Source organism: Polaromonas sp. (assembly GCF_029945925.1).
In the GTDB taxonomy this organism is placed as follows: Bacteria; Pseudomonadota; Gammaproteobacteria; order Burkholderiales; family Burkholderiaceae_C; genus Polaromonas.
Genome location: NZ_JAQSDN010000048.1, coordinates 1 through 54,579, shown reverse-complemented (window position 1 = coordinate 54,579; position 54,579 = coordinate 1). Strand labels below are relative to the sequence as shown.

Annotated in this window: 56 protein-coding genes and 1 pseudogene; 25 read left to right on the top strand and 32 right to left on the bottom strand. The window is 64.5% G+C overall.

What is annotated here, in order from left to right; all coding sequences use genetic code 11:
- Positions 1–187: 187 nt before the first annotated feature.
- Complete coding sequence (locus PSV40_RS16675) at positions 188–1,354, bottom strand: anhydro-N-acetylmuramic acid kinase (protein WP_300539884.1); 1,167 nt, start codon at positions 1,352–1,354, stop codon at positions 188–190.
- Between the two features lie 282 nt (positions 1,355–1,636).
- A complete protein-coding gene (locus PSV40_RS16670) occupies positions 1,637–2,998 on the bottom strand; it encodes a M23 family metallopeptidase (RefSeq protein WP_300539882.1) in 1,362 nt (453 codons plus the stop codon).
- 209 nt (positions 2,999–3,207) lie between these two features.
- Between PSV40_RS16670 and tyrS the strand changes: the two genes are divergently transcribed.
- From tyrS to dtd, 3 genes are read left to right on the top strand one after another with little or no spacing between them, the layout of a single operon-like run.
- Positions 3,208–4,440 carry a tyrosine--tRNA ligase gene (tyrS, locus tag PSV40_RS16665; protein WP_300539881.1) on the top strand — a complete coding sequence of 411 codons (1,233 nt, stop codon included), beginning with the start codon at positions 3,208–3,210 and terminating at the stop codon, positions 4,438–4,440.
- Between the two features lie 14 nt (positions 4,441–4,454).
- Positions 4,455–5,369, top strand: coding sequence for a cation diffusion facilitator family transporter (locus PSV40_RS16660; RefSeq protein ID WP_300539879.1), 915 nt, complete (start codon positions 4,455–4,457; stop codon positions 5,367–5,369).
- Positions 5,366–5,818 carry a D-aminoacyl-tRNA deacylase gene (dtd, locus tag PSV40_RS16655; protein WP_300539877.1) on the top strand — a complete coding sequence of 151 codons (453 nt, stop codon included), beginning with the start codon at positions 5,366–5,368 and terminating at the stop codon, positions 5,816–5,818. The genes PSV40_RS16660 and dtd overlap by 4 nt, the downstream gene beginning before the upstream one ends.
- 54 nt (positions 5,819–5,872) lie before the next feature.
- Here the strand turns inward: dtd and ybeY are convergent, their stop codons facing one another.
- A complete protein-coding gene (ybeY, locus tag PSV40_RS16650; protein WP_300539875.1) occupies positions 5,873–6,328 on the bottom strand; it encodes an rRNA maturation RNase YbeY in 456 nt (151 codons plus the stop codon).
- Positions 6,318–7,331 (bottom strand): PhoH family protein, encoded by a 1,014-nt coding sequence (locus tag PSV40_RS16645; protein WP_300539873.1) that lies wholly within the window; start codon positions 7,329–7,331, stop codon positions 6,318–6,320. The genes ybeY and PSV40_RS16645 overlap by 11 nt, the downstream gene beginning before the upstream one ends.
- Before the next feature lie 95 nt (positions 7,332–7,426).
- Between PSV40_RS16645 and ruvA the strand changes: the two genes are divergently transcribed.
- From ruvA to PSV40_RS16620, 5 genes are read left to right on the top strand one after another with little or no spacing between them, the layout of a single operon-like run.
- Positions 7,427–7,999 (top strand): Holliday junction branch migration protein RuvA, encoded by a 573-nt coding sequence (gene ruvA / locus PSV40_RS16640; protein ID WP_300539871.1) that lies wholly within the window; start codon positions 7,427–7,429, stop codon positions 7,997–7,999.
- Positions 7,996–9,069 carry a Holliday junction branch migration DNA helicase RuvB gene (gene ruvB, locus PSV40_RS16635; RefSeq protein ID WP_300539870.1) on the top strand — a complete coding sequence of 358 codons (1,074 nt, stop codon included), beginning with the start codon at positions 7,996–7,998 and terminating at the stop codon, positions 9,067–9,069. Before ruvA ends, ruvB begins: the two co-directional genes overlap by 4 nt.
- Before the next feature lie 7 nt (positions 9,070–9,076).
- A complete protein-coding gene (locus tag PSV40_RS16630; protein ID WP_300539868.1) occupies positions 9,077–10,381 on the top strand; it encodes an efflux RND transporter periplasmic adaptor subunit in 1,305 nt (434 codons plus the stop codon).
- Positions 10,382–10,387: 6 nt separating this feature from the next.
- Positions 10,388–11,614, top strand: a complete 1,227-nt coding sequence (locus PSV40_RS16625; RefSeq protein WP_300539866.1) for an FtsX-like permease family protein — start codon at positions 10,388–10,390, stop codon at positions 11,612–11,614.
- Positions 11,615–11,618: 4 nt separating this feature from the next.
- Positions 11,619–12,347: an ABC transporter ATP-binding protein gene (locus tag PSV40_RS16620; protein ID WP_300539864.1), complete on the top strand. Its 729-nt coding sequence runs from the start codon at positions 11,619–11,621 to the stop codon at positions 12,345–12,347.
- A gap of 99 nt (positions 12,348–12,446) precedes the next feature.
- Here PSV40_RS16620 and PSV40_RS16615 read toward each other — a convergent pair whose 3' ends face one another.
- The gene (locus PSV40_RS16615; protein ID WP_300539862.1) at positions 12,447–12,707 is read right to left on the bottom strand and encodes a TfoX/Sxy family protein; all 261 of its coding nucleotides are present in this window, start codon (positions 12,705–12,707) and stop codon (positions 12,447–12,449) included.
- Positions 12,708–12,798: 91 nt separating this feature from the next.
- Positions 12,799–13,638 carry a hypothetical protein gene (locus PSV40_RS16610; protein ID WP_300539860.1) on the bottom strand — a complete coding sequence of 280 codons (840 nt, stop codon included), beginning with the start codon at positions 13,636–13,638 and terminating at the stop codon, positions 12,799–12,801.
- A 263-nt stretch (positions 13,639–13,901) separates the two neighbouring features.
- Here PSV40_RS16610 and PSV40_RS16605 point away from each other — a divergent pair, with 263 nt between their 5' ends.
- Positions 13,902–14,642: a hypothetical protein gene (locus tag PSV40_RS16605; RefSeq protein WP_300539859.1), complete on the top strand. Its 741-nt coding sequence runs from the start codon at positions 13,902–13,904 to the stop codon at positions 14,640–14,642.
- A 48-nt stretch (positions 14,643–14,690) separates the two neighbouring features.
- Here PSV40_RS16605 and PSV40_RS16600 read toward each other — a convergent pair whose 3' ends face one another.
- The 10 genes from PSV40_RS16600 to PSV40_RS16555 form a co-directional block, all read right to left on the bottom strand.
- Entirely contained in the window at positions 14,691–14,930 is a 240-nt protein-coding gene (locus PSV40_RS16600; protein WP_096667312.1) for a hypothetical protein, read from the bottom strand.
- 122 nt (positions 14,931–15,052) lie between these two features.
- The gene (locus PSV40_RS16595; RefSeq protein ID WP_300539856.1) at positions 15,053–16,777 is read right to left on the bottom strand and encodes a lysoplasmalogenase family protein; all 1,725 of its coding nucleotides are present in this window, start codon (positions 16,775–16,777) and stop codon (positions 15,053–15,055) included.
- 19 nt (positions 16,778–16,796) lie between these two features.
- Positions 16,797–17,924 carry a DSD1 family PLP-dependent enzyme gene (locus tag PSV40_RS16590; protein WP_300539854.1) on the bottom strand — a complete coding sequence of 376 codons (1,128 nt, stop codon included), beginning with the start codon at positions 17,922–17,924 and terminating at the stop codon, positions 16,797–16,799.
- Positions 17,924–18,571: a histidine phosphatase family protein gene (locus tag PSV40_RS16585; RefSeq protein WP_300539852.1), complete on the bottom strand. Its 648-nt coding sequence runs from the start codon at positions 18,569–18,571 to the stop codon at positions 17,924–17,926. The genes PSV40_RS16590 and PSV40_RS16585 overlap by 1 nt, the downstream gene beginning before the upstream one ends.
- Before the next feature lie 184 nt (positions 18,572–18,755).
- Positions 18,756–19,385 (bottom strand): DUF4136 domain-containing protein, encoded by a 630-nt coding sequence (locus tag PSV40_RS16580; protein WP_300539850.1) that lies wholly within the window; start codon positions 19,383–19,385, stop codon positions 18,756–18,758.
- Between the two features lie 31 nt (positions 19,386–19,416).
- Complete coding sequence (gene ttcA, locus PSV40_RS16575; RefSeq protein WP_300539848.1) at positions 19,417–20,343, bottom strand: tRNA 2-thiocytidine(32) synthetase TtcA; 927 nt, start codon at positions 20,341–20,343, stop codon at positions 19,417–19,419.
- A 3-nt stretch (positions 20,344–20,346) separates the two neighbouring features.
- Positions 20,347–20,961 (bottom strand): hypothetical protein, encoded by a 615-nt coding sequence (locus tag PSV40_RS16570; RefSeq protein ID WP_300539846.1) that lies wholly within the window; start codon positions 20,959–20,961, stop codon positions 20,347–20,349.
- Positions 20,958–22,103: an AAA family ATPase gene (locus PSV40_RS16565; protein WP_300539844.1), complete on the bottom strand. Its 1,146-nt coding sequence runs from the start codon at positions 22,101–22,103 to the stop codon at positions 20,958–20,960. The genes PSV40_RS16570 and PSV40_RS16565 overlap by 4 nt, the downstream gene beginning before the upstream one ends.
- A gap of 24 nt (positions 22,104–22,127) precedes the next feature.
- Positions 22,128–22,499: a dihydroneopterin aldolase gene (locus PSV40_RS16560; protein ID WP_300540071.1), complete on the bottom strand. Its 372-nt coding sequence runs from the start codon at positions 22,497–22,499 to the stop codon at positions 22,128–22,130.
- A 52-nt stretch (positions 22,500–22,551) separates the two neighbouring features.
- Positions 22,552–23,346, bottom strand: coding sequence for an SDR family oxidoreductase (locus tag PSV40_RS16555; RefSeq protein ID WP_300539842.1), 795 nt, complete (start codon positions 23,344–23,346; stop codon positions 22,552–22,554).
- A gap of 66 nt (positions 23,347–23,412) precedes the next feature.
- On the opposite strand from PSV40_RS16555, the gene PSV40_RS16550 reads away from it, so the two are divergent.
- The 3 genes from PSV40_RS16550 to PSV40_RS16540 all read left to right on the top strand — a co-directional run bounded on the left by PSV40_RS16550 (position 23,413) and on the right by PSV40_RS16540 (position 25,799).
- A complete protein-coding gene (locus tag PSV40_RS16550) occupies positions 23,413–24,534 on the top strand; it encodes an SAM-dependent methyltransferase (RefSeq protein ID WP_300539840.1) in 1,122 nt (373 codons plus the stop codon).
- A 61-nt stretch (positions 24,535–24,595) separates the two neighbouring features.
- Positions 24,596–24,790, top strand: a complete 195-nt coding sequence (locus tag PSV40_RS16545) for a DUF2905 domain-containing protein (RefSeq protein ID WP_293594342.1) — start codon at positions 24,596–24,598, stop codon at positions 24,788–24,790.
- A 10-nt stretch (positions 24,791–24,800) separates the two neighbouring features.
- Complete coding sequence (locus tag PSV40_RS16540; RefSeq protein ID WP_300539838.1) at positions 24,801–25,799, top strand: ROK family protein; 999 nt, start codon at positions 24,801–24,803, stop codon at positions 25,797–25,799.
- A 13-nt stretch (positions 25,800–25,812) separates the two neighbouring features.
- Here PSV40_RS16540 and PSV40_RS16535 read toward each other — a convergent pair whose 3' ends face one another.
- From PSV40_RS16535 to PSV40_RS16505, 7 genes are all read right to left on the bottom strand, one after another.
- Complete coding sequence (locus PSV40_RS16535; RefSeq protein ID WP_300539836.1) at positions 25,813–26,214, bottom strand: hypothetical protein; 402 nt, start codon at positions 26,212–26,214, stop codon at positions 25,813–25,815.
- Between the two features lie 74 nt (positions 26,215–26,288).
- Positions 26,289–27,674 (bottom strand): alpha,alpha-trehalose-phosphate synthase (UDP-forming), encoded by a 1,386-nt coding sequence (otsA, locus tag PSV40_RS16530; protein ID WP_300539834.1) that lies wholly within the window; start codon positions 27,672–27,674, stop codon positions 26,289–26,291.
- Between the two features lie 148 nt (positions 27,675–27,822).
- Positions 27,823–29,643 carry a glycoside hydrolase family 15 protein gene (locus PSV40_RS16525; RefSeq protein ID WP_300539832.1) on the bottom strand — a complete coding sequence of 607 codons (1,821 nt, stop codon included), beginning with the start codon at positions 29,641–29,643 and terminating at the stop codon, positions 27,823–27,825.
- Positions 29,640–30,401 (bottom strand): trehalose-phosphatase, encoded by a 762-nt coding sequence (gene otsB, locus PSV40_RS16520; protein ID WP_300539831.1) that lies wholly within the window; start codon positions 30,399–30,401, stop codon positions 29,640–29,642. Before otsB ends, PSV40_RS16525 begins: the two co-directional genes overlap by 4 nt.
- A 95-nt stretch (positions 30,402–30,496) precedes the next feature.
- The gene (locus PSV40_RS16515; protein ID WP_300539829.1) at positions 30,497–31,792 is read right to left on the bottom strand and encodes a multifunctional CCA addition/repair protein; all 1,296 of its coding nucleotides are present in this window, start codon (positions 31,790–31,792) and stop codon (positions 30,497–30,499) included.
- Between the two features lie 116 nt (positions 31,793–31,908).
- Entirely contained in the window at positions 31,909–32,592 is a 684-nt protein-coding gene (locus PSV40_RS16510; protein ID WP_300539827.1) for a glutathione S-transferase family protein, read from the bottom strand.
- Positions 32,593–32,695: 103 nt separating this feature from the next.
- Positions 32,696–33,685 carry a complex I NDUFA9 subunit family protein gene (locus PSV40_RS16505; protein WP_300539825.1) on the bottom strand — a complete coding sequence of 330 codons (990 nt, stop codon included), beginning with the start codon at positions 33,683–33,685 and terminating at the stop codon, positions 32,696–32,698.
- 124 nt (positions 33,686–33,809) lie between these two features.
- Here PSV40_RS16505 and PSV40_RS16500 point away from each other — a divergent pair, with 124 nt between their 5' ends.
- A complete protein-coding gene (locus tag PSV40_RS16500) occupies positions 33,810–34,253 on the top strand; it encodes a hemerythrin domain-containing protein (protein WP_300539823.1) in 444 nt (147 codons plus the stop codon).
- A gap of 9 nt (positions 34,254–34,262) precedes the next feature.
- Here the strand turns inward: PSV40_RS16500 and PSV40_RS16495 are convergent, their stop codons facing one another.
- A complete protein-coding gene (locus PSV40_RS16495; protein WP_300539821.1) occupies positions 34,263–34,793 on the bottom strand; it encodes an MgtC/SapB family protein in 531 nt (176 codons plus the stop codon).
- A gap of 105 nt (positions 34,794–34,898) precedes the next feature.
- A complete protein-coding gene (locus tag PSV40_RS16490; protein WP_300539819.1) occupies positions 34,899–36,935 on the bottom strand; it encodes a lytic transglycosylase domain-containing protein in 2,037 nt (678 codons plus the stop codon).
- 9 nt (positions 36,936–36,944) lie between these two features.
- Between PSV40_RS16490 and PSV40_RS16485 the strand changes: the two genes are divergently transcribed.
- Entirely contained in the window at positions 36,945–37,583 is a 639-nt protein-coding gene (locus tag PSV40_RS16485; RefSeq protein WP_300539817.1) for a 5-formyltetrahydrofolate cyclo-ligase, read from the top strand.
- Positions 37,584–37,803: 220 nt separating this feature from the next.
- On the opposite strand, the gene PSV40_RS16480 is transcribed toward PSV40_RS16485, so the two are convergent.
- A complete protein-coding gene (locus PSV40_RS16480) occupies positions 37,804–38,787 on the bottom strand; it encodes a LysR substrate-binding domain-containing protein (protein WP_300539815.1) in 984 nt (327 codons plus the stop codon).
- A gap of 123 nt (positions 38,788–38,910) precedes the next feature.
- Between PSV40_RS16480 and PSV40_RS22885 the strand changes: the two are divergent.
- Positions 38,911–39,156: pseudogene (locus PSV40_RS22885) on the top strand (DUF2917 domain-containing protein); the annotation flags it as partial.
- 137 nt (positions 39,157–39,293) lie between these two features.
- Here the strand turns inward: PSV40_RS22885 and PSV40_RS16475 are convergent.
- Complete coding sequence (locus tag PSV40_RS16475; protein ID WP_300539814.1) at positions 39,294–39,794, bottom strand: TfoX/Sxy family protein; 501 nt, start codon at positions 39,792–39,794, stop codon at positions 39,294–39,296.
- Between the two features lie 40 nt (positions 39,795–39,834).
- Here PSV40_RS16475 and PSV40_RS16470 point away from each other — a divergent pair, with 40 nt between their 5' ends.
- Both PSV40_RS16470 and PSV40_RS16465 read left to right on the top strand, forming a co-directional pair.
- The gene (locus PSV40_RS16470; RefSeq protein WP_293594327.1) at positions 39,835–40,431 is read left to right on the top strand and encodes a TetR/AcrR family transcriptional regulator; all 597 of its coding nucleotides are present in this window, start codon (positions 39,835–39,837) and stop codon (positions 40,429–40,431) included.
- 169 nt (positions 40,432–40,600) lie between these two features.
- A complete protein-coding gene (locus tag PSV40_RS16465; protein ID WP_300539812.1) occupies positions 40,601–41,590 on the top strand; it encodes an MBL fold metallo-hydrolase in 990 nt (329 codons plus the stop codon).
- Between the two features lie 167 nt (positions 41,591–41,757).
- On the opposite strand, the gene PSV40_RS16460 is transcribed toward PSV40_RS16465, so the two are convergent.
- A complete protein-coding gene (locus PSV40_RS16460) occupies positions 41,758–42,171 on the bottom strand; it encodes a BLUF domain-containing protein (protein WP_300539810.1) in 414 nt (137 codons plus the stop codon).
- Between the two features lie 176 nt (positions 42,172–42,347).
- Between PSV40_RS16460 and PSV40_RS16455 the strand changes: the two genes are divergently transcribed.
- Entirely contained in the window at positions 42,348–42,515 is a 168-nt protein-coding gene (locus PSV40_RS16455) for a hypothetical protein (RefSeq protein ID WP_300539809.1), read from the top strand.
- 342 nt (positions 42,516–42,857) lie between these two features.
- Here the strand turns inward: PSV40_RS16455 and PSV40_RS16450 are convergent, their stop codons facing one another.
- A complete protein-coding gene (locus tag PSV40_RS16450; RefSeq protein ID WP_300539807.1) occupies positions 42,858–43,775 on the bottom strand; it encodes a DUF6279 family lipoprotein in 918 nt (305 codons plus the stop codon).
- Here PSV40_RS16450 and glmU point away from each other — a divergent pair.
- The 3 genes from glmU to PSV40_RS16435 all read left to right on the top strand — a co-directional run bounded on the left by glmU (position 43,774) and on the right by PSV40_RS16435 (position 46,524).
- Positions 43,774–45,207, top strand: a complete 1,434-nt coding sequence (glmU, locus tag PSV40_RS16445; RefSeq protein WP_300539805.1) for a bifunctional UDP-N-acetylglucosamine diphosphorylase/glucosamine-1-phosphate N-acetyltransferase GlmU — start codon at positions 43,774–43,776, stop codon at positions 45,205–45,207. The genes PSV40_RS16450 and glmU overlap by 2 nt on opposite strands.
- Positions 45,208–45,378: 171 nt before the next feature.
- A complete protein-coding gene (locus PSV40_RS16440) occupies positions 45,379–45,912 on the top strand; it encodes a hypothetical protein (RefSeq protein WP_300539803.1) in 534 nt (177 codons plus the stop codon).
- Between the two features lie 60 nt (positions 45,913–45,972).
- Positions 45,973–46,524, top strand: coding sequence for a hypothetical protein (locus tag PSV40_RS16435; RefSeq protein ID WP_300539801.1), 552 nt, complete (start codon positions 45,973–45,975; stop codon positions 46,522–46,524).
- 123 nt (positions 46,525–46,647) lie between these two features.
- Here PSV40_RS16435 and PSV40_RS16430 read toward each other — a convergent pair whose 3' ends face one another.
- Positions 46,648–47,130, bottom strand: coding sequence for an Lrp/AsnC family transcriptional regulator (locus PSV40_RS16430; RefSeq protein ID WP_300539799.1), 483 nt, complete (start codon positions 47,128–47,130; stop codon positions 46,648–46,650).
- A 145-nt stretch (positions 47,131–47,275) separates the two neighbouring features.
- Here PSV40_RS16430 and glmS point away from each other — a divergent pair, with 145 nt between their 5' ends.
- Both glmS and PSV40_RS16420 read left to right on the top strand, forming a co-directional pair.
- Positions 47,276–49,123, top strand: coding sequence for a glutamine--fructose-6-phosphate transaminase (isomerizing) (glmS, locus tag PSV40_RS16425; protein WP_300539797.1), 1,848 nt, complete (start codon positions 47,276–47,278; stop codon positions 49,121–49,123).
- Positions 49,124–49,125: 2 nt separating this feature from the next.
- The gene (locus PSV40_RS16420) at positions 49,126–49,467 is read left to right on the top strand and encodes a zinc ribbon domain-containing protein YjdM (protein WP_300539795.1); all 342 of its coding nucleotides are present in this window, start codon (positions 49,126–49,128) and stop codon (positions 49,465–49,467) included.
- A 35-nt stretch (positions 49,468–49,502) separates the two neighbouring features.
- Here the strand turns inward: PSV40_RS16420 and PSV40_RS16415 are convergent, their stop codons facing one another.
- A complete protein-coding gene (locus PSV40_RS16415) occupies positions 49,503–49,979 on the bottom strand; it encodes a peptidylprolyl isomerase (RefSeq protein ID WP_300539793.1) in 477 nt (158 codons plus the stop codon).
- A 61-nt stretch (positions 49,980–50,040) separates the two neighbouring features.
- Positions 50,041–50,943: a LysR family transcriptional regulator ArgP gene (locus PSV40_RS16410; protein ID WP_300539791.1), complete on the bottom strand. Its 903-nt coding sequence runs from the start codon at positions 50,941–50,943 to the stop codon at positions 50,041–50,043.
- A gap of 82 nt (positions 50,944–51,025) precedes the next feature.
- Here PSV40_RS16410 and PSV40_RS16405 point away from each other — a divergent pair, with 82 nt between their 5' ends.
- Both PSV40_RS16405 and PSV40_RS16400 read left to right on the top strand, forming a co-directional pair.
- Positions 51,026–52,315: a D-amino acid dehydrogenase gene (locus PSV40_RS16405; RefSeq protein WP_300539790.1), complete on the top strand. Its 1,290-nt coding sequence runs from the start codon at positions 51,026–51,028 to the stop codon at positions 52,313–52,315.
- A gap of 89 nt (positions 52,316–52,404) precedes the next feature.
- The gene (locus PSV40_RS16400; protein WP_300539788.1) at positions 52,405–54,528 is read left to right on the top strand and encodes a TonB-dependent receptor; all 2,124 of its coding nucleotides are present in this window, start codon (positions 52,405–52,407) and stop codon (positions 54,526–54,528) included.
- Positions 54,529–54,579: the final 51 nt, after the last annotated feature.

Below are 54,579 nucleotides of genomic sequence, written 5' to 3'. Positions count from 1 at the left end.
CGGACGCCGAATGAACGGCAGCGAGGGCTCTCTGTTCCAGCAGGGGCCGCGGGTCCGGCTCCGCCGGCCCGCAGGCGCAGCGGCCCCCTCGGGGCTGGAGCCTGCGGCTCCAAAGCTGCTTGAGCAGCTTTGGACAGGCGACAGAGGCGAAGCGTCTCGCGAGCCGCGGCCTGCAAGGCCTCGGGAGCTACACGCAGTGAGCGACCGTGGGGGCCAAATACAGGGCGCCCAGAACGCGCGGGCCGCGGGCGCCCGTGACGGCGGGCAAACTGCCCGGCTGCCGGTGGTGCCAGGCCCGCGCCAGCCATGCAAAGGCGGCAGCTTCCACCTGCAGCGGCGGCAGGCCACGCGCGGTGGTCGGCTGGACGCTCACCCCCGGCAGGGCCAAGGCCAGTTGCCGCATCAGTTCGTCATTGAAGGCGCCGCCGCCGCAGACCAGCAGTTCATTGGTGTGGGGTGCATGGTGCATCAGGTCGCGCGCGCAGGCCTGCGCCGTCAGGGCTGTGAGGGTGGCCTGCACATCCTGCGGTGCGCTGACCTCCAGGCCGTTGAGCTGCCCGGCCAGCCATTCGGGGTTGAACAGGTCGCGCCCTGTGCTTTTGGGCGGGGCCTTGGCAAAGTAAGGCGCCGCCAGCAGGCGCGCCAGCAGGCCGGGAAGCACGGTCCCTGACGCGGCCCAGGCACCCTGCGCGTCGTAAGGCTGGCCGGTGTGCTGCAGGCACCAGAAGTCCATCAGGGCGTTGCCCGGGCCACAGTCAAAACCCTTGACCGGGCCGCCGTGCGCCGGCAGCAGGGTGAGGTTGCTGATGCCGCCGATGTTGAGAATCGCGACGTCCCGTTCGGGCTGCGCAAAAACAGCGTGGTGAAACGCAGGCACCAGCGGCGCGCCCTGGCCGCCGGCCGCGAGGTCGGCGGTGCGGAAATCGGCGACCACGTCCAGCCCGGTGAGTTCAGCCAGCAGGGCCGGGTTGTTCAGTTGCAGCGTGTAGCCTGCCTCTGATCCGCCGCTGAGCGTGTCGTCCCCGAATTCCTGCGGCCGGTGGCGCACGGTCTGCCCGTGGGCGCCTATGGCGCGCACCTGGTCGGTCGTGATGCCCTGGTGGCCCGCCTGCGCGAGCAGGGCCTGGACCACTTGTGCGTACACCATGGCCAGCTGGTTGGCGGCCAGCGCAGCGCGGTGCAGTTCGTTGTGGCCAGCGGAGTTGAGGGCCAGCAGCTCGGCCCGGAAGGCGGCAGGGAAGGGGACGGACGCAGAGGCCATGACACGCGGCACCGCCGGCTCGAAATCCACCAGAACGCCGTCCGCGCCATCGAGCGAGGTGCCCGACATCAACCCCATGTAGTAATCAGCCATGCCTCATTTTGCCGTAAGGTGGCCAGAGGCAACGCTCCATGGGACGAGCAAGCGCGAGGGCCGTGTGTCCGCCAGACGCGCCACGCGAGCTAAAAAATCAAGCCAGGGCCGCGGAACCGGCTTCGCCGGGCCGCAGGCGCAGCGGCCCCCTCGGGGGGCAGCGCATTACACGCAGTGAGCGAGCGCGGCGGCTCTGTTTTTCCGCAGGGCCGCCCCAAGGAAAAATGCACCCCCTCGGGGGGCAGCGAGCTACACGCAGTGAGCGAGCGTGGGGGCTCTGTTTTATTCAGCCCGGGTCTGCGTGATGTCCGCTGCAGCCTGCAACTGTTGCTTCACATGGCCCGCGAGTTGGCGGAACAGGGGTTGCGCTGCCGCTGACAGGGGAACGGTTTCGTTCTGCTGGGCAATGGTCATCGGGTCCTGGTGGGCGCCGTTGACGCGGAACTCGAAGTGCAGGTGCGGCCCGGTGGCCCAGCCGGTCGCGCCGACGGCCCCGACGTTCTGCCCCTGGCTCACGCTTTGGCCTCTTTGCACGTTGATACGGCTCAGGTGGGCGTAAACGGTGGTGTGGTTGTTGCGGTGTTTGATGAACACGACGTTGCCAAACCCGTTTTGCACGCCGGCAAACTCGACCACGCCATCGCCGATGCTGCGCACGGCCGTGCCTGTCGGTGCGGCGTAATCGACGCCGAGGTGGGCGCGCCATGTCTGCAGGATGGGATGAAAACGCATCTTGAAGCCGCTGCTGACACGCGAAAACTCCATGGGCGAGGCCAGGTAGGCGCGGCGCAGGCTCTGGCCGTCGAGCGTGTAGTAGCCACCTTTGGCTGCGCTGGTGCCGCCCGCCTGGTCGCGGAACCACATGGCCTGCAGGGTCTTGCCGCTGTTGACAAATTCGGTGCTGACCACCCGGCCGGTCCGCAGCGCTTCGCCATCGGCTTCCAGCGTTTCGTAGACCACGCTGAAACGGTCGCCTTTGCGCAGGGCGCGGTGGAAGTCGATATCACCCGAGAAAATTTCCGCGATCTGGATCGCCACGGCGTCGGGGATGCCCGCATCGTCGGTGGCGGCAAACAGCGAGGTCCGGATGGTGCCGCCGGCCAGCTGGGTCGAGCTGGTGTAGGCCGCGGTTTCCACGCGGGACGTAAAACGGTTGTCTGCCGCACGTTCGACCACCAGCCGGGTGAATTTTTCCTCGTCGTCGGTGGCCCAGCGCACGGTCAGCTTGAGCAACTGGTTGTTGTCCGTCGCTTCAACCGTTACATTCTTGCCGGGGCGGCCCATCAGGGTCAGGCGGCCGTTGGCGTCGCTGCGCAAAAAGGCAGCGGCTGCGGCGTCGTCAATGTTCAGGCGCTTGAGCAGGGCGTCGGCCGTGTCGGTGCTGCGCGTGGTTTCGCTGCGAAACAGCTTGAACTGGAAATTGCTTAAGGCTTCGGTCTGTGCCTCGGTGGGCAGGCTCTGGACGGCTTCCAGGACCTGGCGGACCGGCAGGTCGGCGGCATCGGGTGCGAGCGGTGCGACGCCGAAGGCGGTGACTCCGGTTCCCAGCAGCAAGGCGGCCAGCGTGCCTGTGATTCTTTTAGGATGGCGGCGAAGCAGGTTGGTGACTGCTTGCAGCGCGTACGCGAGATCGGTCTTGATCAAAACTGGGGTTCCCAACCTTTGTAGGCTTCAGGCTGCAGAAGCGGCCTGATAGCGACTGATGATGGTGTTGTGCACTCCCCTGCAAAAGGCGGACGGTGCAACAACTTAGAATCGGTTTGCAATTTGCGGGCCAACCTGCTTCGGGGCCCCGCAACGGCAGAAACGTGATTATATCTGTCAGACAACTGCCCGATCTGTGAAAAACCCTTATGAATCAAGAGCTTGTTACAAACTTTCCCGTGACGGACCGTGCCAGGGAGGCCTTGGCCGTGTCCCTGCGGGGCTGTGAAGAACTGATTCCCCAGGATGAATGGCTGAAAAAACTCGCGCGGTCAGAGGCTACCGGCGTTCCGCTGCGCATCAAATTGGGGCTGGACCCGACCGCGCCTGACATTCATGTCGGACATACCGTGGTGCTGAACAAAATGCGTCAGCTTCAGGATCTGGGTCACACCGTCATCTTTCTCATTGGCGACTTCACCAGCCTGATCGGCGATCCGTCGGGCCGCAACAACACGCGTCCTCCGCTCACCCCGGAGCAGATCAAGGCCAACGCCGACACCTACTACCGCCAGGCTTCCCTGGTGCTGGACCCGGCCCGCACCGAGATCCGCTACAACAGCGAGTGGAGCGACCCGCTGGGCGCGCGCGGCATGATCGAGCTGGCCGCCAGATACACGGTGGCGCGCATGATGGAGCGCAACGACTTCCATGACCGTTTCAAGGCCGGCACGCCGATCAGCGTGCATGAGTTCCTCTACCCGCTGATGCAGGGCTACGACTCGGTGGCCCTCAAGTCCGACCTGGAGCTGGGCGGCACCGACCAGAAGTTCAACCTGCTGATGGGCCGCCACCTGCAGGTCGAATACGGCCAGGAGCCGCAGTGCATTTTGACCATGCCGCTGCTCGAGGGGCTGGACGGCGTGGAGAAGATGTCCAAGAGCAAGAACAACTACATCGGCATTTCCGAAGACGCCAACACCATGTTTGCCAAGGTGCTGTCGATCTCCGACGTGCTGATGTGGAAGTGGTTCACCCTGCTGAGCTTCAGGACCGAGGCCGAGATTGCCGCGCTGAAGAAGGAGGTCGAGGGCGGGCGCAACCCGAAAGACGCCAAGGTGGCGCTGGCCAAGGAGATCACGGCCCGTTTCCATTCTGCCGCCGCGGCAGACGCCGCCGAGCAGGACTTCATCAACCGCAGCAAGGGCGGCGTGCCCGACGAGATTCCCGAAATCGCCCTGAGCGGGGCGCCGCTGGGCATGGCCGCGCTGCTCAAGATGGCGGGGCTGGCCGCCTCCACCGGCGAAGGCAACCGGTTGATCGAGGGTGGCGGTGTGCGCGTGGACTCCAGCGTGGTCAGCGACAAGGCGCTCAAGCTGGATGCCGGGATCTACGTCGTGCAGGTGGGCAAACGCAAGTTTGCGCGTGTGACGCTTTCCTGAATTGTTGGCTGGCCATGAAGCTGCCAACACTGCAATCCCTGACTCCGCAACGCCTGCTGATGGCTTCGGTGGTGGTTGCGCTTGTCACCATCGTGCTGAAAACCGGGGCCTGGTACATCACCGACTCGGTGGGATTGCTGGCCGACGCCATGGAGTCCTTCGTCAACCTGGCCAGCGCGATCTTCGGGCTGACCATGGTCACGATTGCGCAGCGGCCTGCCGACGACGAGCATCCCTACGGTCACCACAAGGCCGAGTATTTCTCCTCCGGGTTTGAGGGGGTGCTGATCATTGCCGCGGCACTGGCCATCATCTGGGCGGCCGGTCACCGGATTTTTGATCCGCGGCCCCTGCAGCAGGTGGGTTGGGGTCTGGCGCTGTCCGTGGCCAGCTCGGGTCTCAACGGCCTGCTGGCCTGGATCATGTTCCGCTCCGCAAGAGCGCACCGCTCGATCGCGCTCGAAGCCGATGCCAGGCACCTGGTCACCGACGTCTGGACTTCGGCGGGCGTGGTGGTGGGCATTGTTGCCGTTGCGCTGACGGGCTGGTTGTGGCTCGATGCGCTGGTGGCGATCGGGGTGGCACTGAACATTCTGTGGGAAGGTGGCCATTTGATGTGGCGCTCGTCGCAGGGCCTGATGGACGAGGCGGTGGAGCCCGAGGTGCTGGCCGACATTCACGAGACCCTGGAGGAGTTCCAGCACCACACCATCCGCTTTGATCACATCAGCACGCGCCGCTCGGGCCAGCGCCGTTTTGTGGACATGCACATGCACATGCCGGCCAGCTGGTCACTCGGGCGCGCAGCTGCGGTTCGCGCCAGTGTCGAGCAGGCGCTGATGAGCGCCGTGCCGGGCCTGCGCGCCACCATCGAACTGTTGCCTTCGGACGTGGAAGCGCACTTTGACGACAAAAAGGACCTGATTTGATCAGCGTGATACAGCGCGTGAGCCAGGCGCGTGTGGTGGTGGGCGGTGAAGTAGTTGGCCAGATCAGCGCCGGCTTGCTGGTGCTGCTGTGCGCCGAGCGCGGCGACAGCGATGCCCAGGCCGACAAGCTGCTGGCAAAAATCCTCAAGCTGCGGATTTTTTCAGACGAGGCCGGCAAGATGAACCGCAGCGTGCAGGACGTGGCCGGCGGCCTGCTTGTCGTGAGCCAGTTCACCCTGGCCGCCGATGTGTCGGGCGGCAACCGGCCCAGCTTCACCGGCGCCGCGGCACCTGACGAGGGCCGGCGACTCTACGACTACTTCGTGATGCAGGCCAGATTGGCGCATCCGCAGGTAGAGACCGGCCAGTTTGCGGCAGACATGCAGGTGCACCTGGTCAATGACGGGCCGGTGACGATTCCCTTGCGCATGAACACGCTATCGATTTAATAGCTTCTGGTGTCCGTCCGATAAGGGCCCACGGCCAATTTGATATATGAAAACTCAGCGGTAAGGGTTTTTGACGCCCAGGCCGGCGAGGATTTCAATCTCGCGCGCCTCCATGGCCTGCGCATCAGCATCACCCGTCTCATGGTCCCAGCCCTGCGCATGCAGCACGCCGTGCACCAGCAGGTGCGCATAGTGCGCCTGCAATGTTTTCTTGTTATCGCGCGCCTCTTTGGCAATCACCGGCGCACACAGCACCAGATCGGCCGTGACCAGCGGTGCCTGTGTGTAATCGAAAGTCAGCACGTTGGTGGCGTAGTCTTTCTGACGGTAGCCGCGGTTCAGCGCCTGGCCTTCTTCGGCGTCGACGATGCGCACGGTGATCTCGGCATCGCTGTCCAGCGCATGGCGTATCCAGCGCGCCACGCTGTGGCGCGGCAGGGCGGCACGGTGGCGCCGGGCGTCCTTGATGTCGCCGAACTGCAGCGACAGGCTCAGCTGTTTAAGAGCCATTTCGGCTCTTTGTCCTTGTGGGGCGGGCGACGGGCACTATCGAATCGATAGCGTCGTCAATGCCCGGGGTTTTGCCCTTGTAGCCGTCATAGGCGTCCACGATGCGCGCCACCAGCGGGTGCCGCACCACGTCGGCGCTGGTCAGGCGGGTGATCGCAATGCCCTTGACGCGCTTGAGCACACGTTCGGCGTCGATCAGCCCGCTGAGCTGCGTGCGCGGCAAATCGACCTGGCTCACGTCGCCGGTGATCACCGCCTTGGCGCCAAAGCCGATGCGGGTCAAAAACATCTTCATCTGTTCGGGCGTGGTGTTCTGCGCCTCGTCGAGGATGACAAAAGCATGGTTCAGCGTGCGCCCGCGCATGAAGGCCAGCGGCGCGATTTCGATCTGCTGACGCTCGAAGGCCTTCTGCACACGCTCAAAACCCATCAGCTCGTACAACGCGTCGTAGAGCGGGCGCAGGTAAGGGTCCACCTTCTGGTTCAGGTCGCCGGGCAGAAAACCCAGGCGCTCACCGGCCTCGACCGCCGGGCGTGTCAGCACGATGCGCTGCACCGCGCTGCGCTCCAGCGCATCCACCGCGCAGGCCACAGCCAGGTAGGTCTTGCCGGTGCCGGCCGGGCCGATGCCGAAGGTGATGTCGTGCGTGGCGATGTTTTCCAGGTAGGCGCCCTGGTTGGTGGTGCGCGCCCGCAGGTCGGCGCGGCGGGTGGACAGCGCCATCGCGCCGTCGGGGGCGATGCTCAGCGCGGTGTCACCGGCCAGCATCAGCTGCACGGTTTCCTCGGGAATCGGGCGCTGCGCCATTTCATACAACGCCTGCAGCACTTCCAGCGCCTGCTGCGCCTTGGCCTTGGGCCCGTCGATCTTGAACTGCTCGAAGCGGTGCGCAATCGTGACCTGCAGCGCCGCCTCGACGGTGCGGATGTGCGAGTCCATGGGGCCGCACAGGTGGCCCATGCGGGTGTTGTTGGGCGGGGTGAAAGTGTGACGGAGGATCAAAAGGGTGTTTTCCTTGGGGCAAGGCAGACAGATGGGTGATTGTCCCCCGATATTCAAGCCAGCGGGCGCGCGGTCCCGACTGCTAAGATTTGCCCATGATCGGAAGAATAAGTGGCCTGCTGGCCGAAAAGAACCCCCCGGAACTGCTGGTGGACTGCAACGGCGTGGGTTACGAGGTGCTGGTGCCCATGAGCACCTTCTACAACCTCCCCGGTCTGGGCGAAAAAGTTTCGCTGCTGACCCATTTTGTGGTGCGCGAGGACGCGCAAATCCTCTACGGCTTCGGCAGCGCCAGCGAACGCGCCGCCTTTCGCCAGCTGATCAAGATTTCCGGCGTCGGCCCGCGCACGGCACTCAGCGTGCTCAGCGGCCTGAGCGTCGACGAACTGGCCCAGGCCGTGACCAGCCAGGAAGCCGGCCGCATCATCAAGGTGCCCGGCATCGGCAAAAAAACCGCCGAGCGCCTGCTGCTCGAACTCAAGGGCAAGCTCGGCGCCGACATGGGCATCACCGTCAGCGTGGCCGACGACATGCAGTCTGACATCCTGCAGGCGCTGGTGGCCCTCGGTTACAGCGACCGTGATGCGGCGCTGGCGCTGAAGGCGCTGCCGAAAGACATTGGTGTCAGTGACGGCATCAAGCTGGCTTTGAAGGCCCTCGCTAAATGACCATCCAGACCGACGACTTCGACATGTCCGGCGTGCCGCCCGTCAAACGCGTCATGTCGGCCGTGCCGGCCTCGCCCAACGAGGAAGCGATCGAACGCGCCTTGCGGCCCAAGCTGTTCGACGACTACGTGGGCCAGTCCAAGGTGCGCGAGCAGCTCGAGATTTTTATCGGGGCTGCCAGAAAACGCAGCGAAGCCATGGACCATGTGCTGCTGTTCGGTCCGCCCGGCCTGGGCAAGACCACGCTGAGTCACATCATTGCGCACGAACTCGGCGTGAACCTGCGCCAGACCTCGGGCCCGGTGCTGGAAAAGCCGAAAGACCTGGCCGCGCTGCTGACCAACCTCGAAAAAAACGATGTGCTCTTTATCGACGAGATTCACCGCCTGAGCCCGGTCGTTGAAGAAATTCTGTACCCTGCTCTGGAGGACTACCAGATCGACATCATGATCGGTGAAGGTCCGGCGGCACGTTCCATCAAGCTCGACCTGCAGCCCTTCACGCTGGTGGGCGCCACCACCCGCGCTGGCATGCTGACCAACCCGCTGCGCGACCGTTTCGGCATCGTCGCGCGGCTGGAGTTCTACAGCGCCGAAGAGCTGGCCCGCATCGTGCGGCGCAGCTCGGGCTTGCTCAACGTGCCCATGGACGAAGACGGTGGTTTTGAAATTGCACGCCGTTCGCGCGGCACACCGCGCATTGCCAACCGCCTGCTGCGCCGCGTGCGCGACTATGCCGAGGTCAAGGGTGCAGGCCACATCACGCTGGACATCGCCAACAAGGCGCTGGCCATGCTCGACGTCGACCCCCAGGGCTTCGACGTGATGGACAGGAAACTGCTTGAGGCTGTCATTCACAGATTCGACGGCGGCCCGGTGGGCCTGGACAACATCGCCGCCAGCATCGGCGAGGAGCGCGACACGATTGAAGACGTGATCGAGCCCTATCTGATCCAGCAGGGTTATCTGCAGCGCACGCCGCGCGGCCGCATCGCGACGCTGGCCGCCTACCGGCATCTGGGCGTGACACCGCCCGGCACCGGCGCAGGCCTGTTTGAACCCGGAACCTGAACCTTCCATGAGCCTGGCCCATACCCTTTCCCTGAAACGCGGCTGGATCTGGATGGGGGTCGTGGCCATGCTTGTGGTGGCAGCCGGCGTGGCCTGGTTTGTCCAGAAAAGTCCCCGGGTCGATGTGCTGGAATTGCGTTATGCGCCGCTGCTGCGGACCCTGCAGTTTTCTGCCCGCGTGGCGACCCTGTCGCGCGTGGACGTGGGCAGCACCGTGACCGGGCGCGTCGCGCAGGTGCGGGTGGCCGAAGGTGCGCAGGTGCGCCGGGGCGACGTGCTGGTCCAGCTGGAGACCGAGGAGCTGCGCGCCGCCGTGACGCAGGCGCTGGCTTCCGAGCGCCAGGCCCAGGCGCGGCTGGCAGGCTTGCGCAGCACCGGCCGCACGTCCGCGCAGGCCGGCCTTGCGCAGGCCGACTCGACGCTGAAGGCGGCCGAGGCCGAGCTGGCACGCACCCAGCAACTCGTGAAGCAAGGTTTTCTCAGCGAAGCGCGGCTCGATGAAGTCCGGCGTGCCGTCGAAGTGGCCCGGGCGCAGCAGGCCGGCGCCCGCGCACAGACCCAGGCCAACGCCGATGCCGGTACCGACGTGGCCCAGGCCCAGGCGCAGTTGGCCCTGGCCAGCGCCGCCACGGCGGCGGCGCGCGCCCGCCTGGCGCAGGCGGCCGTGCTGGCACCGACCGATGCACGCGTGTTGACACGCGATGTCGAGCCGGGGCAGATCGTGCAGCCCGGCAAGGCCCTGATGAGCCTGGCGCTGGCCGGCCCCACACAACTCACGGCGCAGGTGGACGAGCGTTTCCTCGACCAGTTGCAGCCGGGGCAGAAGGCGGCCGTGGTGGCTGATGCTTTTGCCGACCAGCGTTTTGCCGCCCGCGTGTTGTCGATTGCCCCTGCCGTCGATGCCCAGCGCGGCGCGATCGAAGTCAAGTTTGCGCTCGAGCAGCAGGCGCCGGCCTTTTTGCGGGAAGACATGACGCTGTCGGTCGAGGTTGAAACCGGCCGGCGCGAACGCGCCCTGGTGCTGCCGCTGAGCGCTTTGCGCGGCCAGCCGTCACCCGCCACGGCGACGGTGCTGGTCGCCGACGCGGGTCGCGCGCAGGAGCGCCCGCTGCGCCTGGGCTTGCGCACGCTGGACGCGGCCGAAGTGCTCGAGGGCCTGGCTGAAGGGGACGCCGTGCTGCTGGGCAGCAGCGTCCCGGCCGGCGCCCGGATTCGCGCGCGCGCCGTGGCCTGGGCGCCGGGGCAGCCGGTCGCCAAAGCTGCGGCCGCGTCCGAAGCGGGCTCGGCCATGAGCAACGCCATCGGGCGCTGAAGCGGCATGATCCCCGGGCTCGGTTTTGAATGGCGCGTGGCGCTGCGTTTCCTGCGCGAGGGCCGCATGCAGACCGTGCTCATCATCGTCGGCGTGGCCGCCGGTGTGGCGGTCATTGCCTACATTTCGGCGCTGATCAGCGGCCTGCAGGGAAGCACCTTGACCAAGACCCTGGGCGCGCAGGCGCACATCAGCGTGCATGCGCCGGACGATGTGGTCACGACCGCCTGGCCGGCCGCGCCTGGCACCATCACACTGACCGACACCCAGCCGCGCGCACAGCGCCTGCGCTCGGTCGCCAACTGGCAGGCTTTGGTGCCGCTGCTTGAAGCCATGCCGGCCATTGCCGGCGTGTCCCCCATGGTGTCGGGCGCCGGCCTGGCCTTGCGCGGCGAGGCCACCCAGGCGATTGCGCTGATGGGTGTGGACCTGGACCGCTACGACCGCGTCGTCGGGCTGCGCAGCAAGGTGATCAGCGGCAGCGCGCGGCTGGCGCCGGGCGAGGCCATCGTGGGCCGTGAACTGGCCGCCGACCTGGGCGTGCGCGCCGGTGACCGCCTGACCGTGCAGACCGGCCTGGTCAGCGACTCGGTGCGTGTCACCGCGCTGGTGGACTTGGGTATCAAGGACCTGAACCGTCGCACCGTCATCGTGCCGCTACGCGCGGCACAAAACCTGCTAGGCCTGCCCGGCGGCGCCACCAGCCTGGACCTGACCGTGAAAGACGTCTGGTCGGCCCAGGACCTGGCCGGTGAGCTGCGCCGGCAGTTTCCCTACAAGGTCGAAAGCTGGCAGGAGAGCAACGCGCAGCTGGTGTCGGCCCTCAACGCCCAGTCGGTCAGCACCGCGCTGATACGCGGGGTGGTCTTGGTGGTGGTGGTGCTGGGCATTGCCAGCGTGCTGGTGGTGTCTGTCGTGCAAAAGCGCCGCGAGATCGGCATCCTGCGCGCCATGGGCGCCACGCGCGGTCAGATCCTGCGGCTTTTCCTGGTGCAGGGCGCGGTGGTGGGCGCGCTCGGCTCGGCGCTTGGCATTGCGCTGGCCGTGCTGATGATCTGGCTGTTCACGAAATTCGTGCGCGGCTCCGACGGGCTGCCGCTGTTTGTCATCGGCCTGCCGCTGGCCACGGCCCTGCAGGTGGCGCTGATCGCCACCGTGTGTGGGGTGCTGGCCGCGGTGGCACCGGCGCGCCGCGCTGCGGCGCTGGACCCGGCGCAGGCGATACGGATGTGACCCCATGACGGCCGCCGACAATTCCCGCGCGCTGATCGACATGGGCGAGGTTCGCAAGAGTTACAACCTGGGCCTGCCCAGTGAGGCCGAGGTGTTGCACGGCGTGTCGCTGCAGGTGCAACGCGGCGAATTCATTGCACTGATCGGCCCCTCCGGCTCCGGCAAAAGCACGCTGCTCAACATCGTCGGCCTGCTCGAAGGCATGACGGCCGGCAGCTACCGGCTGCAGGGCCAGGAGGTGTATGGCCTGGACGATGCGGCCCTGACCCTGCTGCGGCGCAGCACCTTGGGCTTTGTGTTCCAGTTCCATCACCTGCTGCCGGCCTTCACGGCGCTGGAAAACGTCACGCTGCCCGCGCTGATGCGCGGCGGCCATGTCAGTGTCAAGCAACGCGAGCACGCCCGCGCGCTGCTGGCCTCGGTGGGCCTGGCCAACGCGATGGACAAGCGGCCGGCCGAACTGTCGGGCGGCATGCAGCAGCGCGTGGCGATTGCCCGCGCGCTTGTGATGGAGCCGGCGCTGGTGCTGGCCGACGAACCGACCGGCAACCTGGACACCGCCTCGTCCGACGAGGTCTTTGTGCAGCTGCGGCGTATGCACGTCGAACTCGGCACCACCTTTGTCGTGGTCACCCACGACCCGCGCCTGGCTGCGCGCTGCGACCGGCTGGTCGAGCTGATCGACGGGCGTATCGCGCGCGATGAAGCTGTGACCCACGCGCCGGCTGGTTGATCCCGGAGTGGCGCTGGGGAAGAGTGGAAATGTGGTTATTTCGGAGCGTTCTCAGAAGGCAGTCACCAGCGTATGGGCTCAGCAATCTCGCCCGACTGGCTATGCCTGTTGCTCATGGTCGTCCAGCGCCAGGAGGAGACTTGTCCGATGGTCCCTGGCGACCACCTGCCAGGGAAGGCCGGTCAGCACGCCCTCCAGGGCCCACAAGAGATTCAGGCTTGGATTTCCACCGCTGCGCTTTACCAGTGCATAAGTCGCAACCGACCCCAAGGACCTCAGCTGCTCAACGGAGGTAACACCAGCGAGCGCCAGCATTTGCTGCGACTTGGGTCCCAGGTTCGGAAGATCGGCGATGGACATGGAGTGAGCGTCTAACGTCGGAGATGACTGGCGGACAGTTGGTCGGCGAAGCCGGACGCCAGGACGTCCGTGTCGATCAATTTGTTAGATTTCACGGGGTAGCCTTTGCCGCCGCGCCGGCGTCAGTCAGGCCGTAGGTGTCGGGAAAATCGAATTCCGTAAAGTCGTCAGTATCGAAGCGTTTCACCAAATACGGTCGAGCCTGCTTCTTCACGGCGGCAAGCCGTTCGAATGCCCTCTTCAGGGAATCAATGGTGTTGTTCGTGGAGTTCACAATTGCTCCGAAATGATGTGCGCCGAGGGCTCGTTGCAGATCGGCCTCAGTCACGGTTGCGCCCATCGGGATGCCCGACGCTGCGAACGCCGGCTGAATCTTTTCCAGATGCAACGCGGACCGGAGATTCCACTGATTCAGCGCTTCGACATAGTTCTCTTGAGCCAAGTAGAAGTCGTACAGGATTGCCCGGCCCGCCTTAGAGCCTAACAAGAAGGCAAGCTCTGGCAGCTCCAACACGTTTTTCCCAGTGTCGAAGGCCGGTGTGGCCGGAATGGAAAGAAACCTGCCGGGATTCTTCAGTTCGCCGAATACGTAGTCGCGCTGAATGAGCACGATGGTGTTTATCTGCTGAAGCAACGCGAACATCAGGCGGTGTGCTGAGGTCAATTCGCCCTTGAGCTCCAGCGACCGTTGAAAACGGCGCTGCAAAGCGTAGGCGAGCATTGCGCCCACCAATGCTCCGACTAACGTCGCGAACCCATTCGCCAGCGCATCCGCGGTGAAGGGCTTGATTAGAGTGACTAGGTCAGCCGGCGACGAGCCCGAAGTGACAGAGTTTGCAGCGTCAATGGCAGATGCGGCGGACTGCGCCGGCTTCACCATGGAAGCGGTAGATGACGGTGAAAGGGCGGTGATTGCGGCTTGTGTCGGCATGCACGTGTTCGTGAAATCTAACTTTGATATACCCCGCAAAAGCGCGGAATAACATGGCAGCTTGCCAGACAACACGGCGCAGAAAAATCTAAAAAGCTGGTTGTAGTCATACGGTTGACCTAATTGATTACGTGTTCATTGACAAAGTGGCTGTCACGATTTCAGTTCAAGGTGTGCCATTCTCAGGCAACTGCTGCGTTTAGGCCAGCTCTGCGGCCTTACCCTCGCTCGTGGACTCGCGCCGCCTGACTACACTGGTGCAGATGAGCGCCCCCCTTCCACCACCCCGCGTGCGAGACCGCCTGGTTGCCTATTTCCGCAGTGGCGATGCCATGCGCAGCCGCAGCGTGAGTGATGTTGTGCTGTCGGGCACGGTCGATGTGCCTACGCCCTCTGCCCGGCTCGTGGCCGATTGGGAAAGGGAGATCTCGATACACCTGGAACTGGAACCCGGCGACGTCGAGGCCTTGCCTTTGGTGCGTGCGCGTGCGCGCTGGCCGGACTACAAGCACTGCGTGCAGGCGGCGTCGGACTGGACGCACACGCTGGGTCTGCACGAGGCGCTTGCTTCTTCTGAGGGCGCCTTGATGGCTTGCCGCGGCGCGAGGTACCACCACGATGGCGTGTCGTATGGTGGCGCGGCCTTCTGCAATCTCTTTCTGAGCGAGGACAAGGGCCTGGACCTGCATTTTCCGGCAACAGGTCTTCGCATTCCCCTGCGCCGGGGCACGGTGGTGGTCTTCGATACCGGTCAGCCGCATGCCGTGATCAAGCGCCGCAGCCCTGGCTTTGATGCGGCCGATTTCCCGCCCGGGCAGGATTGCAGCCTGGTGTTCCTGACCTGGGAGCTTCCCATGGAGAACGCCGCTGTCGGGCAGGCACTGGGGATCAGCTTCGACATCGACCCTTCGACCGCCTTGCTGCTGGGCGATGAGCAGGTCTGGCTGAACGGCGCACCGGCCAGTGTGTGCACGGCGTCCGGTCGGTGGTGCCAGGCAGACTGACTGTCCCGGCGAACTCCGCCTGGCGGCGGCTGGCCGGGCGTGTTGCGCCTACTTGCCCATTTTTCCCTGAAGCACGGCCACCAGATGCCCCTTGGCCTCGGCCAGCTGTGCCTTGTCGCTGTCGTGCACTTTCTGGAAAAATGCGGCGCATTCGGCGGAGCCAGCCTGCTCGGCATCCTTGATGTACTGGTCGTAGGCCATGAGCGCTTGCGCCTTGTTCTGGATCAGCGTGATCCAGTCATATTCAAGGTTGCTGATGGGGTGGCGGTCGGTGGATTGCTCTTGCATGAAAACTCCTGTTGAAATGCAAAAGCATAGGAACCCGGCGGGCCGCCATCTGTAGGCCCGCACCGACGGAAGCGCTTCCATATCGCCGCGAGATGCACTTTGCGTGCTGAGCGGCTTTGCGTTCAGCCCGCCCGCTGCCCTGCAGTGGCAGGCCGCGCGTTGTGCACGATCAGGACTTGCGCGAGATAGTAGGTTCCCAGCACCCACAGCTGTGCCATGGGCAGGGGCTGGGCGAACTTGTTGGTGGCCAGCAGCGCGTCGCTCAGCATGAAAAAGCCGGCACCGACGGCCACGCCCAGTGAAGCCTTGTCACGCAGCACCGTGGCCCGGCCGATGGCCTGCGCGGCCATCAATGCAATCACGATCACGTAGGCGGCCACCGCAAAACGCAGCACCGGGTTGAGCCCGGCAAACAGGAAGGCGTACATCAGCGCACCGACGCCCAAGGTGGCGGCCAGCGCGCGCCGGCTGGGGAACCAGGCCTGGCCCTGCTTGAACAGGGCAATGTAGAACAGGTGGGCGACCAGGAAAGACAGCAGGCCGGGGATGAAGAAGCCGGGAAACATCAGGAGAACATCGCCGGCGAGGGAAAAGACCAGACCTGCCCCCAAAATCAGATCAAATCGGCTCTCAGCCCTTATGGGGTGTGCGCGAGCAGCTACAAAAACAAGAGCAAAACCAAGCGCCAGCGGCTTGAACACGCGGTGCAGCTCCACCAGCCCCAGGGCGCTGGTCGCCGTTGCCAGCGCCGCGGCCTCGATCAGCAGCACCTCGGTCATCGTCAGGCGGCCCTGCAGCGCGGCACCCACGGCCCAGAGCCCGATGGCCAGTACCCCCAGCCAGACGGCCGACTGCAAGGCCGGCAGGTTGTCGGCGTACCAGAGGAACAGGGCGACGCCCTGCAACAGCACGACAAACTGCACGGCGCCGAACCACATCAGGGCGCGGGTCATGGGTGGGTGGTAACGCTGCAGCCGCGTGATGTCAAAGGCCTGCCGCGGAAAACGCGCGGCCACATCGGCCGGGCGCCAACCGGGCGGCTTGAACCAGATGCGGAGCTTGTCGCCCCAGTTGCTGGCGTGCCAGGCGTCTTTGGCCAGGGCCCAGTAGACCTCGGCGTTGGACCACAGCGGGTCCCAGCTGTTGAGCGGGCTGCGTGTGCCGTAGATGCATTTTTCGTCCTCCTCGCGGAAGCTGCCGAAGAGCCGGTCCCAGACGATCAGGATGCCGCCGTAGTTTCTGTCGAGGTAGTGGTCGTTGACCGCGTGGTGCACGCGGTGGTTGGACGGCGAGCAGAACCAGCGGTCGAACCAGCCGAGCTTGGGCACGTGTTCGGTGTGCACCCAGAACTGGTAGAGCAGGTCGATCAGCACCACCACGCCGAAGACCAGCGGCGGCACGCCGGCAATCGCCATCGGCACGTAGAAAATCCAGCCGAGCAGGGCGCCGCTGCTGGTCTGGCGCAGCGCGGTCGAGAGGTTGTAGTCCTGGCTCTGGTGGTGCACCACATGCGCGGCCCAGAAGACCGCGCTTTCATGGCCGGCGCGGTGCAGCCAGTAGTAGCAGAAGTCGTAAAAGACCAGGGCGATCAGCCAGCCATACCAGGTGGTCCAGAAGGCTTCGTCGGGGAACAGCGCGACCGACGAATAGATGGCGGTGTAGATGCCGACGCGAAACAGCCGGGTGAACACCGCGCTGATCTGGCTCAGCATGCCCAGGCTGATGCTGTTGATCGCGTCGTTCAGGCGGTAGGTGTTGCGGCCCTTCGCGTAACCCCAGGCGAATTCGATCGCAATCAGGAGAAAGAAGACGGGGGTGGCGAGGACGATGATCTGGCTGGGGGTCATCCCGCCATTTTGTCGCAGCTCAGGTCAAAGCGCCTCTGGCATCAACCCTGATGATCTGCTCGACCGTGCCATGTTCCAGACCGCCGCGCACGCCCAGCAGGTGGTCGTGCAGGTTGACGGTCGGGTCGCAGTGGCCGGGGATCAGCCACACCGTGTCGCCCAGCGCCGGCAGCACCGCGCCGCGCAGGATGCCGTGTTCGTCGCCGCCGTTGGCATAGTCCAGCGCCAGGCCGTGCACCGCCGGCAGGCCCGAATCAATCGCATGGCTTTTGTGCCCCGCATCCACCACCGCATGGCTGGCGCAGACACTCATGACCTGGCTTTTGACGAACAGCGCGTGTTCGAAGGGCGGCTGCGCCGGGTCGCGCTCGTTGCCGGCGTAGTCGCGGTCCATGAACAGGTAGGAGCCCGCCTGCAACTCGCCATACACGCCGCTGGCGGTTTCCAGCGCAAAGGTGCCGGTGCCTGCGCCGGTGACCAACGGCACCGCGTGGCCTGCCGCCTGCAGCGCGGCCCGGGTGGCCTGCACATGGGTGATGACCTGCGCAATCGCCGCCTGCCGTTCGGCCACGGTGCGCAGATGCTGGGCGCGTCCATGATAGGCCTGCAGACCGCCAAACTGCAACGCCGGGTGCAGCGCCATTTCATCGGCCAGTGCGACGGCGGGCGTGCCGGGCGCCAGGCCGCAGCGCCCATGGCCGACATCGATCTCGATGAAAACACGAATGGCCGCATGCTGGCCGTGCGCAGCCTGGGCCAGCCGGCGCAGGCCCTCGAGGCTGTCGACCGCGATGGCCAGCTGGCCGCCCAGCGCCTGCAGCTCCCTGGCAACCGACATGACGCGCTTGAGCTTGAAGGGCGAGACCACCTCGTTGCTGATGTAGATGTTGTTCACGCCCAGCGCCGCCAGCGCTTCCGCCTCCGAGGTTTTCTGAACGCAGACGCCGACCGCGCCGTGGGCCATCTGCAGCCTGGCCAGGGTCGCGCTTTTGTGCATCTTGGCGTGTGGCCGCAGCATGACGCCGTGTTGCGCCGCGAACGCCGCCATGCGGTCCAGGTTGCGCTCCATCGCGTCGAGGTCGATCACCAGCGCGGGGGTGTCGATGGCCGCGGCAGGGCGGCCCAGCAGGTCAGACAGCAGGTGCATCAGGTCGTCGTTTCATCGAGGGGGTTGTTGTCGTTGTCCAGGTGCTGGGTGTCGGCCCAGCCGACCAGGGTGAAACCGTCCTGCGTCCAGAGCAGGCGGTTGATGGCCGCATTGCCCAGGGCCCAGGTGCGCGGCGCCTGGATGTCCAGCCGCGTCGCGGCCCGGTACAACACGTCCATCACGCCGCCGTGGCCGACCAGCACGATCAGCTCGCCGGCATGGCGCGCCGCGAGGTTTTCAGCGGTGGCAACCACGCGTTCGCGCAACTGCAGCAGCGACTCGCCGCCGGTCGGGGCAAAAGCCGGGTCGCGTGTGCGCCAGAGCCTGGCCTGCTCGGGCAGAACGGCTTCGATCTCGGCAAAGGTCTTGCCCTGGAATTCGCCGAAATGCCGCTCGCGCAGGCCTTGTTCGGCGGTGACCGCCACACCGGAGACGCGGCTGATCGCCATCGCCGTTTCATGGGCACGCCCGAGGTCGCTGGCGTAAATGGCGCGTATGGGTTCTTCCGCCAGCGCGCGGGCCAGGCGCTCGGCCTGCCAGCGGCCGGTGTCGTTGAGCCCGACATCGAGCTGGCCCTGGATGCGGGTATCCACATTCCAGGTGGTTTCGCCATGGCGAATGGCCAGCACGCGCGCGGATTCACTCACCGCGCAGCGCCCCTTTCGGAGCATCCTTCGACAGGCTCAGGACGAACGGAAAACCAGTGCCCAAACGTTGGGACAGCATCCCCTTCAAGCAGGGGCCGCGGAACCGGCTCCGCCGGGCCGCAGGCGCAGCGGCCCCCTCGGGGGGCAGCGCAGTACACGCAGTGACGAGCGTGGGGGCCCACATCTAGCGGGGTACTTCCACGCTAACGCGGCGCGGCCCGGCCGGCGGCACGGGGAAGCCGCGCAGGGCGGCGTCCAGCATGGCCGACAGCACCGGGTCGGTGTCCAGCCAGGGTTCCTCGCTGACCGCGCGTGTTTCATACACGGCCACGTTGCTGCGCAGCTCGCGCATCACGATGCTGACTTCGCGCCGGTACATCGGCGTGTCCATGCCGCCCAGCGGAAAACCGAAGCCGAAACCCACACCAACATTGCTGACACCCACGCCGCTGCCGCCGCCGATGAAGATGTTGGGACCACCGCCATATGGGTAGTAGCCACCGTCCCAGCGCGAGCGCAGCATGGGCTGGGAGCTGGCGCTGACCTGCACGCTCAGGCTCGCCGCCTGCGGGTTGTGCTGCAGGCCCACTTTGGCCAGCGCGGCCTGGGTCAGTCCTTCCAGCCGGGCCTGGGACATGTCCGACTGCTGCGAGGGCAAACGCTCGAAGCGGTAGCTGCTGCCCGGCGCAGGCGGTGTCGGCGCCCATCGGGCGAAGCTGTTGACCTCACTGCCGACCATGCGGGTGCTCGCGCAACCGCCCAGCAGCCCTGCCAGGGTTACTGCAAAAATGATAGCTGTCAGCGCTTTCGACATAAGGCCTCCAGGTCTGAATGGTTTGTAAAACTTACAGCGTCACGACGCCCAGCCCGGGCCGGACGGGTTCAAAAAACTCTTCCATGTCAAAGGCCTTGTCGCCTTCCGGGTCCGGCATGCCGGTGCTGCGTATGCCCTTGAAGTCGTGCTGCTTGCCGTCCATCAGGTGCGAGGGCACGACGTTTTGCAGCGAGGTGAACATGTTCTCCAGGCGCCCCGGGAATTTCTTGTCCCACTCGCGCAGCATGTTGCCGACCTGCACGCGCTGCAGGTTCTGCTGGCTGCCGCACAGCGAACACGGGATGATCGGAAAGTCGCGCACCTGCGCCCACTTGATGAGATCTTTCTCGGGCACATAGGCCATGGGCCGGATCACCACGTGTTTGCCGGTGTCACTGACCAGCTTGGGCGGCATGCCCTTGAGGCGCGAAGCAAAAAACATGTTCAAAAAGAAGGTCTGCAGCATGTCGTCGCGGTGGTGGCCCAGCGCGATCTTGGTCGCGCCCAGCTCCTCGGCAACCCGGTACAAAATGCCGCGGCGCAGGCGCGAACACAGCGAACACATGGTCTTGCCTTCGGGGATCACGCGCTTGACGATGCTGTAGGTGTCCTGCGTCTCGATGTGGAAAGGCACACCGAGTTTTTCCAGGTACTGCGGCAGGATGTGGTCGGGAAAGCCGGGTTGCTTCTGGTCGAGGTTGACGGCGATCAGCTCGAAGTTGATCGGTGCGCGTTTTTGCAGCTTGAGCAGGATGTCCAGCATCGCGTAGCTGTCCTTGCCGCCCGAGACGCAGACCATGACCTTGTCGCCTTCCTCGATCATGTTGAAGTCGACAATCGCGCGGCCCACCTCGCGGCACAGGCGTTTTTCAAGCTTGTGTTCCTCGCGTTCTATCTTCATTTTTACAGAGGAAGTCGCTGCAACGGCAGAATCCTCTTCAATCCATCTTGCGTTCATTTTTTAATCCTGATTGAGATGCATGCGGTGAACCAATTCACGGAGCCGAATTCGGGCTTTGTGTAGGCTTTTTGATCGGAGGGCCGCTCGTTCGGGACTCCATATCGTGGAAACTAAATGGCTAAGTCGCGCGTTGTATCCAATGCCTTGGCTTGCGATCGCTCCGGCATCTGCCACTAATTCTTCTCGAATCTCCCGGCGCGCTTGCTTCGCGATAAGTCGAAGAAAATACTGCTTCGGGTCTGGGAGCGCGTCTGGGTCCATTGGAAGCGATCCACGACTTCCGACAATAGTTTTCAAAGCCTGATGATCTGCCAAGATCCAAGCCTCAATCTCCTGTACGGCAACACGCATAACAAGATTTTCAGATGGTTTGCGATTGCCAATCCAAGCCGCGCGTAATTCAGCTGGACAGACTGTTCTATCGAGGTCCGTTAACAAGAAAACGGGTTTTCTTTTGGCCATCTCGCACCAACTATCCATTTTGGAGCGCAGGTAACCGGATCCATTTCTGCGCAGCAGTGGCGCTGGCTCAAGTTGATAGCCCGCATCGATCAAAAGACGCTTGCCCACCGCCTCGCTCAATTCATCCTCTGTAGCGAGAGCAACAAATGTCATTGCCACAATCCCAACTGATTCACAGTTGTTGGGCGGGTCTTGGGAAGCACTACGTCTGCCACACTAAGGCCCGCTTTGATATCAAGCGACTCTTCGGAGGTCACTGTCCGCGCTGTGGAGCCATCTTTGCTTGTTTCGAGCAATATGACACCTCGACCGTCAATCCCCGGGTTGCTTAACAGCGCTTCGCTGTGGGTGCTCAAAATCACCTGGCGCCGGACCTTCTTGGTACGTTGGAGGCGATTCAACATCAAAGGTATCTCTTTGACGATGGCGTCATTCAAGGAAATCTCTGGCTCTTCAAGAAGAAGTAAGGAACTTCCTTCCTGCAGAGCCCAAAGCAAGCCAAGCAACCGCAAGGTGCCATCCGAAAAATGTTCCTCTGACTGCCATCCAGCATTAGGCCGATGATGTTCATATCTCGCGTGCAAGTGCGGGTGTCCCAGAACATCCGTTTTGAAGTCGAGTTGCTTGAATTGCGGCACTGCCATTGCCAATGCAATCTCGATCTTTCTTAGCCGGGCATTACGGGTCTTTTCGGGCGTCTTGGCCAAGCGCTCAAGAAAACCTTGTCCAAAAGGATCGTCCTCAAGTCGCTGTCCACCTATTTTGTCGGCGAACTTCAACAATTGAGGAACCAGATGAAGGTAGGTGGTTGCACCGAAAAAATCGACAAGGTCGCGAAACTTGGTATTCGTTTGAATTTGCTCCAAATGCGTTTGGGTTAACAGCATCGGGTCGCTCTTGTCCTCCTTTGTAGGACGATCAATGAGTAACTTACCGCCTTGCCATACCTGCTCTTTCGAAATAAGGACTTCCTTCGAACCCTTTCCCTCAAAACCCAAGATGTACCGCCATAACGGCGGGCCATCTGCCGTTTCTGACAAGGTGACCTCAATTTGCACACCGGGATCTTGTCGAGCGTGAAGACAGCGTAGCTTGGTCATGCCCCCCCGGTCGGCGACAGCCTTTTGCAGCCCACCTCCCTGAGTTTTGCTTACATCACGCAAAAACCGGAATACGTCAAGAATGTTTGATTTTCCAGAGGCATTAGGCCCCAGCAAGAAAGAAACCTCCCTAAAAGGGACGTCCAAATTGCGGAAGTTACGCCAATTTTTGAGTACAAGACGTGTAATAAGCATGCTTTTCCTTGAGGCTTCTAAACCTTACCACTGGCCGGTCTCGACACGAATGGCCACTTCGCAGTCGTCAAAAATTTCAAGTTTGGCAATTTTCACGCGCACACCCAGCACGCCGGGCAGCAGCATCAGCCGGTGTGCCAGCTTGCCGATCAGGCTTTCCAGCAGGTTCACATGTTCGGCCGTGCATTCGTTGATGATGATCTGGCGCACCTTGCGGTAGTCCAGCACGTGGTGGATGTCGTCGTCGCTGGGCAGCAGCGGCTGCGTGCCGAGGTTGAGTTCGGCGTCTACCTGAATCGGTTGCGGCGCGCTTTTTTCCTGCTCCAGGATGCCGAGGTTGGCGTTGAAGCGCAGTCCGGTCAGCGTCAGGATCTGGGTGCCACGGGTGTTGAACATGGTGAAGTCAGTCTGCATGGAGGGCAAGAGGTGGCGGTGTAGGAGGGTGCGCTCACATCAGTGAGAAATCGCGCTCGAATTTCAGCAGGTGCTGTCCGCCGTCCACCAGCAGCGTGGTGCCGGTGATGGATGCATTTTCCAGCGCGAACCTGACGGTGGCCGCCACATCGGCCGCGCTGGACGAACGGCCCAGCGGCGAGAGTTTGTGCAGGGCCTGGAATTTCTCGTCACTCAGCAGATGGCTGGTCAGTGTCAGCCCGGGGGCCACCCCCACCACGCGCACCTGCGGCGCCAGTGCGATGGCCAGCATGGTGTTGGCGGCTTCGAGCGCCGCCTTGGACAGGGTGTAGCTGAAAAAATCGGGGTTGAGGTTCCAGAGTTTCTGGTCCAGCAGGTTGATCACCGCAAACCGGCCGGTTGGCCCGGTCACGGCGTCGGTGGCCTGCCGCGCCAGCACGTGGGCATGCAGGGCCTGCGCCAGAATGATCGCCGCGCCGGTGTTGCTGCGCATGTGTTTTTCAAGGGACGCAAAACCGAAACTGGCGGCGCTGTCGTGTTCGAAGGTGGAAGCGTTGTTGACCACCGCATCGACCTGGCCGAAATGTTTGATCACTTGCGGCAACAGGCCGCGGACCGCAGCTTCATCCTCAAGATCAGTGCAAAAAGAGGCTGAATCCCCCGCCAGTCGGGCGCAGTCAGCTACTGTTTTGGTAGCATCTGCCTCCGAGCTCCGGTAGTGCACGGCCACGTGCCAGCCGCCGGCTGCCAGCGCAAGCGCGATCTCGCGGCCCAGCCGCCTGGCGGCGCCGGTAACGAGAACAACAGGAGCAGAGGACGCTGGGTTCATGTGGTGAAGGCTGGGGGTGCTGGAGGCAGGGCAATCGCCGACAATCCGGGGGTGAGCACCTCCCCCATGACGATACCCCCTAGTTTAACGAGCCCCCTGGCCGCCCACATCCGCGGGGCCATAACCGCTGCCGGTGGCTGGATCGGTTTTGACCGTTTCATGGCCATGGCCTTGTACACCCCCGGTCTGGGCTACTACGCTCGCGATGCGCGCCAGTTCGGCCTCATGCCCGCCGGCGTGAAGGGCGGCGGCAGCGATTTTGTCACCGCGCCCGAGCTTTCCCTGCATTTTGGCCAGGCGCTGGCGCGGCAGGTGGCGCAGGCCCTGGCGGCCACGGAGACCACGGAGGTCTGGGAGTTCGGCGCGGGTTCCGGCGCGCTGGCGCAGCAACTGCTGCAAGCCCTGGGGCCGCAGGTCAGGCGCTACACGATTGTGGATCTCTCCGGCAGCCTGCAGGCGCGCCAGCGTGAGCGCCTAGCCGCCTGGGGCGACACCGTGCAATGGGTCAGCGAGTTGCCGGCGCAGATGCAGGGCGTGGTGGTCGGCAACGAGGTGCTGGACGCCATGCCGGTGCAGTTGCTGGCCCGCGTGGACGGCGCCTGGCAGGAGCGCGGCGTCGCCGTTCACGACGATGTTTTTGTTCCGGCGGATCAGCCCACGGCCCTGCGGCCGCCGCTCGAGGTGGCCGGCAGCCACGACTACCTGACCGAGGTCCACCCGCAGGCCGAAGCATTCGTGCGCACCCTGGCCGACCGGCTGCAGGCCGGCGCGGTGTTTCTGCTGGATTACGGCTTCCCTGAACACGAGTATTACCACCCGCAGCGCAGCATGGGCACGGTCATGTGCCACCGCGCTCACCTGGCCGACGCGGATGCGCTGCAGGACGTGGGCGAGAAAGACATCACCGCGCACGTCAACTTCAGCGGCATTGCGCTGGCCGGGCAGGACGCCGGTTTCCAGGTGCTGGGTTACACCAGCCAGGCGCGTTTTTTGCTGAACTGCGGCGTGCTGGACGGCATGGAAGACGTGCCGCTGTCCGAGCGCGTCATGGTGCAGAAACTGATCAATGAACATGAGATGGGTGAGTTGTTCAAGGTCATCGGTTTTGCCGTCAATTCACCGGCCCGGCCCTGGAGCGGCTGGCAGGCGCTGGGGTTTTCCCAAGTTGACAGAAGCCACACCTTGTAGCGGAGGGCGCAGCGATCCGGCTGTTCAGACCGGGGCCGGCGCTTGCCCCTAAACTAGCCCCATGATTCGCTGGATGCTGGTGATTTTCCTGGCGCTGATCTTCATCAGCTGGTTCACGCCCTTGCTGCACAAGCTGGGCTTTGGGAAACTGCCGGGCGACTTGCGGTTCAAACTGTTCGGGCGCGAATGGTTCATTCCGCTGACAACCACCATCGTCCTGAGCCTCGTGGCCAGCCTCATCAGCCAGATGATTTGAACCGCCTGCCATGAACAGCCCTCTACCTACCGCTCCACCCTTCGCCGGCCCCGACATTCGCCTGCCTGCCGGCGCCGCGCCGGTGGCGTGCGTGGACATTGGTGGCACCAAGGTGGCGGTTGCGGTGGTCGATCAGCGCGGCATTCTGGGCCGGCGGGTGGAGCCGACGGCCAAGGAGGGCGCCAGCGATGCGTTGGCGCGGCAGGTGTTGCGGATGATAGAGGAAAGCAGCGCTGCGGCGCAGATCCGCCGTGAGGACCTGGCGGCCGTCGGCGTGGCGTCCTGCGGCCCCTTTGTGCTCAACGACGGCCAGGTCGAACTCGCGGCGCCCAACATCTGCGGCGGCCTGGCCGGGGCGGCGCGCGGGCTGCCTAACCACTGGACCACGGCCTTGCTCGAAGCGCCGTTGCGCGAGGTGTTCGCCCAGGTGCGGGTTGAAAATGACGGTCTGGCCGCGCTCAAGGCCGAGCGTCGCTGGGGCGCGCTGCAGGGCATGGCCCATTGCGCTTACGTGACCTGGAGCACCGGCATCGGTGTCGGCCTGTGTGTGGACGGGCAGATGCTGCGCGGAAAAAACGGCAACGCCGGCCATGCCGGCCACATGTTCGTCAGCGACAACAACGATGCGCTGTGCGGTTGCGGCAACATCGGCGATGTCGAGGCGCTGGTGGCGGGCAACGCGATGCCGCGGCGTTTTGGTGCGCTCGGTTATGCCGACGCTGCTTCTATTTTGATAGCTGCTCGCGCAGGAGAGACGGGCGCTGTGGCCATTATTGATGACATCTGCCGGGTGATGGGCCGGGCCCTGTACAACCTGGTCGTGACGCTGGACCTGCAGTGCATCAGCATCGGCGGCGCTGTGTTCTGGCACCACCACGATTACCTGCTGCCGCGCCTGCAGGCCCACATCAGCGGCAGGCTGCCGGCGCTGACGGACGGCTTTGTGCTGGTGCCGGCCGGCCTGCAGGACCGGGTGGGCGACTACGCGGCGCTGGCACTGGTGGTCTGAAGCGGCCCGGGTCTCAGGGGATCAGCGTCCAGGGCTCGCCGCATTTGCGGCACTTGACGAGAAGCTGGCCATTGCGGTGGTCTTCCTCGACAACATCGAGCCGGCCGTATTCGGCGCATTTCGGGCAATTGGCCTGGTCGGCCACGGTTTCGGCATGCAGCAGCAAGTACAGGTAGCGGCGCAGGGCCCACAGTCCCACCGCGCCGCTGATGATGAACAGGACCACGTCCACCAGTTTTTCGGTGAGGGTGCCGCCTTGAAAAAGCTCCAGCGTGGCCATCAGGGCAATCGTGCACAACAGGGCCAGCAGCATGTGGGCATGGCTGGACATCAGCTCGCGTTCATACCATTTGCGAAAGCCCACCTTGCGTATGCCATCGGCCAGCGAGTGGTTGAGGTAATTGCGTTTGACCATGTCAGTTCAATTCATGACTGAATGGTTGCACATTTCCGGTGTTCCTGCCAGAAGCGCGCCAGACGGTGTTTGTTCTAGCCGGGGGTGGTGCCGGACAGGGTTTGCAGAAAGGTCTTGCGCCACCAGTGCACGTCCTGGCTGCGGATGCGCTCGAGCAGCGCCTGGTGCCGCCGCTGGCGCTCGTGCAGCGGCATCTGCAGCGCCAGCTGGATACTCTCGGCCGTGCCGTGGGTGTCGTAGGGGTTGACCAGCAGCGCTTCCTTGAGCTGTTCGGCCGCGCCGGCAAAACGTGACAGCACCAGCACCCCGGGGTCGGCCGGGTCCTGCGCCGCGATGAACTCCTTGGCGACGAGGTTCATGCCGTCGCGCAGCGGCGTGACCAGGGCCACACTGGCCACGCGGTACAGGCCGGGCAGGCGCTTGCGCGCCACGTTGCGGTGGATGTAACGCACCGGCATCCAGTCCAGCTCGCCGTAGTCGCCATTGATGGCGCCGCACAGACTCTCCAGTTCCTGGAGCAGGCCGCTGTAGGTGTCGATGGCCTCGCGGCTGGGCGAAACAATCTGGATCAGCGTCGCGCTGTTGAGGTTTTCCGGGTACATCTTCAGCAACTGCCTGAAGGCACGCAGGCGCTGCGGCAGGCCCTTGGAGTAATCCAGCCGCTCCACGCCCAGCAGCAGGCGGCGCCGCGAGTATTCTTCCTTCATGCGCTCGTACATCTCGCGCGCTTCCTTGCCATGCGTCAGGGCCGCAAATTCATCGACATCGATGCCAATGGGAAAGGCCTGCGCATGCACCGTGCGCCCGAAGGCTCGGAACTGGTGCCGGTCCAGGGCCTCGGCGCCCGCCTCCTGGCCGACATAACGCGAGAAGTGGTCCACATCCGCCTGGCTCTGGAAGCCCACCAGGTCATAGGCAAACAGCGAGCGGATCAGCCATTCATGCTGGGGCACGGCCGCGAGGATCAGCGGTGGCGGCAGCGGGATGTGCAGGAAGAAGCCGATGCGGTTCTTGCAGCCCATCGCGCGCAGCTCGGCCGCCAGCGGGATCAGGTGGTAGTCGTGTACCCAGATGGTGTCGTCGGGCCGCAGTAGCGGCATCAGCTTGCGCGCCAGCATCTGGTTGACGCGGCGGTAGCCACCGATGAAGCCGGCGTCGAAGTCGGCCAGGTCCAGCCGGTAATGAAACACCGGCCAGAGCACGCCGTTGCTGTAACCCAGGTAATAACTGTCGTGGTCTTCGCGGCACAGGTCCACCGTGGTCAGCGTGACATTGCCGGCCTGCTGGGTGTGCATCTCCCCTTCACCGGGGGTGCCGCCTTCGACAATGTTTCCGCTCCAGCCGAACCACAGCCCTCCGTTGACGGACAGCGCATCGCCCAGCGCCACCGCCAGACCGCCCGCCGCCGTGGCCTTGCGCGGGTCCGCGACACGGTTGGACACCACGACAAGCCTGCTCATTGCATTGGGTCTCCATAGAGCGGGCTGACAGAATGGCCGATCCAAGCGGGGGCCGCGGAACCGGCTCTGCCGGGCCGCAGGCGCCTGCCCCCTGCAAGGGGGGAAGGGGCTACACGCAGTGAGCCGCCGACGGGGGTGAACCATCCCTTCATACCTGGCTATCCCAAGGCGCCGACAGGCGCACAGCGGCGTTGATGATGCCGACCATCGAGTAGGTCTGCGGGAAGTTGCCCCACATCTCGCCGGTCACCGGATGGGTGTCTTCCGACAGCAGGCCGAGGTGGTTGCGCGCAGCCAGCATGGTTTCAAAAATTTTACGCGCCTGCTCCTTGCGGCCGATACGGGCCAGCGCGTCGATGCGCCAGAAGGTGCAGATGTTGAAGGCGGTTTCAGGTTTGCCGAAGTCATCCGGTGCTTCGTAACGCCGCATGTAAGGGCCGTCGCACAGGTGTTTTTCCAGCGCGTCCACTGTCGCGACAAAACGCGGGTCTTTCGGGTCGATGAAGCCGACCTCGATCATCAGCAGCACGCTGGCGTCCAGGTCGCGCCCGCCGAAACTCTCGGCAAAGGCCTGGCGTTCCTCGCTCCAGGATTCGCGCAGGATGCGTTCGCGCATGACGTTGGCATGGCCGTGCCAGTAGATCGCGCGGTCCGGCTGATTGAGGGTAACGGCGATCTTGCCGAGCCGGTCGCAGGCCGCCCAGCACATCAGGGCCGAGGAGGTGTGCACCCGGGCGCGCGTGCGCAGCTCCCACATGCCTGCATCGGGCTGGTCGTAGTTGCGCACGGCCTGCTCACCGACTGCCTCCAGTCGCTGGAATTCAGTCTCGCCGGCGCGGTGCAGCAGTCGGTGGTCGTGAAAGGCCTGCGCCGCACCCAGCACCACGTTGCCGTAGACGTCGTGCTGGAAATGCTCCTGCGCCTGGTTGCCCACGCGCACCGGCCCCATGCCGCGGTAGCCGCCCAGGTGGCCGTACACCGCCTCGGGCAGCTCGCGCTCCAGGCCGATGCCGTACAGCGGCTGGATGTGGCCGCCGCCGGCCTGCACCACCACGTTGCTGAGCCAGCGCAGGTAGTCTTCCATGGTGCCGACTTCGGACAGGCTGTTGAGCGCGCGCACTACAAAAAAAGCATCCCGCAGCCAGCAGAAGCGGTAGTCCCAGTTGCGCCCACTGTTGGGCGCCTCGGGAATGCTGGTGGTCATGGCCGCCACAATCGCGCCGGTGTCTTCAAACAGCGAGAGCTTGAGCGTGATGGCAGCGCGTATCACGGCCTCCTGCCACTGCAGCGGAATGTGCAGGCGCTGGCTCCACCTGCGCCAGTAGGAGAGCGTTTCTTCCTCAAACAGGCGCACGGTGTCGGCAATGCCGTCGGCCAGCGACTCGTCGGCGCCCAGCAGGAAGTTGTATTCACGTGTCAGCACAAAGGCTTGCCGGGACTGCAGGTGCGCCAGCGGCGCGTCGGTGTTGAGCCTCAGCGTCAGCGCATCGCCGACATAACGCAGGTGGTTGCTGCCCTGGGTCACCACCGGCTGGCTGCGGCCCCAGTCGTAACGCAGGTCCAGTGAAACCCGGATGCGCGGCGCGCCGTGGAGGGGGCGCACGCGCCGCACCAAGGTCATGGGCTTGAAAAAGCGGGAGCGCCGGTAAAAGCGCGGTGCAAAGTCGGTGATCTCTATCGCCTGGCCGCTGTGGTCAAACAGCTGCGTGCGCAGCACGGCGGTGTTCGGTTCGTACCACTGCTTGCTGTGCGAGAAATTCTCGATCTCGATGGCAAAGGCGCTGCCGTTATCACTCGGGTCCAGCAGGGCGTTGAACACCGGGTCGCCGTCGAAACGCGGCAGGCAGCACCAGACAATGCGGCCCCGGGCATCCACCAGCGCGCTGAAGGCGCAGTTGCCGATCACGCCCAGCGACAGCGAGGGCGGCGCGGGTGCAGCGAAGCCGGAGGCGGGCAGTGAGGTGCTCATGCGTGCCGCCGTTCCGGTCCGCTCGCGCGCGAGGGCGCCCGTGCCGACAGCAGCCATTGGGCCAGTTGCGCCACGCTGTCGCAGCGATGTTTCGCCAGCGTGGGCCCGGGGCCGACCTTGATCGCGTGGCCGCCCATGCGCAGCACCTGCTCGAAGCCGTCCTCGTCGGTGACGTCGTCGCCGGCAAACACCGGAACACGACCGGCAAACGGTGCTTCGTCCATGAAGGCCGCAATCGCCGTGCCCTTGCTGACCCCGGTGGGTTTCAGGTCGACCACACATTTGCCGTGCATCAGTTGCAGCCCCGGGCTGCTTGCCACGGCCTCGCCCATCACCTGCAGGCACAGGCCCTCCAGGTCGGGGGCGTGCCGGTAGTGCAGGCTCAGGGCCAGATTTTTCCGCTCGAGCTGGAGAGCGGGATGGCGCTGCAGCAGCCCTTCGGCCGCCTGCAGCACAGCGCGCAGATCGGTGGCCGGTGCGCTGATCAGGAGACCTTCGGCGTTGCGGCGCTGCCCGCCGTGTTCAACCGCTGCCGGCAACTGCAGCGGTGCCAGAAAAGCGTCGAGGTCGCTCAGGCGGCGACCCGATACCAGCGCCAGCGCGCCGCCGAGTTGTCCATACAGCGCAGCCAGCGTGCTGGTCAGCGTGGGCGGAATGACCACGGCTTCGGGCCGGGCGGCCAGCTCCACCAGGGTTCCATCAAAGTCCAGAAAAAGCGCCGTATCCTGCGCGATACGGGGGAGCGTGTCGTAGGGCATGTGCATCGCTTTCTACCTTAGCAGAATTTTTCTGTGACGCCTGTAGGCCCGATTCCCTTTTGCCGCAGCCGCGCCGCAGGGACGCCCCGCAGTCGTCAGGTGGACGGGGCTGTATCGGCATGCGCCGCTGCAGTGTCGATCCACGCCTGGAGGGCCTGCACCCGGGCGGCATGGATCCTGTCGCCGATTTTGGGGCCGCTCAGGCCCGCCGCCTGCGCTGCTTCTGCGATCGACGCCGTCACTACCGCTTGCGCCGCCCGCAAGGCCTGCGCCAGCCGCTGCCGCTGCGGATAGGCTGCGTTCTCCAGCCCCAGGCGGCCGCGCGCATCACATTCGCAAGCCAGCAGGATCTCGTCAAAACGTTGCGGCTTGCGAAATGCGTCGCAGCGCTCCAGCAAGCGCACCAGGGCGGCCGCACCGAATTCGGCGCTGCGGTGGATGTTGCCGTGTTCGCGTGCCACCACTTCGGCCAGTTCCCGGCATTCGGTGGGCACACGCAGACGCGCACACAGACCTTTGAGCAGGCGCGCGCCGCGCTCCTCGTGGCCGATGTGTCTGGGCAGCAGTTCGACCGCTGTGGTGCCTTTGCCGAGGTCGTGGCCCAGGCAGGCGAAACGCACGGGCAGGCTGGCCTGCAGTTGCGCCGCCATGTCCAGCACCATCATCAGGTGCACCCCGGTGTCCACTTCGGGGTGGTACTCGGGGCGTTGCGGCACGCCCCAGAGTTTCTCTACCTCGGGCAGCAGGTGCTGCAGTGCGCCGCAATCGCGCAGCACCGCGAACATGCGGGACGGCGTGTCCTCCATGAGGCCGCGCGCCAGCTCCTGCCAGACCCGTTCGGCCACCAGGGCATCGACTTCGCCATGCGCAACCATCTCGCGCATCAGCGCCAGGGTTTCAGGCGCCACCGTGAAATCGGCGAAGCGCGCGGCAAAACGCGCCAGCCGCAGGATGCGCACCGGGTCTTCGCGGAAGGCGTCGGTGACATGGCGCAGGATCTTGTCCCGGATGTCCCTCTGCCCACCATGGGGGTCGATGAGGGCCTCGAGATCAGCCTCAAATCCGGCTCCAGCCCTTTCCGGCAGGGCGGGAGCTGCTATTGAATTTATAGTGAGGTCGCGGCGTGCGAGGTCTTCCTCCAGCGTCACGTCCGGTGCGGCGTGGATGGCAAAGCCGCGGTAGCCGCGCGCCGTGTTGCGTTCGGTGCGCGCCAGCGCATACTCCTCGCGCGTCTGCGGATGCAGGAACACCGGGAAGTCCTTGCCCACCGGCAGGTAGCCCAGGGCGGTCAGTTCATCGGGCGTTGCACCGACCACCACCCAGTCATGGTCCTGCACCGGCAGGCCCAGCAAGGCATCGCGCACCGCACCACCGACCATGAAAATTTCCATGGGGGCAGTTTAGCGGCTGGGTTGGCGCCCCCCGGAATGTGGATCAGGAAAAGACGGGACGAAAAAAATGCGTTCACAGCGCAGGTCAATATTGACCATGGTGCTTCTGGCCATGATCAGCGCGACAACCGGTACGGTTCCTCGAATTCCCGAAAGTCGTTTTCCGCGAGGGCGTCATCCACCCAGGCCTTGACCCCGGGCAGCGCGCTCAGACGCTCGATGTAGGCGCTGATCTCCTGCGGTACCGGCAGGGCATACCTGCTCAGGCGCATGGCGACCGGCGCGAAGTAGGCGTCGGCAATGCTGAAGTCGCCGAACAGCAGGGGTCCCTTGTAGCTTGCCAGCAATTCCCCCCACATGGCCACGATGCGCGCGACATCGGCGCGCACCGCGGGTTTGTCGCGCCAGATCAGCCGGCCGGTGTCGCTCAGGTCGGCCTCGATGTTCATGGGGCAGGCGCTGCGCAGGGCGCCGAAGCCGCTGTGCATTTCGGCGCAGATGCTGCGTGCGCGTGCGCGCGCCTTGACGTCGGCGGGCCAGAGCTGTTTGTCCGGGTATTGTTCGGCCAGGTACTCGGCGATCGCCAGCGTGTCCCACACTGCCAGGTCACCGTCCAGCAGCACCGGCACCTTGCCGACGGGGGTGACGGTACGGATGGCCTGCTTGAAGGTGGACACGGCCTCGAACGAGTCGAAGCGGACCTTGACCTCTTCAAATGGAATGCCGGCCTGTTTGAGCAGCACCCAGGGGCGCATGGACCAGGACGAGTAATTTTTGTTGCCGATGTAGAGTTTGAGCATGGACCTCACCCAGGATGAAAAAGCACCATGCTACCGGGAGAACGCAGCTTCATTGATGCCAAAAGACCGCCTCATTGATGCAGTCCTGACTAAAACCGAAAAATTAAAACCGTCCCGCGGTCTTGCGCTTGAGCGTCAGGTGGCTGCGCAGGCCCCAGCCGCCGCTGAGCGGGCCGAGGTAAGTGGGCGCCACCGCTTCCAGGGCCGCCGGCGTGATGCCCAGGGCTTCGAGCCCCGGCAGGTTGCCGCTGGCAATGTTGGGCAACGTCATGGAGTCCAGGTTGTCGCGGCTCATCAGGGGCTCGCCGGGCGCCAGTTCCATCAGGCGCGCCTGCAGGCGGCCGAGTGCCGCCGGCAGCGGGATCACCGGGCGGCCGCGGCCCTCGTTGATGCCGCTCATCCGGCCGGCCAGCTCGACGAGTTGCCTGAGCGTGAAGATGCCCGGACCGCAGGCCTCGAAGGTCTGGTCGACCGTGGCATGGGTGTGGGCGTCCTGCAGGCAATGCACGATGGCGCTGGCCACATCCTCGACCCACACCGGCTGGAACAGCGCGTGGCTGGCCGCCAGCGGCATGACCGGAAAAATCTTCTGCAACCGCGCGAAGGTGTTGAGGAATTTGTCATCGGCGCCGAACATCACGCTGGGCCGCAACACCGTGAGTTCGAGGGCCGCCGCGTGCAGCGCCACCTCGCCGTGCCCCTTGCTGCGCAGGTACATGGACGGCGCCACGTCCGGGTTGCGCATGTCGGCGCCCAGCGCACTGACGTGGACCAGGCGCCGCACACCCGTCGCGGCGCAGGCGCGCGCCAGCTTTTGCGGCAACTGCACATGGGTTCGCTGGAAAGCTTCCTGCGTGCCGTGCAGGATGGCAATGAGGTTGACTACCGCGTCGTGCCCCGCCACCAGCCGGGTCAGTGCCGCCTCGTCATGCACATTGGCCTGCACCACATCCAGGGCGGGCAGCATCTGGATGTCCCTGGCGTTCGCTTCATGCCGGGTCGGCACGGTCACCCGCCACTGCAGTTGCGTGAGTTTCTCGCAGACATGGCGGCCCACAAAACCGGTGCCGCCCAGAATTAATATTTTCTTCATAGCCAATATTAGACGCCTTCGGGTCGGCCGATGCAAAACCGGGCGTCGGTGTAGGCCCCGGCCTGAACAAGCCCCGGCTTGTCGGCCTACATTTTTTTTGCGGGGGGCTTTACATAATCGATGAATGAATATTTTTGAAGCCCTGCGCACCAGCCACGACACCCAGCGCGAGCTGGCTGACAACCTCATCAAGACCTCGGGTGACAGCAAGGAACGCGACCTGCTGTTCAGGGAACTGAAAACCGAACTGGCGGCCCACGCGGCGGCGGAAGAGCGGTTTTTCTACGTGCCGCTGATCGCCCACGACATGACGCAGGAGCCCTCGCGCCACGGCATTGCCGAGCACCACGAGATGGACGAACTGGTGGAAAAACTGCAGGCCACGGACTTCAGTTCCCCTGCCTGGCTGGCCGTCGCCAAAGAGCTGCACCACAAGGTTTTCCATCACCTCAAGGACGAAGAGCAGGGCATTTTCCAGCTTGCCGGCAAGGTGCTCAGCGAAGCCGAGAAGCTGGCGCTGGCCAAGGGCTATGAAGGCGAGTTCGTCTCGCAGCGCCTGAAAGCCTGACCGGGCAGTTCAATGCGTCTTGGGGGATTGCGGCTCATCCGCTGCCAGCAAGGGTGCAGGCTTTCCCCCGAACCTGACCACCATGGGCACCACCGCCAGAACGGTCAGGGCCAGCACGGTGCCGAGCACGGCGGTGGATTCGCGTCCCATGCCGGCGGCCACGCCGACTGCCGCCGTCAGCCACAGCCCGGCGGCCGTGGTCAGCCCCTTCACGTCATCGAGCCGATCCCCTTTGAGAATGGTGCCCGCGCAGAGAAAACCCACACCTGCAGTGACGCCCTGGATGACCCTGCTCAGGTCGTCGGCCGCCATGCCGGCCTGCTGTGACACCAGCACAAACAGGGCAGCGCCCATGGCCACCAGCATGTGGGTGCGCATGCCCGCTGCCTTGCCATGGTGCTCGCGCTCCCAGCCGAGCAGGCCGCCCAGCAGGGCCGCTACCAGCAGGCGCAGGACGGCGCGTGTCACCTGGGTTGGGTCGGTCAAGTCCGAGAATTCGGCAACGATGGTGTTGCCGACTTGTTGCCACCACGGGTTCATCTGGGGCCCTCCTGATTGGGATGAGCTGCCAATGTAGCCCGGCCGGGGTGGCCAGGACATAGGCCAAAACCTACAAACGGCCCCTCATCCACCGGGCCGGGTCGTTCAGGGCATCTTCTCGTCAACCGGCGGCGCAGACGCGTCGCGCGGACCCACGCTGCCCAGCCTGGCCTTGAGTGACTGCGGCTGCCCGCTCAGCAGCGCCGCGTAGTTGGTGGTGTTGGACAGCACTTTTTTCACATAGTCGCGTGTTTCGCCAAAAGGCACGTTTTCGGCCCAGATCGCGGCCTCCAGCACCGGACCGTTGCGCCAGTTGCGGGGCCGGCCGGGGCCGGCGTTGTAGGCCGCGGCGGCCAGCGCCATGGAGCCGCCGAAGTCATCGAGCGCGCGCTTGAGGTAAGCCGTGCCGATCACGATGTTGGTGTCCCGGTCGTTGATCTGGCCCGCGGTGAAACCCGTCAGGCCGATATAACGGGCTGTCTCGCGCGCGGTGGCTGGCATGACCTGCATCAGGCCCGACGCGCCGACGCCGGAACGCGCATCCATGATGAAGCGCGACTCCTGGCGGATCAGGCCATACACATAGGCCGGGTCCAGGTTGATGTCGCGGCTGCGCTGGGCCACCGCTTCGCGAAACGGCGTGGGAAAGCGCTGTTCGAAGTCGATCACGGTCTGGGTGCGTTCGCTGGTGTTGATGCAGCGGTCCCAGATGGCGCGGTCGCAGGCGAACTGTGCGGCGGCCAGCAGCTCGCGTTCGCCCATGCCGCCGCGCTGGTGCAGGTTGGTGCTGTAGTTCCATTCGCGCACACCCTCGCTGCGCAGGCCGAGGGCGATCGCGTACGCGGCGCGGTTCAGTCCGGGGTTCAGGCGCGCCGCTTCCTTTTCTTCCGGCGTGATGGGGGCCGGCCGCGGCGGAACGGTGATTTTCTGGCCCAGCTCTTCGAGCGCCAGCTGTTCGTAAAACCCGCGCACCGAAGCTATCGATTGCAGCAGCGCCAGGGCTTCCGCGCGCTGTGGCGGCATAGGCGCGCTGGCGACGGCGGGCGGCGCGTTGCTGAGCAGGGCGCGCGCTTTCCAGTAGACCCAGGTCGGGTCCTTGCGTGCGTCTTCGCTCATGGCGTTGATGGCGCCCAGCACCAGCGGCCAGCGCGGCGTGCTGCCGGCGCGCAGGGCGGCGCGCACCTTCCAGCCCAGCATGTCGTCGCTCAGGTCGGTGTCCTTGCTGACCTTGGCGAAGTAGCCGAGCGCGTCGCTGCTGAGCCGGCTCGCCGCCTGCTTGCCGATGGCGCCCCAAACCCAGTTGCGTTCCTCGGCCGTGAGTTGCAGGCCCCATTTGTCTTCGACGAAGCGGGCGGCACCGTCGGCGTCGCTGGTGGCGAGCTTGACCAGGGCCAGCACGATGATTTCCTTGCGCACCTGCCGGATGGCAATCACCTTGCTGGCCAGGAATTTCGCCGGGCTGCTGTTGAGTTCGGTCACCAGCCCCAAAGCTTCCGGCGCGATGATCTCGACCGCATCGCGGGCCGCACGCGGCCGGTTCGCCTCCATCGCCAGCCTGGCCTTGATCCACACGTCATGCGTGGTCAGGCTCTTGTTGCCGACCAACCGTGAGGCCGCCGACGTGCAGCCGTCACTGGCCTCGCGCTGGGCGAACCAGTTCTTGCGGACCTGGTCGGCGTCGCGCGGGGCTGCGGCCGGGTTCGTCAGGCCGTCGACCAGCAGCGCGTAACAACGCACGTCCTTGTCGTCGCCCATGCGGTAGTTCGGGTATTCGGCGGCAAAGGCGCCCCAGTCGCGGCGCTGGCCCAGCAGCAGCAGCCAGTCGTTGCGCAGCCGGTCCTCCTGGTAGCTGCCGGCGTAACGCGCCAGGAAGTCCTGCACCTCACGCGCGCTGGCTTCGTCCAGCCGCGCCCGCAGTTCCCAGTAGGCGGCCCAGGGTTCCAGCGCATGGCCCTGGGCCTGCGGCAGCAGCTGGGCCAGCCTGGCTTTATCGCCGCGCTTGAAAGCCTTGTTCATCTCCAGCAGCACGTCGTCAGCGCGGGCGGGGCTGCTGGTAAGGTTGGTTTGCGCCCAGGCGGGCGCAATCAGCAGACAGGACGACAGGCCGGAAATCAGGGCCTTCAGAATAAATTTGGATAGCATCGGGTCATTATGGACAAATTATCTGCGCGAAGAGACTTGATTGAACAACGTCTGAACCTGCCCGATCGGCTACAGCGTGCCGATCTGTTGCAACGGGTCATGCGGATCTGGCTGGTGGGCCGCGAAGACGCAGTGATTGGGGCCTACTGGCCGATCAAGGGAGAGTTTGATCCGCTGCCCGCGCTGTACCGCTGGCAGGAAGACGCCATTTTAAGCCAGGAATCCGAAGGAAATCAAGGCCTAGCCCTTGAAGGACGGGCGGAGGCAGCTACTGAAAACATAGCAAACCGGTCGCCGCGCAAGATCGGCCTGCCGGTGGTGAACAAGGTCCACAAAACCCTGACCTTCCATGCCTGGTACCCCGGTTGCCCGATGGAGGAAGACGCTTACGGCATTCCCAAACCCAAGGACACCGAGATCATCGTGCCGACGCTGCTGTTTGTGCCCTGCGTCGGTTACGGGCCGGGCGGCTTTCGCCTCGGTTACGGCGGTGGTTTCTACGACCGCACGCTGGCAACGCTGCAGCCCAAACCCTTCACCGTGGGGCTGGGCTACAGCCACGGCTGGTTGCCCGACCTGGCGCCCGAGCCGCACGATGTGGCGCTTGATGCGATCCTCAATGACAAAGGGGTGGTTTGGCCGGTCTAGCTGCCCCCACGCTTGTCGCTTCGCGTACTACGCTGCACCTTGCAGGCCGCCGCTCGCCAGAGGCTTCGCTTCTGGTGCCTGTCCAAACCTGCTCAAGCAGGTTCGGAGCCGCAGGCACCAGCCCCGAGGGGGCCGCTGCGCCTGCGGCCCGGCAAAGCCGGTTCCGCGGCCCCGGTTGGTAAAGAGAGAGCACCCCACGGGCGGTCGTTGCGCGTAGCTCTCAATCGATGTCATCCACCGTATCCGGGTCCGGCACGTCGCCAATTGCCTGGCGTGTCAGCGCACTCTGAGCCATCAGCCAGTCGCAGAAAGCCCTGACTTCGGGGCGGAGGGCGCTGCGCGTGCCCACGATCAGCCAGTAGGCCATCGGCGACTCCAGCCGCATATGCGGCAGGGGCTCGATCAGGTCGCCCGAGGCCAGGCTTTCGGCAATCAGTGGCAGGCGCGCCAGCACGATGCCCTGGCCGGTCAGGGCGGCCTGCACCATCTGGTAGGCGTAGTTGAAGTAGAGCCAGCGCTTGCCTTCGAGCTTGGGGGTGCCGTGGACTTCGAGCCAGCGCCGCCAGGTCAGCCACTCCATGTGGGTGGAATGTGAATCGCCGGCCTCGATCAGCGCGAAGTGCACCAGGTCTTCGGGTTTTTTCAGGCGCGGGCTGCTTTTGAGCAGCCAGGGGCTGGCCACCGGTGTCAGCTGTTCTCCGAACAGCCGCATCGCCCCGGCCGGCATGGTGGACGCCGGACCATAACGCAGGGCCATGTCCAGGTCCGAGGTGTCCAGCTCAATGGCGACGTCGGACGCATCAATGCGGATGTCCATGTCGGGGTTGTCGTGTTGGAAGGCTTCGAGCCGCGGGATCAGCCACATCGAGGCGAACGACGCGAACGTGCTGAGGGACACACTTTTGCGGCCGGCGCTCTGGCGGATCTGGCGCACCGCGCCATCGATGCGTTCGAGCGAAGGCGAGACGGCACGCAGCAGCACGCCGCCGGCGCCGGTGAGCTCCACGGACCGCGTGTGGCGGTGAAACAGGCTCAGGCCGACTTCCTCTTCCAGCGCCTGGATCTGCCGGCTCACGGCCGACTGGGTCAGGGCCAGTTCCTCGGAGGCGGCGCGAAAGTTCAGGTGCCGGGCGACGGCGTCGAAGGCGCGCAACTGGCCGGCCGAGATGGGGCGGGTGCGCAAATGGGTTTTTGAATGCTGCACGGGGATATCCGGTGATTGATGCGTTTCAGGAATGAATAGCGTAGCGCGAATTCATTGGACTGCCAAGGGCCGCGGCGCGATCATTCCTTCCCATCAACGACTTTTGCCCTTCAGGAGAACAGCATGACCCACCTTCACCACCATGAGCTGCAATCATTCGCCGGCACGGAAAAGGTGTCGGGCTGCTGGAAGCTCGGCGACAGTCGTGCACTGACGCTGCGGCCCAGCCAGTCGGGCGTGTTGCGTATCGCGCACGGGCGGGTGTGGATCACTTTCGACAATGCGCAGGGCGACGATGCCGTGCGTGGCGGCGACCACTTCCTGGGCGCTGGCGACTCATTGAATCTCCTGCCGGGGCAGGTGCTGGTGATGGAGTCGTGGAATACCCCGGCCCCGTCTGCGGCTTACTTCAGCTGGGATCCGCTACCGGCCGCGGCAGGGGCGACCATCAGCAGCAGGCAGTCACCGGTCCTGGCGCTTGGCCCGCAATGGCGCGGTGGCGTGGCTCAGCCGCTGCGCGACTTGCGGCTGGCTTTTGGGCTGGCGGGCACCGCATCGGCGCGCCTTGTTGCCGGGCTGGTTGGCGAGGTGGCCGAGGCATTGCTGGCTGCTCTTCCCCGTTTTGCTACTGATTTGATAGCTGGTCGCGCCCGCGCCGCCTTGGCTGCACGTGCTTTCAAGGCACACTCCAGCGAGAGCCGGGCCCACTGCGCCATCAGCTGAGGCGACTCCATCGCGTCTTCGGGCGCGCTGTAGTAGTTCAGCTTCATGGCCTTGCCTTTGGCCTTGTAGACAAAAGGCACACAGCCCGCGGCTTCAAAAAGGCCGCGGGTTTCTTCGTCCGCCTTGAGCCAGAGGGTGTCTCCCCGGCCGAGGTCGGCCAGCAGCGCGATGTTGAGTCCTCCGGTGTCGATGCCAAACCCGCCGAACATGCGGCGTGCCGTGCACGGCCCGGCGCTGGCGAGCAGCTCGCAGCAGTAGTGGGCAAAGGACAGGTCGGCAGGCATGGCGCTACTTTAGCGCGGCTTGCGTGCTTCACAATAGCGCATGGCCCGCCCCAAATCCGCCACCCACGAGCTCCAGCGCGAGGCCATCCTCGACGTGGCCGCCCAGTGTTTTGCACAGCGCAGCTACATGGCCGCCAGCATGAACGACATCGCTGCGGCCTGCGGCACCTCCAAGGCCAGGCTGTACCACTACTACGGCAGCAAGGAAGCCATCCTGTTTGACCTGCTGGACCGCTATACCCAGCACCTGCTGGCCATCATCGGCCAGACCGAGGCCAGCGCCCAGCGCAAAAACCTGGACGACCGCGCCGCCCTGCATGAATTGATCCGCAACTTCCTGGACCAGTACGAAAGCTCGGCCACGCGCCACAGTGCCTTGCTGGGCGACACCAAGTTCCTTGGGGACGTGCAGCGCGAACTGATCCTGGACCGGCAGCGCGATGTGGTCTCGGCCATGACGCGCTTTCTCAAGCGCGCCTACCCGCAGCGCATCACGCCCGCCAACCAGACGGCCGTGACCATGATGCTGTTTGGCATGATCAACTGGACCTTCACCTGGATGCGTCCCGACGGGCCCATGAGTTACCGCGACTATGCCCAGGAGGTGGTCGCCATGCTCGAACGCGGGTTGTCCTGACTGCTGACTACGGCGCAGAAGGGTTGAGGTTGAAGGTAGAGGGGTTGAAGGGTTGCGGGTTGAAGGGTTGGGGGCTTTTGGGGTTTTACTATTCGTAATAAGTTACGTATAGTAAAATTTCAGCGATCCAGGCCGTGCTCTCGGCCCTTCCCCAACGGAGAATCCACCCATGTCCAAAGCTTTCGCCTCGCAGTCCGACCTCACGGACAAAAAAATCACGTTTGAACAACTCAGCGCGCACTGCTGGGCCTACACCGCCGAGGGCGACCCGAACTCCGGCGTGATCATTGGCGACAAGTTCATCATGGTCAGCGATGCGACGGCCACCCCGGCCATGGCGCAGGATTTGATTGCGCGCATTCGCGCCATCAGCGACAAGCCCATCAAGTACGTGCTGCTGACGCATTACCACGCGGTGCGGGTATTGGGCGCCAGTGCCTACATCGCCGAGGGCGCGACCGAGGTCATCGCCAGCCAGGGCACCTACGAGCTGATCGTCGAGCGCGGCGCCCAGGACATGCAAAGCGAGATGGAGCGTTTTCCGCGACTGTTCCGCAATGCCGAAAGCGTGCCCGGCCTGACCTGGCCGACGATGGTGATTGCCGGCGGCAACCCGGTCAGGGGCGAGGTCCCCGGCAAGCTGGTGATCGACCTCGGCGGCGTGAAGGTGCAGGTCTGGCATCCGGGCCCGGGCCACACGCGTGGCGACACCATCGCCTGGGTGGAAGAAGAAAAAGTGCTGTTTTCCGGTGACCTGGTCGAGTACCAGGCCGGCGTTTACACCGGTGATGCCCAGCTCGAAGAGTGGCCCGCCACCCTGGAAGCGCTGCGCGCGCTCCAGGCCGAAGCCATCGTGCCCGGCCGCGGCGAGGCGATGAAAGGTGCTGCCGAGGTGAACAAGGCCATTGACTACACCAGGCAGTGGGTCGAAACACTGTTTCGTTGCGGCAAGGAAGCCGCCGACGCCAAGATGGACCTCAAGGCCGCGATGGTTCACACGCGAAAAAGCATGGACCCGATCTTTGGCCAGGTCTTCATTTACGAACACTGCCTGCCGTTCGACGTGAGCCGGGCTTATGACGAAGCCAGCGGGATCAAGAATCCGCGCATCTGGACCGCCGAGCGCGACCAAGAGATGTGGGCGGCGCTGCAAGCCTGACCCTGTTTCTCGGCGGCGCGCGGATTAATCTCACAATTTTTCGCTTCGATCCCCGCAAGCGGGCCCCTCGCGGGTCGAAAAACTGTTCGCCACGCATCTGGACGGCAGAGCGCGACAAGGAAATGTGGGCTGCGCTGCAAGCCTGATTCCACATTCAGGCGGCAGTGTCAGGCATCCAGGTCGAGGGTTGAAAGCAGGGCCTGGAAGGCGGCGATGGCGTCCTGGCCGGTCAGTGCTTCAAGCCGGCCCAGCGCATCATCATCGTCCAGCGTGGTGTAACCCAGGCTGAAGCGCCGGAACCTGCGCGCGGCAAGAGGCCCCTGGTGCACGACCCGCAGGTTGACGTGACGCGTATCCTGCCGGATGCGCTCGAGTTGCGCCAGAACGTCTATCCGGCTGCCTTCCATCTGCTCGCAAAAACGCATGCCGTCAAAGATGAGCAGGCCGGTGATGCCCAGCCAAGGGTTGTGCAGGCGGGCTTTTCCGACAATGTCCGCCACGACACTGGTTGGCGCGTCGGGGGCGAGGGTGCTGACGTAGATGACTTCGTGTAGCTCGGCGGAGTGATCTGTGTCGTGCATGGCTTGTACGCAACTATAGCTGTCTGCCGTGGTTGCGGCAATGTACCAGGCCGCTGGCGGTTTCAGCTGTCCAGATCCAGTGTCGATCCCAGCGCGAGAAACTGTGCCAGTGCGGCTTCGGCGCCGGCGTCCCGCAGCCGGGTCAGCACATCCACGTCATCGGCGGCGGTGGGCGGATGCGTTCGGTCAGCGCCAGCACCGCCTTGCAGGGGCCCTCGATGTGCTGGCGAGCGGCTGGGGCTGCATGGCTCAAGGGCGGGCAACTGTCCCTGCTCAACCCCAGGGCCCTGCACCGGATTGCCGATTATTACGACCTGCCGATGCGCAAAGTGCCCTTGCTCTAGGGCTTGGTAATACCTTGTAGGCCGGGTCTGACAGCAATCGGCTGGGCTTGATGACAGGTTTCGCCCGCCCGCCTTTTTACGCTCAACCCGAGGCGTCATCGATGTGTTGTTGTGACACATGGGCTTCCCGCCTCGGGAGTTTTTCTTGAACAGCAAAAGCATTTCTCCGCCGCGCCGTCTGCAGCAACAGCCGCAGTACCCCGCGAACCGGCAGCAGCAGCAACGCAGTGGTTCCGGCGAATTCCAGCCACGTCGCTTCAGGCAGGCGGGTGAGTCCTCTTCTGCGTTCACGGGAAGCAGCAACCCTCCACAGCGGTGACGGCCCTGACTGGCGCCTTGGCGTCAGCGCCGGGCGACCAGAATGCCGAAGTCCTGCGCGTAGCCCTGCAGGGTTTGCACCGCCTTGGCGCGTTGCGCCGCCGTGGTGCTGTTGTGCAGGGCCGCAAAGGTCTTGCAGCTGTCGCGCGTCAGCCGCTCCTGGTAGCTGCGGTAAGCGGGGTCCGGCGAATTGACGGCTCGGTCAAAGTAGGCCTGCATGAGCGGCCTGGCCTGCTCGGAAGTGGCGCGGCCGGCAATCAGCGGCCCCAGGCTCTGCAAGGCGTCCCGCTGGCGGCGCTGGTATTCGGCCAGCGAAAGCCGCGCGTCAAACACCGACTGCGAGATGCGGCTGCGCAGCACCGCCAGTTGCCTGTCGTCCAGCGAACCGTACAGCATCTCGGCACGGCTGACCGCTTTTTTCTGGCGCCGGTTGATCAGGTCTTCTGGGCTACCGTCGAGAAAGTCGTCACGGTACTCCGCGTTGAGTTTCGAGAACTTCCGTTTCAGGGCCTCCAACTGCTCCGGCCCCAGCGTGCTAGCCACGGTACCCATGGCGGGCACGGCACGGTCCGAAATGGCTTGCAGCCGTGTTTTCACCTCCTGAAAGATGCCGCAGGCCCGCGCCTCGTCGATCTCGGCGGGCAGCCAGGCCGTCCATTTCTCCAGTGTTTCGACATAGGCCGGCAGCTGTGTCTGCCGGTGCCATTGATGGATACGGGCCAGTTTTTCCCGGATCAGGGGCTTTTGGGTGTCGTCGAATTCGAAGTAGCTGTTGAGCTGCCAGTACGCCAGCTCGGTCGCCTGGTTGTAGGCGAATTTCACCGCACTGCAGGCCAGCAGTGTCACGCTCAGCAGCAGCACACCGATAATCCGTGTGCTGCGTTTCAGTTCCGGCCTGGCCGGACGCCACTTTCGAGACCCCCAATTCACAGGAAACTTCATGGCCATTCCAGTTCCAGTTGATGTCGTCATCATGGCCGCGGGCAAAGGCACGCGGATGAAAAGCGCATTGCCCAAAGTGTTGCACCGATTGGGCGGCCGTGCCTTGCTGGCGCATGTGATTGACTGCGCAACGCGGTTATCGGCCCGGCAGGCGGTGGTCATCACAGGCCACGGTGCCGCCGAAGTGGAGTCTGCATGCAACAGCATGACGCAAGCCGCTGCCGGCCTGCATTCCGTGCCCAAGCTGCAGTTCGCCCGCCAGGAGCCCCAGTTGGGCACCGGCCACGCGGTGCAGCAGGCGCTGCCGCTGCTGGCGGACGACGGTGTCACGCTGGTGCTGTCGGGCGACGTCCCCCTGACCCAAGCCGCCACCCTGCAGGCCCTGCTGGCGCAGTGCGACGGCCAGCGCCTGGCCCTGCTCACGCTGAGCATGGGCGACCCGACCGGTTACGGGCGCATCGTCCGCGCCGGCGTAGAACCGTCTGCCCAGGTGCGCGCCATCGTCGAACACAAGGACGCAACCGACGCCCAGCGCGAGATCCGCGAAATCTACAGCGGCATCATGGCCGTGCCCACGCGATTGCTGCGCAGCTGGCTGGCCCGGCTGGACAACAAAAATGCGCAGAACGAGTATTACCTGACCGACATCGTGAAGTTTGCCGTTGCCGATGGCGTGGCCGTGGTCGCGCACCAGATCACGGATGCCGCGCAGGTCGCAGGTGTCAACAGCCCGGTGCAACTGGCCGAATTGGAGCGTGCGTTCCAACTGCGTCAGGCCACGGCCCTGATGGAGCAGGGCGTGCGCATCAGCGACCCGGCGCGTTTTGACGTGCGCGGCTCGCTGGCCTGCGGGCAGGACGTGGACATCGATGTCAACTGTGTGTTCGAAGGCCGGGTGAGCCTCGGTGACGACGTCCGCATAGGCGCCAACTGCTGCATCGCCAACGCCACGATTGCCGCCGGCGCGGTGATTCACCCCTTCACCCACATCGACGGCGAAAAGCTCGGCGTGCAGGTTGGCGAAGGCGCGCTGATCGGCCCGTTTGCCCGCCTGCGCCCCGGCGCGCAACTGGGCGCCGAGGTGCATATCGGCAATTTTGTCGAAGTGAAAAATTCCACGCTGGCCCGTGGCGCCAAGGCCAACCACCTGGCCTACCTCGGTGACGCCACGGTGGGCGAACGCGTCAACTACGGCGCCGGCAGCATCACCGCCAATTACGACGGCGCCAACAAGCACCGTACCGTGATCGAAGCCGACGTGCACATCGGCAGCAACTGCGTGCTGGTGGCCCCCGTCACGATTGGCGCAGGCGGCACCGTCGGCGGCGGATCGACGATCACCAAGGACACGCCGCCCGGCGCCCTGAGCGTGGCACGAGGCAAGCAGGTCAGCATTGCCAACTGGCAGCGGCCGACGAAAGTCCGCCGCTAGGAGTTGCCCGCAAGAGACAGGAGCGGCTGCCGACTTTGCTAAAAATGGATTTACGACGTTACTATCCGTAACGGCGCTGACAACATCTGGCAGCGCCAATTCCAAAAAAATACGGAGGGGTCTCTCATGCTTCAAACAGTCAGGCGCGCAGCTTTGTGCGTTGGTATTGCCGTGTCCGCCATTCTTGCCGGATGTGCCGGGCCGGCGCCCAACTACGCACCGTCCATCGACAACGTCGAAGTTCTCAAGAAAATTGGCGGCAACACGGCCGTGAAGACGGGTGTCATTGATGTGGCGCCGGGTATGCCCGGCGGCAACGCCATCACGCTGCGTGCCAACACCATGCTCTCTCCGGTGGGCAAGAATTATGGCGACTATATTGCCGCGGCCTTGCGGCAGGAGCTGGAGCTGGCAAAGCTGTACAGCCCGCAATCAGGCATTGAAATCAGCGGAACCCTGCTCAGGAACAACATCGACGCAGGCAACGTCAGCGTCAATACCGGGCAGATCGAGGCACGCTTTCTTGTGAAGGTCAATGGCAGGGTGTTGTTTGACAAGATCAAGCGGATAGAACGCCAATGGGAAAGCTCCTTTGCAGGCGCGGTGGCCATTCCCCTTGCTGCGAATAACTATCCGCTGATGGTCCAAGCGCTGGTGTCCTCGCTGGTGACCGATCCGGATTTTGTCAAAGCCATTCGCAACTAGATATAGGAGAGATCAATCATGAACCGCTTATTGAGCCTTGTTTTTTCGGCGATGGCCTGTGTGTTTCTGTTCGGCTGCGCGCATCCGATCACGATGAATCCTGATCTTGCTGTTGTTGCCGCGCCGGCCGGCGCGGCGCCCATCGGAAAAAAGGTGGGTTATCACATGCCCGATGCGTTGCGATCGGTTGAGTTGACTACGCCCGGTGGCGGCGGCGACAAGGTGCGCTACTTCCCGTACCGCGACATTGAGCCCGGGTTTTACAAAGCCTTGTCCGAAGCCTTCACCAGCGTGACCAAGGTGCAGAACCCCAAGGATGCGGCAGCCCTTCAGGCCGATGGCATTGTCTTGTTGATCACGCCCGAAGTCACAACCAGTTCATCTTCCGATGGCGCTTTTACCTGGCCTCCAACCCAATTCACCGTCAGGCTGGTTTGCGCCATCGCCGATGCCAACGGCAGGCCGGTGGAGACGATACGTGTGAGTGGCGAAGGCGCAGCGACGTTTGGGGAGTTCAAGAGCAATTTCTCCCTCGCTGCGGTGCGTGCGTCCAACGATGCCCTTGTCAAGCTGATCAAGGCGCTTGGCGAATCACCGGCATTGCGCAAATAGGCGGCTCAAGGGCAGGGCATCCGAACGACCTTCCCGCTTTGGTGATCGGGCTCCTCGAACAGCGGAACCCAGAGTGGCAGGGTCGTAAGATGCTATGAATTAGGTAGCTATCAGCGTACGTATCTATTGGGCTAGAAGTAGTTTCGGCTCAAATTTCGAGCGTTTCACGCTGAAAAAGGCTTTCACATTGCGCACATTGGCGTCGCTGGTGAACAGCCGCTGCGCGAGCGCCAGGTACGCTGGCATGTCGCGCACGTGCACCACCAGGACGAAGTCCGGACCCGGTGAGACGCGGTAACACTGCTGGACGGCGCCGTCCAGCACCACAAGGGCTTCAAACGCTTCCTGCTGCTCCGCGCCCTGCCGGTCCAGGGTGATTTCCACCAGCGCCGTCAGGCCGTGGCCCAGTGTGTCGGCCAGCTTGTCGGCGTGGAGGATGGCGATTTCGCGTTCGATCAGGCCGGCGTCACGCAGCCGCTTGATACGCCGCAGGCAGGTGGGCGGCGAGATGTGGGCGCGTGCTGCCAGGGCCTGGTTGCTCTGCGAGGCATCGTCCTGCAAGGCTTCAAGCAGTTTGACGTCAATCCCGTCGATGGAAATATTCATATTTATTCCATAAATCCGTTGATCAAGAAATTTTATTTCATCATTGCATTTTTATGGAATTTAATTCCGTTTAAAGCAAAATTTAGGTGATTTAGAAAATCTGAAAACGCCTAGTATCCGCCTATTGTTTTTTCAGGAGCGGTTTATGTGCGGCATTGTGGCGTCGGTTTCGACAAGAAATATTGTTCCCATCCTCGTGCAGGGCTTGCAAAGGCTGGAGTACCGGGGTTATGACTCCTGCGGGGTCGCCGTTTATGCAGGTGGCCTGAAGCGGACACGCAGCACGTCCCGCGTGGCCGAGCTGATGGAACAGGTCAGCGCGGAGCAGCTCGAAAGCGGCACCGGCATTGCCCACACACGCTGGGCCACGCATGGCGCGCCAGCCGTGCACAACGCCCATCCCCACTTCAGCCATGGCACCGGGGATGCCGCGCACAAGCCGGGCAGGGTGGCGGTGGTGCACAACGGCATCATCGAAAACCACGACGAATTGCGCGCCGCGCTGCAGGCCAAGGGTTATGTGTTTGCCAGCCAGACCGACACCGAAGTGATCGTGCACCTGATGGACAGCCTCTACGACGGTGATCTGTTCGAGGCGCTGCAAGCCACCACCGCCCGCCTGCAGGGCGCCTACGCGATTGCCGCTTTCTGCAAGGACGAGCCGCACCGCGTGGTGGGCGCCCGTTCGGGCTCGCCGCTGATCCTGGGGGTCGGCAAGGACGGCAGCGAGACCTTTCTGGCCAGTGACGCGATGGCCCTGGCCGGCGTGACCGACCAGATCCTCTACCTGGAAGAAGGCGACATGGTCGACATCCAGCTGGGCAAATACTGGGTCATCAACCGTGACCACAAGGCCGTCCAGCGCGAAGTCAAAACCGTGCAGGCGCACAGCGGTGCGGCCGAGCTTGGCCCTTACCGCCACTACATGCAAAAGGAAATTTTCGAGCAGCCGCGCGCCATCGCCGACACGCTCGAAGGCGTCGAGGGCATCGTTCCCGAACTCTTCGGCGACGACGCTTACCGCGTGTTCAAGGACATCGACTCCGTGCTCATCCTGGCCTGCGGCACCAGCTACTACAGCGGCTGCGCCGCCAAATACTGGCTGGAGTCCATCGCCCGGATTCCGACGCAGGTGGAAGTGGCCAGCGAATACCGTTACCGCAGTTCGGTGCCCAACCCCAAAACGCTGGTGGTCACCATCACGCAAAGCGGTGAAACCGCCGACACGCTGGCCGCGTTGCGCCACGCGCAATCACTGGGCATGACGCAGACACTGACCATTTGCAATGTCTCCACCAGCGCCATGGTGCGCGAGTGCAAGCTGGCCTACATCACGCGCGCCGGCGTCGAGATCGGTGTGGCATCGACGAAAGCCTTCACGACCCAGCTGGCGGGCCTGTTCCTTCTCACGCTGGCGCTGGCGCAAAGCAAAGGCCGGCTGAGCGAGCAGGAGGAAGAGGGTCACCTCAAGGCCATGCGCCATCTGCCGGCCGCCCTGCAAGCCGTGCTTGCGTTGGAGCCGCAGGTCATCAGCTGGGCCGAAGATTTTGCAAAGATGGAAAACGCCCTGTTCCTGGGGCGCGGCCTGCATTACCCGATTGCGCTCGAAGGCGCGCTCAAGCTCAAGGAAATCAGCTACATCCACGCCGAGGCCTACCCGGCCGGTGAACTCAAACACGGCCCGCTGGCGCTCGTCACCAGCGCCATGCCGGTGGTCACCGTCGCGCCCAACGACGCCTTGCTGGAAAAGCTCAAGAGCAACATGCAGGAAGTGCGTGCGCGCGGCGGCGTGCTCTACGTGCTGGCCGACGCCGACACCAGAATCGAGAGCAGTGACGGCATTCACGTCATCCGCATGCCCGAGCATTACGGCGCCTTGAGCCCGCTGCTGCATGTGGTGCCGCTGCAGCTGCTGGCGTATCACACCGCCTTGGCCCGCGGCACGGATGTGGATAAACCGCGCAATCTTGCGAAAAGCGTGACAGTGGAGTGAACATGCCCAAGCCACCAGCCTGCCCCCAGTGCGGCCAGGAAAATACCTACCCCGATGGCGACAACCTTGTGTGCGCCGACTGTGGCCACGAATGGTCGATGGTCGAAAGTGCGGCTGCCGACGACGATACAAACGCCGTGGTCAGGGACAGCAACGGCAAGGTGCTGGCCGACGGCGATGCCGTGGTGCTGATCAAGGACCTCAAGGTCAAGGGGTCGTCCATCACCCTCAAGATGGGCACCAAGGTCAAGAGCATCCGCCTGGTTGGCGGTGATCATGAGGTGGATTGCAAGATGGACGCCGGCAGCTTCATGCTCAAGGCGTGTTACCTCAGGAAGGCCTGACGCGGCCCGCCTGATCCGGCGCCGGACCGTTCGGTTCAGTGATGGTGTCCGTGCTCGCCGTGCACATGGCGATGCGCAATTTCCTCTTCGCTGGCCTTGCGCACATCGGTGACGGTCAGGCTGAAACGCAGGGCCTTGCCGGCCAGCGGGTGGTTGCCGTCCATCAGGACCGTGTCGCCCTTGATTTTTGTCACGGTAAAGGCATGCGTCTTGCCGTCGTTGTCGCGGCCTTCGAGCTGGCCGCCGACTTTCACGCCGGGCGGGAACTGGCTTTTGGGGATGGTCCGCAGCAGCGCTTCATCCCGCAGGCCAAAGGCGTCTTCGGGTTGCAGTTCCAGCGTGGTCTGGTAGCCGCGCGTTTTTCCTTCCAGTGCTTCCTCGATCCTGGGCAAGGTGTTGCCATACCCTCCGTGCAGGTAAACCATGGGCTCCTTGCTTTCCTCAATCAGCTTGCCCCCGATTTCGGAGACCTTGAAGCGCAGGGTCACGGCGGTGTCTTTTTCGATGTTCATGGCGGGTCTTGGTGGGATGACAAACCGCCATTTTCGCGCAAAGAGGGCCGGGCTCAGTCAGTCAGTGCAGCAGCTTGTCGGCTTCGGAGGTCAGGGCGGCGGAAATCGAGTCCAGCACGGCCGACTCCAGGTTCCAGCAGTGCCAGAACAGTTGCACCGGCAGCGTGTGCCGGGGCGCGACATTGACCAGTTTGCCGTCGTCGACCAAGCCGCGCACCAGCAGTTCCGGCAACACGCTGACACCCCATCCCGCCAGGGCGGCGCGCAGCTGCCCCTCGGAGCTGGGGACAAACAGCTGGCTCAGCGAGACCCGCTTGAGGCCGACGGCCCGGGCGACAAACTCGCTTTGCATGTCGTCCTTGCGGTTGAACGCCACATAGGTGAGGGCGCGAAAATTCGACGCGTCCAGCCCGCCGGGCAGATGGTTTTTCGCATAAGCGGGCTCGGCCACGGCGACATAGTTCATGGCGCCGAGCTGGGCCACCTTGCACCCGCGCAGGGCCTGCTTCAGGGTGGTGACGCAACCCAGCACATGGCCCTGGCGCAGCCAGTCGTGCGTGAAATCCTGGTCATCCACAATGATCTCGACGGGCAGGCCCTGCCTGACCAGGCCGGTCAGGGCATTGAGCGCCCAGCTGGCAATGCTGTCCGCATTGACCGCAATCGAGACGCGCTCTTCCTCGCGGACGCCGCCCGACAAGCCCGGCGCCAGTTCCTTGAGGTCGCGTTCCAGGTCGGCGCGTATCAGGCGCAACTGCCGGGTGTGTTTGAGCAGCAGCTTGCCGGCCGAGGTCGCTTGCAGCGGCCGGCTGCGCACGATCAGGATGGCGCCGACCTGGCCCTCCAGCACCCGCAGGCGCTGCGAGATGGCCGATTGCGTGACGTTCAGGCGCTGGGCGGCACGCTCAAAACCGCCTTCTTCGACAATGGCGGCCAGGCATTCGAGGGCAAGGGGATCGTACATAGGCCTATTAGCCTTCCTAATGATTTGACAAAGAGTTTAACGAGGCTGTTCATTTGCGACAAGCGCGTCCAGACTAGCGGGCATGAAAATCATTGTCATGGGCGCGGGAATCATCGGTGTCAGCACGGCCTGGCATTTGGCCCAACGCGGGCACGAGGTGACGGTGGTCGAACGCCAGAGCGGCGCTGCCATGGAAACCAGCTTTGCCAATGCCGCGCAGATCTCCGTCAGCTACTGCGAGCCCTGGGCCAACCCGGAGGCGCCGGCCAAGCTGCTGAAATGGATGTTTCGCAACGATGCGCCGCTGCTGTTCCGGCCCCGGCTGGACTGGCGCCAGTGGCGCTGGGGCCTGCAGTTTTTGAGCCATTGCACCGACGCGGCCTTTCGCCGCAATGTCGAGCAGATCGTGGCGCTGGGCGCCTACAGCCATGGGGCGCTCAAGGACATCGTGCAGGGCACCAGCATAACCTACAACCGGCTGGAGCGCGGCATCGCGCATTACTACACCGACCAGAAGTCGTTTGACGCGGCAGCGCAGGCCGCCGCGCTGATGCGGGGTTTCGGCGTGGACCGCCGGGTGGTCAGCTGCAGCGAGCTGTTCGAGATCGAACCGGCCTACCGCTCGTTTGCCGATCACATCGTGGGCGGCACCTACACTGCCAGCGACGAAAGTGGTGACGCCCGGGTCTTCACCCAGGAACTGGCGCAACGCTGCGAAGCGGCCGGGGTGCAATTCATTTACGAACACGACATCGTGCGGCTGGAGAAAACCGGCGGCGAGATCAGCGCGGTCCAGCTCAGGCAACGCAGCACCGGGGAGTTGCTGGCCCGGCGGGCCGATGCCTTCGTCGTGGCCTGCGGTTCCTGGTCGGCCCCCTTGCTGCGCACGGCCGGTGTGGACCTGTCCATCTACCCCGGCAAGGGCTACAGCGCCACCTTCAAGCTGCTCAAGCCCGAACTCGCGCCGTATGTCAGCACCATCGACGACGAGGTCAAGTGCGCCATCAGCCGTCTGGGCGACACCCTGCGTGTCGCCGGCACGATCGAGGTGGCGGGTTACGGCCTGTCGCTGGACACGCCGCTGGCCAGGGCGCGTTGCCAGATGCTGGCCGACCGTATCGAGAAGGTGCTGCCGGGCGTGTGCGACACCCGCAATGAAGCGCAGGGCGGCCAGCCCAACTTCTGGGCGGGCCTGCGCCCCGCCACACCGACCAACATCCCCTGCATCGGCAAGACCCCGGTCGGCAAGCTCTGGGTGAACGCCGGCCATGGCACGCTGGGCTGGACCCACGGCGCCGGGTCGGGCAAGGCCATCGCCGAGTTGATCGACGGCCAGCGGCCGGAACTGGGGTTCGGCTTCCTCGGGGTTTGATCCATCCTTCCCAGGGGTCATGTGGACGGGGCCTGCCAGCCGGGCACACCGACAGGCAGAATCAGCGCAACAAACGCGCCTGTCCTGTAGTGAAACCTGCCCGCTCCCACCTGTCCCGTGTTTTGGCCTGCCTGGCGCTGGCCGGAGCCGCCCCGTCCAACGCGCAGACGCTGGCACCCATCAGCGTCACTGCCACACGCACCGAACTGCCGCCCTTCGACGTGCCGGCCTCGGTGGATGTGGTCGACGGCGAGCGCCTGCGCTCCGATGGTCGCGCGCAGGTCAACCTGTCGGAAAGCCTGGCGCTGGTGCCCGGCCTGCTGGCGCGGGACCGGCAAAACCAGGCGCAGGACCTGCAACTGTCGGTGCGCGGCTTTGGCGCACGTTCCACCTTCGGCGTGCGCGGCGTGCGCCTGTATGTGGACGGCATTCCCGCGACCATGCCCGATGGCCAGGGCCAGCTCTCGCACATTGACCTCGCGTCGGTCGGTCGCCTCGAGGTGCTACGCGGGCCTTTTTCGGTGCTGTACGGCAACTCGTCGGGCGGTGTCATGCAGGTCTTCACCGAGGAAGGCCAGGGCAGCCCGGTGCTGAGCAGCAGCGCGGCGACCGGCTCCCATGGCCTCAGGCGTTTCGACATCAAGGCCGGCGGTGTCGCCGGGGTCCTGGGGTACGTTCTGAGCGCCGGGCGCCTGAGCACCGACGGTTATCGCGCGCACAGCGCCGCCGAGCGCGCGGGGGCCAACCTGCGGCTGGACTGGGCGCTGGACAGCGAACGCAAGCTGACCCTGCTGGCCAACACCGTGTCGGTGGCGGCGCAGGACCCGCTGGGCCTGAGCCGCGCGCAGTTCGATGTTGCGCCGCGCAGCGCCGATGCCTCGGCGACCACGTTCAATACCCGCAAAACCGTACGCCAGAGCCAGCTCGGTGCGGTGTACGAGCATCGGGTCAATGCCGACCACCAGTTGCGCTTGATGGTGTACGGCGGCGAGCGCGCCACCACGCAGTTCCAGGCCATCCCCACGGGCGTGCAGGCCAACCCGCTGCACCCGGGTGGCGTGATCGGCCTGGCGCGCGACTACGGCGGGCTGGACCTGCGCTGGACCACCCGCACCCTGCTGGCGCAGCGCCCGCTGGAGATCGTCGGCGGCCTGGCCTATGACGCGATGAAGGAAACGCGGCGCGGCTGGCAGAACTTCCAGGGAACAACACCAGGCGTGCAGGGGGCCCTGCGCCGTGAGGAAGACAACCGCGTCACCAGTCTGGACCCTTATCTGCAAGCCAGCTGGAAGCCCGCGCCGCACTGGACCGTGAATGCCGGCGTGCGCCACAGCCTGGTGCGTTTCAGTTCCGACGACCGTTACATCGTCGGGACCAATCGCGACGACAGCGGCAGCGTGCGCTACAGCGCCACGCTGCCGGCGGCCGGTATCACCTATGCGCCGTCGGCGCAGTGGCGTGTGTACGCGGCCGCCGGCCGGGGTTTCGAAACGCCGACCTTCAACGAGCTGGCTTACCGGCCGGCCGGCACCGGGCTGAACTTTGCGTTGCGTCCGTCACGCAGCGACAACCTGGAGGCGGGCGTCAAATGGCGCAGTGCCGCCGGCACCTTGCCGCGCCTCGAATCCACGCTGGCGGTTTTTCACACCGCGACCCGGGACGAAATCGTCACGCAGAGCAACGTCGGCGGGCGCAGCACCTTTCAGAACGCCGGCGCCACGCGCCGCCGCGGGCTGGAGCTGGCAGGCAGCATCGCGCCGGCGCGCCACTGGCTGGCGCAGCTGTCCTACACGCTGCTCGATGCCCGCTACCGCGACGGTTTCGCCTGCGTGGGCAATGCCGTCCTGTGTCCGGCCGCGCTGGTGCCCGCGGGCAATCGCATCCCGGGGACGGCACGCACCGCGCTGGCGGCCGAGATCGGCTGGCGGCCACCCACCGGCTGGCGTGCCGGCGTGGACGCGCGTTACCTCGGCAGCGTGGCCGTCAACGATGTCAACAGCGATGCGGCGGCGTCTTTTGTCACCCTGGGCGCCCATGTCGGCTACGTGGCCGAGATCAATCGCTGGACCCTGTCCGCCGCAGCCCGCATCGACAACCTGGCCGACCGCCGCTACGCGGGCTCGGTCATCGTCAATGAAGGCAATGGCCGCTACTTCGAGCCGGCCGCCGGCCGCAACCATGTGGTGAGCGTTTCGGCGAATTACCGCTTCTAGTACATCAACACGTAAGTTTCGAAACATAGTATCGCCCAAGCTTTGTATCTG

Bases quoted from the DNA above. Each gene is read 5' to 3' on its own strand.
- PSV40_RS16675 (WP_300539884.1), bottom strand. From the start codon at position 1,354: ATGGCTGATTACTACATGGGGTTGATGTCGGGCACCTCGCTCGATGGC.
- tyrS (WP_300539881.1), top strand. From the start codon at position 3,208: ATGAATCAAGAGCTTGTTACAAACTTTCCCGTGACGGACCGTGCCAGG.
- PSV40_RS16660 (WP_300539879.1), top strand. From the start codon at position 4,455: ATGAAGCTGCCAACACTGCAATCCCTGACTCCGCAACGCCTGCTGATG.
- ybeY (WP_300539875.1), bottom strand. From the start codon at position 6,328: ATGGCTCTTAAACAGCTGAGCCTGTCGCTGCAGTTCGGCGACATCAAG.
- ruvA (WP_300539871.1), top strand. From the start codon at position 7,427: ATGATCGGAAGAATAAGTGGCCTGCTGGCCGAAAAGAACCCCCCGGAA.
- ruvB (WP_300539870.1), top strand. From the start codon at position 7,996: ATGACCATCCAGACCGACGACTTCGACATGTCCGGCGTGCCGCCCGTC.
- PSV40_RS16630 (WP_300539868.1), top strand. From the start codon at position 9,077: ATGAGCCTGGCCCATACCCTTTCCCTGAAACGCGGCTGGATCTGGATG.
- PSV40_RS16625 (WP_300539866.1), top strand. From the start codon at position 10,388: ATGATCCCCGGGCTCGGTTTTGAATGGCGCGTGGCGCTGCGTTTCCTG.
- PSV40_RS16620 (WP_300539864.1), top strand. From the start codon at position 11,619: ATGACGGCCGCCGACAATTCCCGCGCGCTGATCGACATGGGCGAGGTT.
- PSV40_RS16615 (WP_300539862.1), bottom strand. From the start codon at position 12,707: ATGTCCATCGCCGATCTTCCGAACCTGGGACCCAAGTCGCAGCAAATG.
- PSV40_RS16610 (WP_300539860.1), bottom strand. From the start codon at position 13,638: ATGCCGACACAAGCCGCAATCACCGCCCTTTCACCGTCATCTACCGCT.
- PSV40_RS16605 (WP_300539859.1), top strand. From the start codon at position 13,902: ATGAGCGCCCCCCTTCCACCACCCCGCGTGCGAGACCGCCTGGTTGCC.
- PSV40_RS16600 (WP_096667312.1), bottom strand. From the start codon at position 14,930: ATGCAAGAGCAATCCACCGACCGCCACCCCATCAGCAACCTTGAATAT.
- PSV40_RS16595 (WP_300539856.1), bottom strand. From the start codon at position 16,777: ATGACCCCCAGCCAGATCATCGTCCTCGCCACCCCCGTCTTCTTTCTC.
- PSV40_RS16590 (WP_300539854.1), bottom strand. From the start codon at position 17,924: ATGCACCTGCTGTCTGACCTGCTGGGCCGCCCTGCCGCGGCCATCGAC.
- PSV40_RS16580 (WP_300539850.1), bottom strand. From the start codon at position 19,385: ATGTCGAAAGCGCTGACAGCTATCATTTTTGCAGTAACCCTGGCAGGG.
- ttcA (WP_300539848.1), bottom strand. From the start codon at position 20,343: ATGAACGCAAGATGGATTGAAGAGGATTCTGCCGTTGCAGCGACTTCC.
- PSV40_RS16570 (WP_300539846.1), bottom strand. From the start codon at position 20,961: ATGACATTTGTTGCTCTCGCTACAGAGGATGAATTGAGCGAGGCGGTG.
- PSV40_RS16565 (WP_300539844.1), bottom strand. From the start codon at position 22,103: ATGCTTATTACACGTCTTGTACTCAAAAATTGGCGTAACTTCCGCAAT.
- PSV40_RS16560 (WP_300540071.1), bottom strand. From the start codon at position 22,499: ATGTTCAACACCCGTGGCACCCAGATCCTGACGCTGACCGGACTGCGC.
- PSV40_RS16555 (WP_300539842.1), bottom strand. From the start codon at position 23,346: ATGAACCCAGCGTCCTCTGCTCCTGTTGTTCTCGTTACCGGCGCCGCC.
- PSV40_RS16550 (WP_300539840.1), top strand. From the start codon at position 23,413: ATGACGATACCCCCTAGTTTAACGAGCCCCCTGGCCGCCCACATCCGC.
- PSV40_RS16545 (WP_293594342.1), top strand. From the start codon at position 24,596: ATGATTCGCTGGATGCTGGTGATTTTCCTGGCGCTGATCTTCATCAGC.
- PSV40_RS16540 (WP_300539838.1), top strand. From the start codon at position 24,801: ATGAACAGCCCTCTACCTACCGCTCCACCCTTCGCCGGCCCCGACATT.
- PSV40_RS16535 (WP_300539836.1), bottom strand. From the start codon at position 26,214: ATGGTCAAACGCAATTACCTCAACCACTCGCTGGCCGATGGCATACGC.
- otsA (WP_300539834.1), bottom strand. From the start codon at position 27,674: ATGAGCAGGCTTGTCGTGGTGTCCAACCGTGTCGCGGACCCGCGCAAG.
- PSV40_RS16525 (WP_300539832.1), bottom strand. From the start codon at position 29,643: ATGAGCACCTCACTGCCCGCCTCCGGCTTCGCTGCACCCGCGCCGCCC.
- otsB (WP_300539831.1), bottom strand. From the start codon at position 30,401: ATGCCCTACGACACGCTCCCCCGTATCGCGCAGGATACGGCGCTTTTT.
- PSV40_RS16515 (WP_300539829.1), bottom strand. From the start codon at position 31,792: ATGGAAATTTTCATGGTCGGTGGTGCGGTGCGCGATGCCTTGCTGGGC.
- PSV40_RS16510 (WP_300539827.1), bottom strand. From the start codon at position 32,592: ATGCTCAAACTCTACATCGGCAACAAAAATTACTCGTCCTGGTCCATG.
- PSV40_RS16505 (WP_300539825.1), bottom strand. From the start codon at position 33,685: ATGAAGAAAATATTAATTCTGGGCGGCACCGGTTTTGTGGGCCGCCAT.
- PSV40_RS16500 (WP_300539823.1), top strand. From the start codon at position 33,810: ATGAATATTTTTGAAGCCCTGCGCACCAGCCACGACACCCAGCGCGAG.
- PSV40_RS16495 (WP_300539821.1), bottom strand. From the start codon at position 34,793: ATGAACCCGTGGTGGCAACAAGTCGGCAACACCATCGTTGCCGAATTC.
- PSV40_RS16490 (WP_300539819.1), bottom strand. From the start codon at position 36,935: ATGCTATCCAAATTTATTCTGAAGGCCCTGATTTCCGGCCTGTCGTCC.
- PSV40_RS16485 (WP_300539817.1), top strand. From the start codon at position 36,945: ATGGACAAATTATCTGCGCGAAGAGACTTGATTGAACAACGTCTGAAC.
- PSV40_RS16475 (WP_300539814.1), bottom strand. From the start codon at position 39,794: ATGCCTGCCGACCTGTCCTTTGCCCACTACTGCTGCGAGCTGCTCGCC.
- PSV40_RS16470 (WP_293594327.1), top strand. From the start codon at position 39,835: ATGGCCCGCCCCAAATCCGCCACCCACGAGCTCCAGCGCGAGGCCATC.
- PSV40_RS16465 (WP_300539812.1), top strand. From the start codon at position 40,601: ATGTCCAAAGCTTTCGCCTCGCAGTCCGACCTCACGGACAAAAAAATC.
- PSV40_RS16460 (WP_300539810.1), bottom strand. From the start codon at position 42,171: ATGCACGACACAGATCACTCCGCCGAGCTACACGAAGTCATCTACGTC.
- PSV40_RS16455 (WP_300539809.1), top strand. From the start codon at position 42,348: ATGCGTTCGGTCAGCGCCAGCACCGCCTTGCAGGGGCCCTCGATGTGC.
- glmU (WP_300539805.1), top strand. From the start codon at position 43,774: ATGGCCATTCCAGTTCCAGTTGATGTCGTCATCATGGCCGCGGGCAAA.
- PSV40_RS16450 (WP_300539807.1), bottom strand. From the start codon at position 43,775: ATGAAGTTTCCTGTGAATTGGGGGTCTCGAAAGTGGCGTCCGGCCAGG.
- PSV40_RS16430 (WP_300539799.1), bottom strand. From the start codon at position 47,130: ATGAATATTTCCATCGACGGGATTGACGTCAAACTGCTTGAAGCCTTG.
- glmS (WP_300539797.1), top strand. From the start codon at position 47,276: ATGTGCGGCATTGTGGCGTCGGTTTCGACAAGAAATATTGTTCCCATC.
- PSV40_RS16420 (WP_300539795.1), top strand. From the start codon at position 49,126: ATGCCCAAGCCACCAGCCTGCCCCCAGTGCGGCCAGGAAAATACCTAC.
- PSV40_RS16415 (WP_300539793.1), bottom strand. From the start codon at position 49,979: ATGAACATCGAAAAAGACACCGCCGTGACCCTGCGCTTCAAGGTCTCC.
- PSV40_RS16410 (WP_300539791.1), bottom strand. From the start codon at position 50,943: ATGTACGATCCCCTTGCCCTCGAATGCCTGGCCGCCATTGTCGAAGAA.
- PSV40_RS16405 (WP_300539790.1), top strand. From the start codon at position 51,026: ATGAAAATCATTGTCATGGGCGCGGGAATCATCGGTGTCAGCACGGCC.